At 65.6% G+C, this 57,671-nt stretch carries 48 protein-coding genes and 1 tRNA gene (2 of these 49 cut by a window edge); 36 read left to right on the top strand and 13 right to left on the bottom strand.

Going from position 1 to position 57,671, the window contains the following annotated elements; translation table 11 throughout:
• A protein-coding gene (locus tag ACOCMM_RS03720) for a Dyp-type peroxidase (RefSeq protein ID WP_419551846.1) crosses the window boundary here: on the bottom strand, positions 1-515 show its 5' portion. The gene continues 415 nt to the left of window position 1, outside the view; the window shows 515 of its 930 coding nt (coding positions 1-515); it begins with the start codon at positions 513-515; the stop codon falls past the left edge of the window.
• Between the two features lie 215 nt (positions 516-730).
• On the opposite strand from ACOCMM_RS03720, the gene ACOCMM_RS03715 reads away from it, so the two are divergent.
• Both ACOCMM_RS03715 and ACOCMM_RS03710 read left to right on the top strand, forming a co-directional pair.
• The gene (locus ACOCMM_RS03715) at positions 731-1,444 is read left to right on the top strand and encodes an alkylhydroperoxidase-related (seleno)protein (protein ID WP_419551845.1); all 714 of its coding nucleotides are present in this window, start codon (positions 731-733) and stop codon (positions 1,442-1,444) included.
• A gap of 15 nt (positions 1,445-1,459) precedes the next feature.
• On the top strand, positions 1,460-1,852 hold the full coding sequence (locus tag ACOCMM_RS03710; protein ID WP_419551844.1) for a hypothetical protein: 393 nt from the start codon (positions 1,460-1,462) through the stop codon (positions 1,850-1,852).
• Between the two features lie 33 nt (positions 1,853-1,885).
• On the opposite strand, the gene ACOCMM_RS03705 is transcribed toward ACOCMM_RS03710, so the two are convergent.
• Together ACOCMM_RS03705 and ACOCMM_RS03700 are read right to left on the bottom strand one after the other, a co-directional pair.
• Positions 1,886-3,625 (bottom strand): hypothetical protein, encoded by a 1,740-nt coding sequence (locus ACOCMM_RS03705; protein WP_419551843.1) that lies wholly within the window; start codon positions 3,623-3,625, stop codon positions 1,886-1,888.
• Positions 3,626-3,695: 70 nt separating this feature from the next.
• The gene (locus ACOCMM_RS03700; RefSeq protein ID WP_419551842.1) at positions 3,696-4,232 is read right to left on the bottom strand and encodes a YbhB/YbcL family Raf kinase inhibitor-like protein; all 537 of its coding nucleotides are present in this window, start codon (positions 4,230-4,232) and stop codon (positions 3,696-3,698) included.
• Between the two features lie 573 nt (positions 4,233-4,805).
• Between ACOCMM_RS03700 and ACOCMM_RS03695 the strand changes: the two genes are divergently transcribed.
• The 8 genes from ACOCMM_RS03695 (at position 4,806) to ACOCMM_RS03660 (ending at position 15,140) form a co-directional block, all read left to right on the top strand.
• A complete protein-coding gene (locus ACOCMM_RS03695; protein WP_419551841.1) occupies positions 4,806-6,503 on the top strand; it encodes an alpha-amylase family glycosyl hydrolase in 1,698 nt (565 codons plus the stop codon).
• On the top strand, positions 6,500-7,552 hold the full coding sequence (locus tag ACOCMM_RS03690; RefSeq protein WP_419551840.1) for a LacI family DNA-binding transcriptional regulator: 1,053 nt from the start codon (positions 6,500-6,502) through the stop codon (positions 7,550-7,552). Before ACOCMM_RS03695 ends, ACOCMM_RS03690 begins: the two co-directional genes overlap by 4 nt.
• Before the next feature lie 171 nt (positions 7,553-7,723).
• Positions 7,724-9,118: an ABC transporter substrate-binding protein gene (locus tag ACOCMM_RS03685; protein WP_419551839.1), complete on the top strand. Its 1,395-nt coding sequence runs from the start codon at positions 7,724-7,726 to the stop codon at positions 9,116-9,118.
• Positions 9,119-9,306: 188 nt separating this feature from the next.
• Complete coding sequence (locus tag ACOCMM_RS03680) at positions 9,307-10,866, top strand: carbohydrate ABC transporter permease (protein ID WP_419551838.1); 1,560 nt, start codon at positions 9,307-9,309, stop codon at positions 10,864-10,866.
• Entirely contained in the window at positions 10,863-11,846 is a 984-nt protein-coding gene (locus tag ACOCMM_RS03675) for a carbohydrate ABC transporter permease (protein WP_419551837.1), read from the top strand. The genes ACOCMM_RS03680 and ACOCMM_RS03675 overlap by 4 nt, the downstream gene beginning before the upstream one ends.
• A gap of 105 nt (positions 11,847-11,951) precedes the next feature.
• Complete coding sequence (locus ACOCMM_RS03670; protein ID WP_419551836.1) at positions 11,952-12,911, top strand: aldo/keto reductase; 960 nt, start codon at positions 11,952-11,954, stop codon at positions 12,909-12,911.
• A 29-nt stretch (positions 12,912-12,940) separates the two neighbouring features.
• A complete protein-coding gene (locus ACOCMM_RS03665; RefSeq protein WP_419551835.1) occupies positions 12,941-14,038 on the top strand; it encodes a Gfo/Idh/MocA family protein in 1,098 nt (365 codons plus the stop codon).
• 31 nt (positions 14,039-14,069) lie between these two features.
• The gene (locus ACOCMM_RS03660; RefSeq protein ID WP_419551834.1) at positions 14,070-15,140 is read left to right on the top strand and encodes an LLM class flavin-dependent oxidoreductase; all 1,071 of its coding nucleotides are present in this window, start codon (positions 14,070-14,072) and stop codon (positions 15,138-15,140) included.
• A gap of 4 nt (positions 15,141-15,144) precedes the next feature.
• Here the strand turns inward: ACOCMM_RS03660 and ACOCMM_RS03655 are convergent, their stop codons facing one another.
• Positions 15,145-16,305 carry an ABC transporter ATP-binding protein gene (locus tag ACOCMM_RS03655; RefSeq protein WP_419551833.1) on the bottom strand — a complete coding sequence of 387 codons (1,161 nt, stop codon included), beginning with the start codon at positions 16,303-16,305 and terminating at the stop codon, positions 15,145-15,147.
• A 102-nt stretch (positions 16,306-16,407) separates the two neighbouring features.
• Between ACOCMM_RS03655 and ACOCMM_RS03650 the strand changes: the two genes are divergently transcribed.
• The gene (locus tag ACOCMM_RS03650) at positions 16,408-17,199 is read left to right on the top strand and encodes a class II aldolase/adducin family protein (RefSeq protein WP_419551832.1); all 792 of its coding nucleotides are present in this window, start codon (positions 16,408-16,410) and stop codon (positions 17,197-17,199) included.
• A gap of 165 nt (positions 17,200-17,364) precedes the next feature.
• Positions 17,365-19,137, top strand: a complete 1,773-nt coding sequence (locus tag ACOCMM_RS03645) for a glycerol-3-phosphate dehydrogenase/oxidase (RefSeq protein ID WP_419554818.1) — start codon at positions 17,365-17,367, stop codon at positions 19,135-19,137.
• Positions 19,138-19,317: 180 nt separating this feature from the next.
• Here ACOCMM_RS03645 and ACOCMM_RS03640 read toward each other — a convergent pair whose 3' ends face one another.
• A complete protein-coding gene (locus ACOCMM_RS03640) occupies positions 19,318-20,196 on the bottom strand; it encodes an IS5 family transposase (RefSeq protein ID WP_419551831.1) in 879 nt (292 codons plus the stop codon).
• Positions 20,197-20,287: 91 nt separating this feature from the next.
• On the opposite strand from ACOCMM_RS03640, the gene ACOCMM_RS03635 reads away from it, so the two are divergent.
• The 5 genes from ACOCMM_RS03635 (at position 20,288) to ACOCMM_RS03615 (ending at position 25,307) form a co-directional block, all read left to right on the top strand.
• Positions 20,288-21,046: a crotonase/enoyl-CoA hydratase family protein gene (locus ACOCMM_RS03635; RefSeq protein ID WP_419551830.1), complete on the top strand. Its 759-nt coding sequence runs from the start codon at positions 20,288-20,290 to the stop codon at positions 21,044-21,046.
• Between the two features lie 174 nt (positions 21,047-21,220).
• The gene (locus tag ACOCMM_RS03630) at positions 21,221-22,216 is read left to right on the top strand and encodes an SDR family NAD(P)-dependent oxidoreductase (RefSeq protein ID WP_419551829.1); all 996 of its coding nucleotides are present in this window, start codon (positions 21,221-21,223) and stop codon (positions 22,214-22,216) included.
• 109 nt (positions 22,217-22,325) lie between these two features.
• A tRNA-OTHER gene (locus ACOCMM_RS03625) sits at positions 22,326-22,404 on the top strand.
• A 135-nt stretch (positions 22,405-22,539) separates the two neighbouring features.
• A complete protein-coding gene (locus tag ACOCMM_RS03620; RefSeq protein ID WP_419551828.1) occupies positions 22,540-23,658 on the top strand; it encodes an extracellular solute-binding protein in 1,119 nt (372 codons plus the stop codon).
• Between the two features lie 38 nt (positions 23,659-23,696).
• Positions 23,697-25,307, top strand: coding sequence for an ABC transporter permease (locus ACOCMM_RS03615; protein ID WP_419551827.1), 1,611 nt, complete (start codon positions 23,697-23,699; stop codon positions 25,305-25,307).
• 110 nt (positions 25,308-25,417) lie between these two features.
• Here the strand turns inward: ACOCMM_RS03615 and ACOCMM_RS03610 are convergent, their stop codons facing one another.
• The gene (locus ACOCMM_RS03610; protein ID WP_419551826.1) at positions 25,418-26,194 is read right to left on the bottom strand and encodes an EthD domain-containing protein; all 777 of its coding nucleotides are present in this window, start codon (positions 26,192-26,194) and stop codon (positions 25,418-25,420) included.
• A gap of 668 nt (positions 26,195-26,862) precedes the next feature.
• On the opposite strand from ACOCMM_RS03610, the gene ACOCMM_RS03605 reads away from it, so the two are divergent.
• Positions 26,863-28,038: an amidohydrolase family protein gene (locus tag ACOCMM_RS03605; protein WP_419551825.1), complete on the top strand. Its 1,176-nt coding sequence runs from the start codon at positions 26,863-26,865 to the stop codon at positions 28,036-28,038.
• A 36-nt stretch (positions 28,039-28,074) separates the two neighbouring features.
• Here the strand turns inward: ACOCMM_RS03605 and ACOCMM_RS03600 are convergent, their stop codons facing one another.
• The 3 genes from ACOCMM_RS03600 to ACOCMM_RS03590 all read right to left on the bottom strand — a co-directional run bounded on the left by ACOCMM_RS03600 (position 28,075) and on the right by ACOCMM_RS03590 (position 31,565).
• The gene (locus ACOCMM_RS03600) at positions 28,075-28,554 is read right to left on the bottom strand and encodes a VOC family protein (protein ID WP_419551824.1); all 480 of its coding nucleotides are present in this window, start codon (positions 28,552-28,554) and stop codon (positions 28,075-28,077) included.
• Between the two features lie 95 nt (positions 28,555-28,649).
• Positions 28,650-30,173, bottom strand: coding sequence for a Fic family protein (locus tag ACOCMM_RS03595; RefSeq protein WP_419551823.1), 1,524 nt, complete (start codon positions 30,171-30,173; stop codon positions 28,650-28,652).
• A 156-nt stretch (positions 30,174-30,329) separates the two neighbouring features.
• Positions 30,330-31,565 carry an acyl-CoA dehydrogenase family protein gene (locus ACOCMM_RS03590; RefSeq protein WP_419551822.1) on the bottom strand — a complete coding sequence of 412 codons (1,236 nt, stop codon included), beginning with the start codon at positions 31,563-31,565 and terminating at the stop codon, positions 30,330-30,332.
• Between the two features lie 104 nt (positions 31,566-31,669).
• Here ACOCMM_RS03590 and ACOCMM_RS03585 point away from each other — a divergent pair, with 104 nt between their 5' ends.
• From ACOCMM_RS03585 to ACOCMM_RS03570, 4 genes are all read left to right on the top strand, one after another.
• On the top strand, positions 31,670-32,464 hold the full coding sequence (locus ACOCMM_RS03585; RefSeq protein ID WP_419551821.1) for a short-chain dehydrogenase/reductase: 795 nt from the start codon (positions 31,670-31,672) through the stop codon (positions 32,462-32,464).
• 67 nt (positions 32,465-32,531) lie between these two features.
• Positions 32,532-33,956 carry an amidase gene (locus ACOCMM_RS03580; protein WP_419551820.1) on the top strand — a complete coding sequence of 475 codons (1,425 nt, stop codon included), beginning with the start codon at positions 32,532-32,534 and terminating at the stop codon, positions 33,954-33,956.
• A gap of 45 nt (positions 33,957-34,001) precedes the next feature.
• A complete protein-coding gene (locus tag ACOCMM_RS03575; RefSeq protein ID WP_419551819.1) occupies positions 34,002-34,463 on the top strand; it encodes a cupin domain-containing protein in 462 nt (153 codons plus the stop codon).
• Positions 34,456-35,238 carry an SDR family NAD(P)-dependent oxidoreductase gene (locus tag ACOCMM_RS03570; RefSeq protein WP_419551818.1) on the top strand — a complete coding sequence of 261 codons (783 nt, stop codon included), beginning with the start codon at positions 34,456-34,458 and terminating at the stop codon, positions 35,236-35,238. Before ACOCMM_RS03575 ends, ACOCMM_RS03570 begins: the two co-directional genes overlap by 8 nt.
• A gap of 1 nt (position 35,239) precedes the next feature.
• Here the strand turns inward: ACOCMM_RS03570 and ACOCMM_RS03565 are convergent, their stop codons facing one another.
• Entirely contained in the window at positions 35,240-36,343 is a 1,104-nt protein-coding gene (locus ACOCMM_RS03565) for an amino acid ABC transporter substrate-binding protein (RefSeq protein ID WP_419551817.1), read from the bottom strand.
• A 339-nt stretch (positions 36,344-36,682) separates the two neighbouring features.
• Between ACOCMM_RS03565 and ACOCMM_RS03560 the strand changes: the two genes are divergently transcribed.
• The 9 genes from ACOCMM_RS03560 to ACOCMM_RS03520 all read left to right on the top strand — a co-directional run bounded on the left by ACOCMM_RS03560 (position 36,683) and on the right by ACOCMM_RS03520 (position 46,727).
• Positions 36,683-37,432 (top strand): RidA family protein, encoded by a 750-nt coding sequence (locus tag ACOCMM_RS03560; protein ID WP_419551816.1) that lies wholly within the window; start codon positions 36,683-36,685, stop codon positions 37,430-37,432.
• Positions 37,433-37,523: 91 nt separating this feature from the next.
• Positions 37,524-38,165: a TetR/AcrR family transcriptional regulator gene (locus ACOCMM_RS03555; protein ID WP_419551815.1), complete on the top strand. Its 642-nt coding sequence runs from the start codon at positions 37,524-37,526 to the stop codon at positions 38,163-38,165.
• 391 nt (positions 38,166-38,556) lie between these two features.
• Positions 38,557-39,612 (top strand): BMP family ABC transporter substrate-binding protein, encoded by a 1,056-nt coding sequence (locus ACOCMM_RS03550; protein ID WP_419551814.1) that lies wholly within the window; start codon positions 38,557-38,559, stop codon positions 39,610-39,612.
• Positions 39,613-39,650: 38 nt separating this feature from the next.
• Positions 39,651-41,003 (top strand): aminomethyltransferase family protein, encoded by a 1,353-nt coding sequence (locus tag ACOCMM_RS03545; protein ID WP_419551813.1) that lies wholly within the window; start codon positions 39,651-39,653, stop codon positions 41,001-41,003.
• A gap of 24 nt (positions 41,004-41,027) precedes the next feature.
• Positions 41,028-42,566, top strand: a complete 1,539-nt coding sequence (locus ACOCMM_RS03540) for an ABC transporter ATP-binding protein (protein ID WP_419551812.1) — start codon at positions 41,028-41,030, stop codon at positions 42,564-42,566.
• Positions 42,567-42,637: 71 nt separating this feature from the next.
• Entirely contained in the window at positions 42,638-43,657 is a 1,020-nt protein-coding gene (locus ACOCMM_RS03535; protein WP_419551811.1) for an ABC transporter permease, read from the top strand.
• Complete coding sequence (locus ACOCMM_RS03530) at positions 43,657-44,727, top strand: ABC transporter permease (RefSeq protein WP_419551810.1); 1,071 nt, start codon at positions 43,657-43,659, stop codon at positions 44,725-44,727. The genes ACOCMM_RS03535 and ACOCMM_RS03530 overlap by 1 nt, the downstream gene beginning before the upstream one ends.
• Before the next feature lie 13 nt (positions 44,728-44,740).
• Positions 44,741-45,382, top strand: a complete 642-nt coding sequence (locus ACOCMM_RS03525; RefSeq protein ID WP_419551809.1) for a helix-turn-helix domain-containing protein — start codon at positions 44,741-44,743, stop codon at positions 45,380-45,382.
• 100 nt (positions 45,383-45,482) lie between these two features.
• Positions 45,483-46,727 carry an aminomethyltransferase family protein gene (locus ACOCMM_RS03520; protein WP_419551808.1) on the top strand — a complete coding sequence of 415 codons (1,245 nt, stop codon included), beginning with the start codon at positions 45,483-45,485 and terminating at the stop codon, positions 46,725-46,727.
• 71 nt (positions 46,728-46,798) lie between these two features.
• Here ACOCMM_RS03520 and ACOCMM_RS03515 read toward each other — a convergent pair whose 3' ends face one another.
• Positions 46,799-48,166, bottom strand: a complete 1,368-nt coding sequence (locus ACOCMM_RS03515) for a Fic family protein (RefSeq protein ID WP_419551807.1) — start codon at positions 48,164-48,166, stop codon at positions 46,799-46,801.
• 192 nt (positions 48,167-48,358) lie between these two features.
• Here ACOCMM_RS03515 and ACOCMM_RS03510 point away from each other — a divergent pair, with 192 nt between their 5' ends.
• Positions 48,359-48,670, top strand: a complete 312-nt coding sequence (locus ACOCMM_RS03510) for an acyl-CoA dehydrogenase family protein (RefSeq protein WP_419551806.1) — start codon at positions 48,359-48,361, stop codon at positions 48,668-48,670.
• 172 nt (positions 48,671-48,842) lie between these two features.
• Here the strand turns inward: ACOCMM_RS03510 and ACOCMM_RS03505 are convergent, their stop codons facing one another.
• A complete protein-coding gene (locus tag ACOCMM_RS03505; RefSeq protein WP_419551805.1) occupies positions 48,843-49,031 on the bottom strand; it encodes a type II toxin-antitoxin system Phd/YefM family antitoxin in 189 nt (62 codons plus the stop codon).
• A gap of 270 nt (positions 49,032-49,301) precedes the next feature.
• On the opposite strand from ACOCMM_RS03505, the gene ACOCMM_RS03500 reads away from it, so the two are divergent.
• The 3 genes from ACOCMM_RS03500 to ACOCMM_RS03490 all read left to right on the top strand — a co-directional run bounded on the left by ACOCMM_RS03500 (position 49,302) and on the right by ACOCMM_RS03490 (position 52,291).
• Positions 49,302-49,703, top strand: a complete 402-nt coding sequence (locus tag ACOCMM_RS03500; protein WP_419551804.1) for a hypothetical protein — start codon at positions 49,302-49,304, stop codon at positions 49,701-49,703.
• Between the two features lie 90 nt (positions 49,704-49,793).
• The gene (locus tag ACOCMM_RS03495) at positions 49,794-50,165 is read left to right on the top strand and encodes a DUF2237 family protein (RefSeq protein WP_419551803.1); all 372 of its coding nucleotides are present in this window, start codon (positions 49,794-49,796) and stop codon (positions 50,163-50,165) included.
• A 47-nt stretch (positions 50,166-50,212) separates the two neighbouring features.
• Positions 50,213-52,291: a Calx-beta domain-containing protein gene (locus tag ACOCMM_RS03490; protein ID WP_419551802.1), complete on the top strand. Its 2,079-nt coding sequence runs from the start codon at positions 50,213-50,215 to the stop codon at positions 52,289-52,291.
• A 79-nt stretch (positions 52,292-52,370) separates the two neighbouring features.
• Here ACOCMM_RS03490 and ACOCMM_RS03485 read toward each other — a convergent pair whose 3' ends face one another.
• The gene (locus ACOCMM_RS03485) at positions 52,371-53,747 is read right to left on the bottom strand and encodes a hypothetical protein (RefSeq protein ID WP_419551801.1); all 1,377 of its coding nucleotides are present in this window, start codon (positions 53,745-53,747) and stop codon (positions 52,371-52,373) included.
• A gap of 308 nt (positions 53,748-54,055) precedes the next feature.
• On the opposite strand from ACOCMM_RS03485, the gene ACOCMM_RS03480 reads away from it, so the two are divergent.
• Positions 54,056-57,671: the 5' portion of a SwmB domain-containing protein gene (locus ACOCMM_RS03480; protein ID WP_419551800.1), read on the top strand. It continues 3,329 nt past the right edge of the window; the window shows 3,616 of its 6,945 coding nt (coding positions 1-3,616); its start codon is at positions 54,056-54,058; its stop codon lies beyond the right edge, outside the window.

Below are 57,671 nucleotides of genomic sequence, written 5' to 3'. Positions count from 1 at the left end.
GCGATGATGTGGGCGCCGCCTGCACCGGGCTCGCCGTCGGGGACGATCGCCGCGGCGGGCTGGTCCTCGTCGGCAGGGTTGCCGGTGCCGTCCTTGAAACCGGTCATGTCCAGCGAGTCGCCGTAGATGAACGTCGGCGTCTCACGGGCAACGGCCATGTGGCCGGCCAGCGCGGTGCGTGCGTCGTACTGCGCCTTCCACACCTTGTCCTTGGCGTCGTGGTTCAGCCACAGCAGCAGCTCTTCCTGTGTGCCCTTGGCTTCGCGCCCCGAACCGTCTTCGGACTGCACCGTGACGTAGGCCTGAAAATCGTCCGGCACGTCGTCGGTGAGCTCCGGCAGCAGTCCCGGTCCGAAGCCGAGCGTCAGGTTGATGCCGTCTGCGTCGCACGCAGCTCGCAGGTCGACGAGCGCGGACGTGATCACGCCGAGGTCGGCACCCTCGACGCGGCTCAGGTGGACGTACCACTGGTTGGCACCCATCTCGTTGAAGATGGCCTTCTGCGGCGTTGGCATCTGTGCTCCTTGAGGGGTCGGTGGTGCAAGCGATAGCGACCCCGCCGGGCGACGCTTAGGGCGGCGCTGCAGCGAGATTGCGGGGCTGATCGTAGGCGAATCGCTGCGGGGCGCGCACCCCCGCTTCCCACTGGTTGACGCAGCTGCTGCCTAACTGCTCGACGTATGCCAGCATGTGACGATTGTCACTGCCCCCGACCGGCGGAGTAGCACTCATGAGCATCGCGGCACCACATCGCACCTACGACACTGAGCTGCCCATCCGGGACGATCTCGCAGCCGCTCACGGAGAGGTCTCGACACGTTGGGCCCGGCCGGGAACCTGGTGGGCAGCAGCCCAGCGTGCGGAGATCGTGCGGCAAGTGAGGGCAGCGCGCGACCATCGCACCGAGGCCAGCGAGGTGCTGCCTCCGTGGGTCCAGCCCAGCAGCATCGAGGGTCTTGTCGATGCCGACGGCCCCCTGCCCACCGCCGCCGTCGACGCGATCTGGCGCATCACCAACCATCCAGGAACGCTGACCGAGGACTGGTACCAGTCGATCATCGACCGCGGCGTCGATCCCCTGGCTTACGTGGAACTGGTGGGCGTGGTCGCGCAGGCCAACTGCGTCGATCGGTTCGCAGACGCTTTGGAGCTGCCGCGGATCGATCTGGACGAGCCCGCCGACGGTCCACCGACGACGGAAGGCGCGTCCGCGGCGGTGAAGTACCACTGGGTTCCCACTGCCGACATCAAAATGCCCAACGTCATCAAGGCCCTGAGCGCCGTACCAGCGGAGAACGAGTCGCTCTTCATCCTCTCCGACGCCCAATACGTGCCGATGGAGCGAGTGCGCGGCGAGCTGATCAATGATCAGAACTCGCTGAACCGGCCGCAGATCGAGCTGCTCGCGGCGAGAACATCGAAGCTCAACGAGTGCTTCTACTGAACGTCCGCCCACGCGATGCTGCTCGGTCTGAGCGGCCAACAGAAGGACATGGACGTCGGCTACGACGCCGTCAACGGCTCTGACGGGGGCGACGGCGGAGTGCAGCACGGCGCCCTGCTGGTGCGCCTCGCGGAGGCGATGTGGGAAGGCGACAGCGAGGCCACGGCTGCAGCGCGTGCCGCTGTGGTCGGTGCTGCAGGAGCCGACGTCATGGTCGATGCTGTGGCCGTCAGTGCCAACTTCCACATGATGACCCGCGTCGCCGACGGCACCGGCACCCCGCTGGATCCAGGCACCTACGACATGACCAGATCCGTGCGCGAGGCCTGCGGCCTCAACGACTTCGTGACGCGCCGCGATCCTCAAGGCGAGCGCCAAGGCGCCAGCGGTTCCTCAGACCGCACGTAGCGTCAACAGCGGGCGTCGCCCGCCGAGCTGGCGTCAGGACCTGAAGCGCTTGGTCGGCAGGTGCGGGCCGATGTAGCCCACGTGCACCTTGCCGGTGTTGCTGCCGGTGTCGTCGTAGAAATAGAGCCTCGGCGCCAGCGATCCGTTTGACAGTTTGAGGTGCGCTTCCATCGTGATGCGCCCAGAGTTTCGCACGCGCAATGACACCGGCATATCGCGCAGGCGGCTCAGCTCAGATCGTCGCATGACCTCCTCAGACTCGCGCATCGCGAGCTTCTTCGAATTGGCGTACCACGCACGTGGATGCTTGCTGGACTTGCACCACTCGCGGAAATCGCCGAAGCCCACTCCCGAGTGTGCGTACGCCTCCAGAGCGAGCAATCCGTCGAAGACGCTGCGAGCCCACGACCGCGCTTCGATGGCGTTGTCGAGCTCGACGACGCGCGCTTCGGCCTCAGGCGGAATCTCGACCTTCAGGAGATTGGCTCTCGCCAATTTGAGCGCCTGACGCACTGACGTCACCTGCGGGTACTTCTTGCCCGAAGCATCGATGTCCAATGCCACGCCGGCCTCGCCGGCGCGCACGAGCACCTCGACCATCTTGTGTTCCTTGTCGATGAGGGTCTCCTGCAACTCCTCGGCCCGAAGCTGAGCCAGCTCGAGTTCCTCCTGCATGTCGAGGATCTGCTGGGCAAGCTCGTCGCACTCGGCTCGTGACGCAGACCGCTCCTCACGCGTCTGGTAGAGGGTTTTCCAAACGGCCTCTACCTCGGTCTCGAGCGCTTCGACGCGCTCGGCTGCATCGGTGTCCGGCGACGGTTCGAGCAGTTCACGGCGTTCCCCGAGCAGCTGCTGGGAGCGGCGGTACAACTCGGGCGGCTCCTTGGCTACGAGGGTCGACTGCAGCAATCGGCCGAACCAGCGACCGGTCTCGGTCGGATCGCTGCGCACCATTTCGGCGGCCAACGTCCGGTGCCGGTGCGGCTCGTGCTCACCGGGCAGGTACAGCCGCGCCTCGCCGGGCTGCACGCCGAGATCGGCGCCCATCACGACCTGAAACGGGTTGATGGTCTGAGCCGGAAGGACATACACCCGTGCGAGGCCAGCGAGCTGGCGGGCCGTCGTGCGGGCGCGCGCCATGGTCGGTCCCGGGCCGTCCAGGTAGTCGTGCGCGATGACGACATAGGGCACCTCGCGGGACGAACCGGTAAGCCTTTCTGCCAGCGGAACCACCTGCTGACGCGTCGGCTCGACCGCTATCGGCCTCGTCCCGATGCGCTCGCCTCCGAGCCTCGGTCGGCCCCCGCCCGCTTCGGCGTCGTCGAGGAGAGCGCACACCAGCTCATGCACGCCGCTGGCACTCGATGCCGCCGGTTGATCCGTCGGCATTTGCACGTCGACCCAGACCCAGCCCTCGCGGCCGTTGGTGAGCACGCGAAGCACAACGATGGACTGGCTCTCCGGCGCCTCCTGCTCGAGCTCGAGCAACGTCTCGGACACGCCTCCATGCGCTGCGGTCTCCCGTCGCAGGTTCACCCTGACCGCATCGGCATCTCCGCTTCCGGACCCTGCCGAGCCATTTCGCTCATCGGCGCCCTCGGGTGGGTGCTGCTCGGCTGGCTCAAAATCACCACCGCCGAGCTGTGGGTGAATCCACGTCGCCCAGTTGCGAAATGATCGCGCTGCGAGTTCGTGCAGTCCGGGGCGATCGTCGTTCCACATGGCCCGATACACCACGGGCGATCCACTGCGGTGAATGTCCGCACCGCTCATCGGACCGCCTCGCCATCGGTTCGGGACTGTGGCACCGGATCGCCACAGCGGGCATCTCCGGCCGTCATGGCTAGCTCTGTTCGTAGACGGGTGTGATGAGGGCGCGGCCCAGCGTCGTGCCGAACATGTTGAAACCGCAGATCGCCGGCGAGACGCTCGTGTCGATCGGCAGTGAGGGCACGCTCAACGCGTGCACCGCGAACATGTAGCGGTGAGGGCCATGACCCGGAGGCGGCGCCGAGCCCAGGTAGCCATCCATCCCGGCGTCGTTGCACAGCTGCTGGGCGCCTTCGGGCAATCCGCTGCCTTCGGTGTCGCCAGCACCCGAGGCGAGCTCGGTGCACGACGCGGGGATGTCGAACACCACCCAGTGCCAGAACCCGCTTCCGGTCGGCGCATCGGGGTCGAAGCACGTGACCGCGTAGCTCTGCGTGTCCTCAGGCGCTCCCGACCACGCCAAGTGCGGGGACCGGTCTTCGCCGCCAGCACCGAAGATGCCCGAAACCTGCGGCATCGGCAGCATCTGTCCCTCTGCTACGTCGTCGCTTCGTACCTCGAACGATGCAACCGCAGGAAGAAAGTCGTAAGGACTCGGAGGTTGTGACATGGCAGACGCCTTTCTGTTGCTCATTGATTCGATCATCGTGGGGCACAGGGTGCGTTCGGCGATCGGGCCGTTGCAGCTGCCCCGAGACCGTCCACACGGCCGCGCTTGACACTATTCGTTTGGAATTCAGTCGCTGCACGTTGCGAGAGGGCGCTGCATTGCCGCGATCCGCCGCGAAAATCGCGCGCGGGATGGAACTCGTGCGGTGAGTCGTTTCATGCTCCTATGCAGCATCTTCACCGATATCGCGGGCAACGAATTGGCACGCGCTCACCGTTTTGCACTAGACAGGCCACGTGTTCACCGCTCGGGGTGTAAACCCTGGGCTGCACATCACACAACCCAAACTGACAGACCAAGGACCGGCCCGCTTCTGCGGGCCGGTCTTTGTCGTGGGCACATTTGCGTCGAAGCCGTCGAGACACGGGGCGGCACACTCTTTGGGACATGCCGCAACCGGTTGCAGTCACGCGGCAGAATGACGGGCATCAGTACATCGCCACGGAGTCACGACACGTCCGGCACCGACGTCGGCATTCGCCAGAACTGCGCGTTCAACAACCTGAGGTGATCGTGAAGCGCCGCAGCCCCACCACTGCCCCAGGCACGCTGCAGCGCTGGTGGGCCGACGCCGTCGGCTACCAGGTGTACCTGCGCTCGTTCGCTGATTCTGACAACGACGGCGTGGGCGACCTCGGCGGGATCATCGAGAGGTTGGACTACTTAGAGCGCCTCGGCGTGGACTTCGTCTGGATCACGCCGTTCTACCCGTCGCCCGGGGACGACTGGGGATACGACGTGGCCGACTACTGCGATGTGGACCCGCTCTTCGGCGACCTGCAGCAGTTCGACCGGCTGGTAGCTGTAGCGCACGACCGCGGCATCCGCATCGTCGCCGACCTGGTGCCGAATCACACCAGCAGCAACCATCGCTGGTTCCAAGCGGCACTCGGCAACTCGGGCGCAGCGGAGCGCGAGCGCTACCGCGACTACTACATCTGGCGCGATCCGGCCCCCGGCGGCGGCCCGCCCAACAATTGGGTGAGCTACTTCGGTGGGCCGGCGTGGACACTGGAACCCGCCTCGGGCCAGTACTACCTCCATCTGTTCCTGCCGTCGCAGCCCGATCTGAACTGGCGCAATCCAGCAGTCGCAACCGAGTGGGACGACATCCTGCGGTTCTGGCTGGATCGCGGTGTCGACGGCTTCCGCGTCGATGTGGCGGGAGGCCTCGTGAAGGACGAACGCCTGCGCCCCAACCCGCAACTGCAGCCCATTCCGCCGCGGGCTTCACGCTGGGAGCAGTGGGACTGCTTCGAACACCTCCACGACGTCTTCCAACCAGAGAGCCAGGACGTGTTCCGGCGATGGCGCATCATCTGCGACATCTACGGGGCCTTTCTGCATGGCGAGACGTACCACCTCGACCCCAGAGGCATGGACGACCTGCTGCCGTCCGACGGCATGCACGGCGGCTACTGGTTTGCACCGATGCACATCGAGTGGGCGCCGGATGCAGTCCGCGAGACGCTCCAGGCCCCGTCCGACACCTTGGTCAGCCGGCTGCTGTGGGCCGCGAGCAGCCATGACATGCCCCGCGCACCGACGCGTTTCGCGCCGCCCGACACCGGCGCCGGGGCGACCGGCTCTCGAGGCCCCTGGGGCGCAGCTCGCACGCTCGTCCTCAACGTGCTGACGGCCTTCCTGCCCGGCACCTTCGTGCTGTACCAAGGAGAAGAACTCGGCCTGAGCGATGGCGAAGTTGCGGCGGCAGACAAGCTCGACCCCGTCGGCCCCGATGGCGACGTGAGCGCTGGGCGTGACGGTTGTCGCACGCCGATGCCCTGGAGCGCCAGCCGCTACAACGGCTTTTCCGGCGTCGAGCCGTGGCTGCGTTCGGCGGAGCGTCCTCACCCCGAGACGGCCGCTGTGCAGGAGGGCGACGGACGCTCGTGGCTGCGGGCCTACCAGGAGCTCTTGGAGGTGCAACGGCGGGTGCGGCCAAGCTTCGCCAACGGCACATCCGCTGTCGAGTGGACCGACAACGACAACGGGCCCATCATCTCGTATCGCCGGGGCCGCATTGTCGTCGCTGCGAACCTCGGTGAGAACTCCCACGAGGTGCAGGCTCCCGCCGCTGCGACGGAGCTGTACGACTCTGCCCTGGCCTGCCGGCACCCATATGCCGACAATCCCAGTCCATGCGCTGACGCTTCATCGAGCGGCACCCGCGTGCTCGCCCCAGCCAGCGCCGTGGTGTGGCAGACATGAGTGCAGACCAGCTCGCGGACGCTGGCAGTGAGCACCCGCCCAACGGCGGTCACGTGATCCGCATCGGCGATGTCGCTCGAGCAGCGGGAGTATCCACCGCAACAGTCAGCCGTGCGCTGCGAGGCCTTCCGCACGTCGCCCCCGCTACCCGGCAGCGGGTGCATACCGCTGCAGCGGAGCTCGACTATCGCCCCAACCTGCCTGCCGCGCGGCTGGCTGCAGGGACGACCAACACGATCGCCGTGGCCGTGCCGGACCCGGCGACGTGGTTCAACGCGACGATGGTGGGGGCGCTGGGCCGCGAGACTGCCTCAGCGGGATACGACCTGTTGCTGTCGGGCGTCGCGAGCGTGGACGAGAGACGACGCTTCATCGAGCTGAACGGCGTGAGATCGGGCCGCAGCGATGCGGTGGTGCTTATCGACGTCCCTTTGGACGAATCGGACGCGGATGCATTCCTCGCGCAAGGCGGGTGCGCTGTGAGCGTCGGCTTTCGGACAAGGGCGCTCAGCTCGGTGACGGTGGACAACGTTGCGGTCGGCTGCGCAGCCACCGAGATCCTGCTTCACCACGGTCATCGCAGCATTGGACTGCTCAGCCTCGACAGCGGCTACGTTCCCAGCCATCGGGCCGAGGGCTACGCCCGGGCGCATGCCGAGGCAGGACTGACACTGAACCCGGCACTGACCGCAACGACGAGCAGCAACTGGGCCGAGGCACGTCGGGCAGCACATGTGCTGTTGAGCTCGTCGGAGCGCCCGAGTGCGATCTTCGCCATGTGCGACGAGCAGGCCTTCGGCGCCATGCTCGCTGCACGCGACCTCGGCCTGCGCATACCCGAAAACGTGTCGCTTGTAGGCGTCGACGACCACGATCAGAGCCGGCTCGTTGGATTGACCACCGTCCGGCAGCATGTCGCCGAGCAGGGAATTGCCGCTGCGGAACTCGTGCTGCGCATGCTCGGATCGGATTCCGCTGCGCCGCAGCACATACAGCTGCAAACTGAACTCATCGTCCGTGAGTCGGTCGGGCCGCTTCGAATCGACTGAGCACGACCTCGCACGCAGCAGTTGAACGATCTGCAGTCCCGTCGAGCGGTGCAGCACGTCCGCGGCCGGCTCGCGCGTTCGGCTATCGCGCTAGGCTTCCGGCACGGTGACTGCAAGCGCTTGCAAGGTCGGCAGGTGAACGGGCTTGCGGCCCCACAGGGAGGAACTCATATGAAAGATCACAGCACCAGAACAACTCGTCTACGCGCCTCGCGACTCTTGGCAGTCGTGCTGGCATTCGGGCTCATTGCAGCGGCCTGCGGCAGCGATGACGACGGCGCCGACGAGGCCGCCGCACCGACCGCGGCACCAGCAACGACTGCCGCCGCACCGACCACCACGGCCGACCCGCTCGCCGGCACCAAGGTCACCGTCTACGGCCCCGAGTCCAGCGAGGAGGAAGCCGGCGCCATGCAGGACGCTTTGGACGTCTTCGCTGCCGAGAGCGGCATCGAGATCGTCTACACCGGCGCCCGCGACTTCTCCGACCAGATCAATGCCCAAGCAGCCGGCGGCAACCCGCCGGACATCGCGGTATTCCCGCAGCCGGGCAAGGTCGGTGACTTCGCAGCTGAGAACTGGATCCTGGAGATACCCGCCTCGGTGAAGAGCGCTATCGAGGGCCAGTGGCCTGCGGGCTCGCTCGATACTGCCACCTTCGGCGGCACCCTGTACGGCGTCCCGAACAAGACCGACCTCAAGTCGATCGTCTGGTACAACACCTCGATCTTCGAAAGCGGTGGCTACGCAGTTCCCCAATCATTCGAGGAGCTGTCGGCGCTGACCCTCCAGATGATCACCGAAGGCGTCACACCGTGGTGCGTCGGCATCGAGTCCGGCCCCGCCACCGGATGGGCCTTTACCGACTGGATGGAAGACCTCGTGCTGCGGATCGCGGACGAGAATGTCTACGACCAGTGGGTCGCTGGTGAAGTCAAGTTCGCCGATCCGCGCATCGTGGGGGTCGCGGAGACCGTGCTCGGCCTGTGGAACGCACCGGGTGCCGTGTACGCAGCCGGCGGCTCCATTGCTGCGACGCCGTTCGGCGACAACGGCGAGCCGCTGGTCGCTGGCGACTGCGCCATGCACCGACAGGCATCGTTCTTCGCGGCATTCCTGCCCGAGGGCACCAGCATCGGTCCGGGCCAAGAAGTGGACGTCTTCTACTTCCCGGCCGTCGCAGCCAAGGGCAACCGTCCAGTGCTGACCGCTGGCACGTATGTCTCGGCGTTCCGGGACGCGCCTGAGGTGTGGGCGGTGATGGAGTTCTTCGGCAGCGCCGAGTACGCCAACGCCCGCCAGGCGGCGCAGTCCGCTCGCAAGGGCGGCGGCCAGTCCGGCTTCCTGTCGGCGAACCTAGACCAGGACCTCAGCGTCTACAACGACCTTGAGCGGTCCTTCGTCGAGATTCTGCAGACGGCCAGCCCGGCCCGCTTCGACGGGTCGGACTTGATGCCAGCTGCTGTGGGCGCCGGCACCTTCTGGACTGAAGGCACCAGCGCGGTCAACGGCGACAAGTCGGTGGCCGAGGCGTTCGCCGCAATCGACGCTTCCTGGCCGCAGTAGTCGCAGCAAGTGTCCCAGCCGCCGCCGGCTGCTGATGACACATCGTTGCGAATGAACCTCATGGTTGATCGGGGGCCGGTCCGCACCAGCGGGCCAGCCTCCGGCGCGTCGTGGCGAGACATTGCGACGCCCCGTAGCCCGATGACCGAAGTACGTAGACGCCACCTGATGCCTGCAAGACTGCGCCGATGGGCGCCCTAGGCGGTGCGCTGTTAGGCGTAGTCATCGCCATCGGCGCGAGCACAGCTCTGTTCTTCGGAGCGAACTGGCTCTTCGACCTCGCGGTCAACCGCTGGCGCGTCTTTCTCGCCACCTCGGGCGCGCTCGTCGGCGCGCTCGTCGGCGCAGTCGTCGCCGGCAATGACGTGGCAGGCGGGCCCATGTGGCTCTGGGCGATCGCGGGCGCCCTCATCGGCGCTGCCGTCGGGACCCTGTTCAGTCTGGCGGGCACGCCATCGAGCGCTCGCAGGACCCGCCTGTCCGAGCGCGGTCGCCTGGCCACGTTCCTCGGACCGTCGTTGCTGTTCGTGGCCCTCGGCCTGGTCATCCCGCTCATCCGGTCCATCTACCTCTCCTTGCTCGACTCGCGAGCTGCCGAATGGGTGGGACTCTCCAACTACGGAGAAATCCTCACCAACAAGCAAAGCCTCGACCTGAGCGGCTGGCGCGAGATCTTCACCAGCCGCCTCTTCTACGCAGCTGTGGTGCTCATCGCTGCCGGGCTCGCCATCGGCATGGCAGTGGGCCGCCGACGCGGCCGCAAGCTGGAGGCGCTGCCGGGCTCGATTGGTCCGATCGCCATCGGCCTGTTCGTGCTGTCGTTCGCGGTGTTCACGACGCTGCGAGGCACGGTCATCAACAACCTGTGGTGGGTGGTGGTGGTGACCGGGCTGTCCACAGGGCTCGGCCTTGCGGCTGCGGTACTGGCCGATCGCACCCGTTGGGAGTCGGTGGCCAAGAGCCTCATCTTCCTGCCGATGGCGATCTCATTCGTGGGTGCCGGGATCATCTGGCGGTTCATGTACATCGCCCGTCCACCGCAGAAACCGCAGACGGGGTTCCTGAATGCCATCTGGGTCTGGCTGGGCAGCTTGCGGCCTCACAGCACCGGCGCGTGGGTCGCAGTGGCAATCCTGGCCGTCGCCACGGCGTTGCTCGCCGGTTTGTGCGCATTCGGCGTGCGGCGCCGCCAGCCGGCATTCGCTGTCGGATCGGCCGTGACCGCCATCGGGGTGCTGTGGCTGATCTACCGGTTCATGGGGCCCGGCTTGGGCGGCTCAGTTCCCGGCCCGAACGGCGAGCCCGTGGCGGGCACCATCCTGTTCCTGCAGGAGGCGCCGTTCAACAACGTGTGGCTCATGGTCGTGCTCATCTGGATCCAGACCGGCTTCGCCATGGTCATCCTGTCGGCGGCAATCAAGGCCGTACCCACCGAACTGCTCGAAGCGGCGCGCGTCGATGGCGCCACCGAGCGGCAGACCTTCTGGAATGTCACCATTCCGACGATCATTCCCACCATCACCGTGGTTGCCACGACGTTGATCGTCCTGGTCATGAAGGTGTACGACATCGTGAAGGTGATGACGGCGGGCAACTTCGGCACGCAGGTCATCGCGAACGAGATGTGGCAGCGGGCCTTCACCGAGCTGAACTTCGGCCTCGGCTCTGCGCTGGCGGTGGTGCTGTTCCTGGCAGTCGTGCCGGCCATGGCGTTCAACATCCGACGGATGCAGAGGGTGGACGCATGAACCTCCCGAGCACTTCGAACCCGCTCGCCGGCGGAGGCCGCGGTGCCAGCGCCGTCGACGCAGTGGACCGCACTGGCAAGCTCATCTACGGATTCCTGCGCCGCATCCCCACGTGGGTGCTGTGGCTCATGGTCGTCGTGTGGACCATCCCCGCAAGCAGCCTGTTCCTGAACTCGTTCCGGACCCGTGACGCGCAGCGCAGCAGCGGCTGGTGGGAGTCCTTCACCGAGGGCGGATGGACACTCGGCAACTACTCCGAGGTGCTAGGAACCGAGCAGACCGGCGGGCTGGCCCGGGCGCTGGTGAATTCGTTCGCGATCGCCATTCCTGCCACGGTCATTCCGGTCGCGATTGCCGCGATGGCGGCCTATGCGTTTGCCTGGATCCCGTTCCGGGGCCGGGAATGGCTGTTCATCGTGTTCGTGTCACTGCTGGCGCTGCCGAACCAGGTGGCGCTGCTGCCGCTGCTGCAGCTCTACGCCGGCGGAGCGCACTGGACCATCCCTGGCACCGAGTTCACGCTGACGCTGTTTCCCGACTTCGACCTCGCCGGCGGTGCCACAGCGGTGTGGCTGACCCATACCGCGTTCGCCTTGCCCTTCGCCGTGTTCCTGTTGCACAACTACATCTCGTCGTTGCCCGGCGAGCTGTTTGAGGCGGCACGCATCGACGGTGCCAATCACGTCACGATCTTCTGGCGCCTGGTGGTGCCGTTGTCGGTGCCGGCCCTGGCGGCGTTCACGATCTTCCAGTTCTTGTGGACATGGAACGACTACCTGGTAGCCATCACGATGATCGGAGCAAACGGTGAGGCGTGGCCCGCAACCATCCGCATCGCTTCGCTGGCGGGAGAGTTCGGATTGCGTGAGCACGTGCTGTCTGCAGGTGCGTTCATACAGGCGGGTGTGCCGTTGATCGTGTTCTTCGCCCTGCAGCGCTTCTTCGTACGCGGGCTGCTGGCTGGCTCGGTGAAGTCCTGAGCTGGATCGGCGACAACGAACCTCTTGCGAGAGTCCGGGGCACACTGCCAGCACCGTCCCAGCAAACTGCGCCCCGAGCCGTCCGACGACAAAGACGAGGTGACCATGACCAATTCCGATGCGCCGACGGGACTGGTGCGGACTGCGCCGCGGCGGCTCGGGTCGAGCGGTCCTGACATCGGACCGTTGGCTCTCGGCCTGTGGAGGTTCACCAGCGACGACGTCGGCGCCAACGCCGTCCTGGTCGAAGCGGGTCTCGAGCGGGGCATGAACCTCGTCGATGTTGCCGACGTTTACGGATTGGACTGGGGCGGCACCGGCTTCGGCAGTTGCGAGGAGAACTTGGGGGCCGTCTTAGGCGCACGTCCCGATCTGCGCCATCGCATGGTGCTCGCGACCAAGGGAGGCATCGTTCCACCGGTGCCGTACGACTCCAGCGCCCTGGCCCTGCGTGCGGCATGCGAGGCCTCGTTGCGCCGACTCTGCACTGATCGCATCGACCTGTACCAAGTCCACCGGCCCGACATGCTCACCCATCCGGCCGAACTCGCTGACACGCTGGGCGGACTGATCGCTGACGGGCTGGTCAACGCGGTCGGCGTGTCCAACTACACACCGGCTCAGACCCGGGCACTCATCGCCCATCTCGACACTCCACTGGTCAGCACGCAACCCGAATTCTCGGCCGCCTGCCTGGACCCGTTGCGCGACGGCACCTTGGACCTCTGCGCCGAGACCGAACTCGTGCCGCTGGCATGGAGCCCGCTTGCAGGCGGGCGACTCATGCAGCAGAGCCCGCTCGCAGGCGGGCGACTCATCGGGGCGAGCGATGGGGTGCGGCCGGAACTCTTGGACACACTCGATCGACTAGCCGAGCGGGAGGGCGTCGAGCGGGCCGCCGTGTGCGTGGCCTTCGTGCTGGCTCATCCGACCGCACCGGTCGCCATTGTGGGCACGCAGCAGCCCGAACGGCTCGAGTCTCTGCAGGCTGCGCTGCGCGTGCACCTCGACCGCAACGATGTCTACGACGTGATCGAAGCTTCCGAAGGCGAGCCGCTGCCGTGACCGACAGCGCCCGGGACAGTGATCGGCCGATGCGATTCGGTGTCATCGGCACCGGCATGATGGGCATCGAGCACATCGCCAACCTGATCGCGCTCGATGGTGCCGAGGTAGCTGCGTACTGCGACAACTGGGAGCCGTCGCTCGAAGCAGCGCACTACCAGCTGGCCTGCAGCGGGCTCGACCCGATCCCCTGCTTCGAAAACCACCGAATGATGCTCGATGCAGGGCTGTGCGACGCCGTCGTGGTCGCCACGCCGAATCATCTCCACACCGACATCGTCCTCGACGTCGCCTCAGCCGGCGTGCCGCAGCTCATCGAGAAGCCGCTGGCTTCCACACTCGACGAGTGTCGCCGCATCATCGACGGGCTCGATGCACTCGGGCCCGCGGCACCGCTCGCCTGGGTGGGCCTCGAATACCGCTACATGGCGCCGGTGGCTTCGCTCATCGAGCAGGCTCACGCCGGCGCGGTCGGTCCCATCCGCATGGTTGCGATCCGCGAGCACCGCTTCCCCTTCCAGCCGAAAGTGCGCGACTGGAACCGATTCAACCGCAACACCGGCGGGACGTTGGTCGAGAAGTGTTGCCACTTCTTCGATCTGATGCGGTTCATCGTGCGTTGCCAGCCGGTGCGCGTCATGGCATCGGGCGCACAGGACTTGAACCACCTCGACGAGAATTACGGCGGCGAGACGCCCGACATCCTGGACAACGCCTTCGTGATCGTGGAGTTCGCCTCCGGCGCGAGAGCGCTGCTGGACCTGTGCATGTTCGCCGACGCCACGCGGAACCAGGAGGAACTGTCAGTGGTTGGCGAGGGCGGCAAGCTCGAAGCGCTGATCCCCGACGATGTGCTGCGTGTCGGCCTGCGCGAGCGGGACTGGATCGGCAACATCACCGAGCGGCAGATCACCAGCACCGCGCCGGTGGTCGGCCATCACCACGGCTCGTCATACATCGAGCTGGAGCGCTTTCGCGACGCGGTGCTGAAGTCGGCCCCAGCCGAATGCTCACTGATGGACGGGCTGTGGTCGGTGGCGATGGGGCGAGCTGCGCACATCTCGATCGACGAAGGCCGGCCCGTGCACCTGAGCGAGCTGCTGACCACGGCGGAGATGAGCCAGTGAGCACCGCGGCGCAGCCTGCGGAGCCGCGGCAATGAACACAGCACCTCCAGAGATCGCGTGGTTCTCGGCACTGTGCGACGACGACTACGAGTTCCTGGGCGTGCCGGACCCGACCTTGACCAGCACTTGGGAGCACTGCGCCGCCATCGTCACCGCAGCCGAGCGCAACAGCTTTGACAACGTGCTGCTGCCCTCGGGATACGCGCTGGGCATCGACGCAACCGCCTTTGCCGCAGGCATCGCGAGACGGACCAACCGCATCAACCTGCTGCTGGCTGTTCGCATGGGCGAGTTGTGGCCGCCACAGCTCGCACGCCAACTCGCCACCATCGACCGGATGGCGGCCGGTCGCCTCACCATCAACATCATCTCCAGTGACCTGCCGGGCGCGCCGCTGCCCTCGGCCCCGCGCTACCAGCGCACCCGCGAGTACATGACCGTGCTGCGGACGCTGCTCGACGGACAGCCGGTCGACTTCGAGGGCGAATTCGTCGCGGTGCAACTCGATCCGCCGCGCATCGGCACGGTGAGCGGGCGTTGCCCGCCGTTCTATTTCGGGGGCTTTTCCGACGACGCAAAGCACACCGCAGCCGTGGCGGCGGATGTGTTCCTCACCTGGCCCGACACCGTGGCGGGCGTCGCGGCAACCATCAGCGAGATGCGAGAGCGCGCAGCAGCAGCCGGACGTGAGCTGAAGTTCGGCCTGCGATCCCACGTGATCGTGCGCTCGACGAACGCCAAGGCGATGGAAGCCACCAGGCGGCTGGTGAGCCAACTCGACGACGATGCCGGGGCGGCGATCCGATCTCGGGCGCTCGACTCGGCGTCGGTCGGTGTGCAGCGCCAAGCCGCGCTGCGAGCCGGCGCCGACGATGACGGCTTCGCCGAGGACGGTCTGTGGACTGGCATCGGCCGCGCACGCAGCGGGGCCGGCGCAGCCATCGTGGGCGACCCCGACGAAGTCGCCGCCAAGCTCGACGCCTACCGAGCCGCGGGCATCGACGCCTTCATCTTGTCGGGCTATCCCCACCTCGCCGAGTGCGATCTGTTCGGACGGCTGGTCCTGCAGACGATGCCCCACCGCCCCCTCTGGCAGCCTTAGGCGCTCAGGCGCGGATGGCGGCTTCGGTCTGGGGATCGAAGAAGTGCAGCCCCTCAACGTCCAAGCTGAGCTCGACCGTCGAACCCGGCCGAGCCGTGCTGCGGGGATGCACCCGGGCCACGACCATGCGGTCCTCGATGCCCTCCAGAGCGTCGGGATCGCCTGCCTCCACCGACGGAGCGTCGAGCGGGAAGTGCAACAACAGATCAGAACCCAGCGCTTCCGACAGCGTCACCACCGCCGAAAGGCGGGGGCGACCGTCGTCGACGGCGATTGCAGCATCCTCGAATGCCTCTGGGCGGATGCCGACCACGACATCGGCTCCGTCGTAGCCCCGCAGCGCAGGATTCGTTTCGAGGTCCTGGTCTTTGAGCGACAGCGTCTGCGAGCCCAGCTGCAGCTTCCACCCGTCAGGGCTGCTTCCCAGGCGGGCCATGCGCAGGTTCATCGCGGGTGCGCCGATGAAGCCGGCCACGAAGAGGTTGTCGGGACGCTCGTAGAGATCGGTCGGGTCGTCCACCTGCTGCAGCAGGCCGTCCTTCAGCACAGCGACACGGTCGCCCATGGTCATGGCTTCGACCTGGTCGTGCGTCACGTAGATGGTGGTGGCGCCCAGCCGGTGCTGCAGGGCAGTGATCTCCGCGCGCATCTGCACGCGCAGCTTCGCGTCGAGGTTCGACAGCGGCTCGTCCATGAGGAACACCGCCGGGTCACGCACGATGGCCCGGCCCATTGCCACGCGTTGGCGCTGGCCGCCCGACAGCTGCGCCGGCTTGTTGCCCAGCAGCGGTTCCAGTTCCAGCAAGCGTGCGGCGGCACGCACCCGCTCTTCGATCTCCGGCTTCGGAACGCCCGCCAGCTTCAGGGGAAAGCCGATATTGCGGGCCACGTCGAGATGGGGATACAGCGCATAACTCTGGAAGACCATCGCGATGTTGCGGTCCTTGGGCTCCACGTCGTTCATGCGCTCGTCGTTGATCAGCAGATCGCCGTCGCTGATCTCCTCGAGACCCGCGACCATCCGCAACGCGGTGGATTTTCCGCACCCCGACGGGCCCACCAGCACCAGGAACTCGCCGTCGGCGATGCCGATGTTCAAGTCAGTGACCGCGACGAATCCGTTCGGGTACTTCTTCGTCAGCCGATCGAGGGTGACGGTCGCCATGGAACCCCCCGGCTCGGACGCGCACGCCTGGTGGGTCGAGGCTAGTCCGCAACCGGTTGCGGACGTGCTCTGACGCACGGCAGGTATGACAGAATTCGCGTCGTGGAAACTCCCAACGTCCCAGCGGAAGACACAGCGGATGTCACCGAGCCCTTCGAGGCCGATCCGCATGCCGAACGCGCCCGACTGCTCGACGATCTGGCCCGCGCCTATCGCCTGTTCGGGGTGCTGCGCTGGGGCGAGCTGGGCGACGGCCACATCACCTGCCGCGACCCGATGCAACCGGATCACATGTGGCTGCTGCGGTACGGGGTGCCGTTCGAGCGGGCCGCTGTCGGCGACCTCGTGCTGGTGGCTCCTGATGGCACTGCCACCGACCAGCAAGGCCAGCCTGCGCCGATCAACAACAGCGCCTACCGCATCCACTACCCCATTCACGAGGCCCGTCCCGACATCGGCGCCGCCGCGCATACGCACACCCAGTGGGGCACGCCGTTCTCGGCCGAGCGCCGGATGATCGAACCCATCAACCAGGAAGCGACCTGCTTCTTCGACGACCATGCCCTCTTCGACGACGGGGAGGTGCAGGTCCTCTCGACCGACGGGGGCAAGCGCATCGCAGCCGCACTCGGCAGCTGCCGCACCGTGATCCTTGCCAACCACGGCCTGTTGACGGTCGGATCGAGCCCGGCCGACGCGGTCGGCTGGTTCGTGCTCGCCGAGCGCGTCGCCGAGGTGCAGATGAAAGCCCGCGAAGCCATCCCGATCTCTGCGGAGGCGGCACGCATCGCCCAGGATAACCTGACCCAAGGCGACTTCGGCTGGCACCTGTTCGGCTGGGCCATCCGCCGCCACCTGCCTCACGAGTTCGCCGACGGCCCGAGCGGCCTGTGAGCGAAGCGAACAAGAGCGGCGAATGAGTCTCTTGACAACGGGAAGCTGCACCCGCTCGCGCAGCCTGTTGATACAGCGGGCTGATCACAAAGTGGCTGAGCAGTGAGCGAACCTGCCGCGACCGGCAATAGTGCACCTCCCTCCGGCACTGCCGGCGACAGCCGGTTGGGACCCTCCCAGCGTGCCGCCTGGCTCGAGGAGCTCAGCGGCGAGCGGGGCGACGGCCGCGTTGACGTGGTCGTCATCGGCGGGGGCGTCACCGGCGCCGGCTGCGCCCTCGACCTGGCGCTGCGGGGCCTCAGCGTCGCGTTGCTCGAACAGCGCGACCTTGCGTCGGGCACCTCGAGCCGATCCTCGAAGCTGATCCACGGGGGCCTGCGGTACTTGCAGCGCCTCGAGTTCGGTCTCGTGAAGGAGTCGCTGACCGAGCGCCGGCTGCTGCTGGGCCGGCTGGCGCCTCACCTCGTCCACCCCGTGCAGTTCCTCTACCCCATCCGGCGAGGCTGGCGAGAACGTCTGCGCACCGGGCTCGGCATAGCGCTCTACAGCCTGATGGCAGGTGGGGGACGCCACGCCCATGGCTCGCACCGCCACCTCGGCGCGCGTGGTACACACCAGTTGGCGCCCGGCCTCGATGCAGGCGTCGTGCGGGGCGGCATCACCTACTGGGACGGCCAGACGGACGACGCTCGGCTGGTCGTCGCCATTGCCCGGACGGCGGCAGCACACGGCGCCCGCATCCTCACCTCGACCCGTGTGCAGGAGCTGATCGTCACCGACGGCGCAGTCCGCGGCGTGATCGCTCACTGCGGCGAGACCGGCCGCACATTCAAGCTGGATGCCGACGCCGTGATCAACGCCACCGGTGTGTGGACCAGTCAAATCGAGCAACTGGCCGAGCGCGGCGCCGACGCTCCCGATCTCGAGCGCACACGCATCCGGGCCTCGAAAGGGATCCACCTGCTGCTGCCCAAGGACCGGATCGATCTGCATTGCGGGTTGATCGTGCCGACGCCGCCCAGCGTGCTCTTCGTGGTGCCGTGGGGTGACCGCTGGATCATCGGCACGACCGACAGCGACTGGGATCTCGACTACGCCCACCCAGCCGCGAGCAGCGCCGACATCGAGCTGCTGCTCGCGCGCCTCAACAGCGTGCTGGCCGACCCGATCGGCCGTGATGACATCTGCGGTGTCTACGCGGGATTGCGGCCATTGGTGGCTGGCGACGCCCCTTCGGCATCCGAACAGTCGGCCAAGCTGAGCCGCGAGCACGCCATTGCCCGTGTGGTACCAGGACTGGTCTCGGTGGCCGGAGGCAAGTACACGACCTATCGCGTGATGGCAGCAGACACCGTCGAGCTCGCGCTGGGAGAAGTGGAGGTGGCCCGAGGGCGCAAAGCGCCGAAGCTCCCCCGCCACCGTCGTGACGCCGCCGCGCGCCGTACCGCCACGCTGGTCACGCCGCTTGTGGGTGCTGGGGGCTACGAGGAGCGGCGGCGGCGCCACGACGAGATCGGTGCCCGAGTGGGGTTGAGCCGCGCCACGGTTGCCCACCTGCTGGACCGCCATGGCGATCAGATCGACGAGGTGACCGATTTGGTCACCGCCCGTCCGGACCTGGGCGAGCCGCTGGCCAACGGCCACCTCTACCTGCGAGCCGAGGTGACCCATGCAGTGCGCAGCGAAGCCGCCCTGCATCTCGACGACGTGCTGACGCGCCGCACGCGGTTGTCGGTCGAGTCATGGGATCGCGGCGTGGACATCGCTGCAGACACGGCCGAATTGATGGGCGCCGAACTCGGCTGGTCGCCCGAGACGATCGAGCGCGAGGTCTGGCACTACCAAGCACGAGTCGAGGCCGAGCGTGACAGCCAGACCCGCCCCGACGACCAGACCGCCGATGCCGCACGCCTCGGCGCGCCCGACATCCGCCGCTAAGAGCCCCAGCGGATAGACGGCGATGCCCGGCAGCCCCGACGGCCTGGACTTTGCGCAGAAATGCCGCCACAGACGGCAAAATTGCACAAAGAAGACGTGACAGCAACTTTCCGAGACGTCACCTATCCGCGCGGCCTCTAAGCACACCAACGGCAATGGGTCGGCGGGTCTCTTAGAGCGTTAGCGGATTGGGCGGTTGTGGGGTTGCCAGCGGTTGCGGTGGTCGATGAGTTTGAGGGTGACGATCAAGGCGACGGCGAGGGCGAGCTGGGCGAGACGGTGCTCGGGTTTTCGGTCGGTGTTTCGTCGCAGCTGTCCGTAGTTGGACAGCCATGAGTTGGTGCGCTCGACGCGCCAGCGCAGCCCCAGCGGCGCCGGGACCGGCTCGGCGGGGCCGTGGTGGCCGGGTTTGCGTTTGGGGGGCCGCACCAGATCGGTGATCCCGACCGCGGCGGCCGAGCGGTCCACGCGGGCGCCCCAGTAGCCGCGGTCCAGGTGCAAGGTCTCGGTGTCGTGATGGAGCCCTTGTCGTTCGATCTCGGCGATGGTGGGGCAGAACAGCATGATGTCGTTGCGGTTCGCGCCCGCGGCGGCCCACCCGACCGGGATCCCCGCCCCGTCGACCGCGATCGACCACTTCCAACCCGACTTGCGCCGGTCGACGGGGCTCTTGCCGGTCCCTTCGCCGCCGCAAGGGGCTTTGTGGGTGGACCCGTCGACGCACACATCATCGAGATCGAGTCCCACGATCCGGTCATAGGCAGCGACCGCTTCGGCCGCGATCCGCTCGAACACCCCAGCAGCGACCCACTCGTCTCGGCGTGCGCGCAGCGTCGTGTCCGACACCTGCCATCCCAGCAGCGCCTCCGCGGACTGCCACGAGCAGCCCGTCGCCAAACGCACCAGGATCCCCCAAAAGCACAGCCGGTCCGGTATCCGGGGCCGATGCCCCCTGCGGGGGCCGCGCACCGGCCGCGCAGGCAGCAACGGCTCGACCGCCGCCCAGATCACATCCACCACCTCAGGCTCCAAAGCGCGCATGATGAAACCGGCCTCCACGGGTTGTCTTGTTCGGGACAACCCGACCAATACACCGGGGAACCAGCCAACCCGTGGATGGCCAATCCGCGCGGCCTCTTAGATTGGCACGATGGTCGTTGAGTACGAAACCCGAGGGCGGGTCGCGATCTTTACGCTGAACCGGCCCGAAGCCCGCAATGCCATCAGCCACGAGGTGTCTTCCGCCATGGAAGCTCACCTTGACAGCTTCGAGGCCGACCCCGACGTTTGGGTTGGGATCCTGGCCGGAACAGGCACGGTCTTCAGCGCTGGAGCCGACCTGAAGTCGGTTGCAGCCAAGAAACCCATCGAGACAGAGAAGGGCGGCTTCGCCGGGCTCGCCCGCTATCCCCGCACTAAGCCGCTCATCGCGGCGGTGGACGGGGCTGCACTGGCCGGCGGTCTCGAGATCGTGCTGTCGTGCGACCTCGTGGTGGCCTCGCCCCGAGCCCGCTTCGGCATTCCCGAGGTGAAGCGATCACTGGTGGCCGCTGCGGGAGGACTGTTCCGGCTGCCGCAGGTAGTGGGCCGCAACGTGGCGCTGGAATTGGCCATGACGGGCGACCCGATCTCGGCCGAACGCGCCTACCAGCTCGGGCTCGTGAACGAGATGGCCGGCGAGGGCGAGGTGATTCCAGCAGCCATCACACTGGCAGAGCGGATCATCGCGAACGCTCCGAAGGCCGTGCGCGAGAGCCGAGCGGTGGTGCTGGAAAGCCATGCGCGCTCGGAGGACGACGGCTGGGAAATCACTAGGGACCACTTCCGCAACATCTTGGGAACAGAAGACTTTCTCGAGGGGCCACGGGCGTTCGTCGAGAAGCGCGAACCCTCCTGGACCGGTCGCTAGGAGGCCGAGCACAGCAAGGCCCGCGGCCCCAGCGGCCTGACCGCGCAGCGAACACGAGCGGGAGGCCCCCGAGCGCAGCTCGTGGGCTGTCATCGGCCGCGCTCTCGCTCAGGCAGACTCGCGGTCAGCCCATCTGGGTTCAACGAGGAACCCAGCACTCCGAGGAGCACGCTCATGGCCTATTCCGCGCCGACTGATTCGTTCCGATTCGATGAGTTCCGCGCTGCGGTAGAGGGAAAGCGGGTACTGATCACCGGTGCCGGCAAGGACGGCGGCATCGGCCAGGCATTCGCGCTCAGTACCGGGCTGAACGGTGCCGACTCGGTCGGCGTGCACTTCCATCGCAGCTACGAAGATGGCTTCGACCTCATTGCCCAGCTGCGTGAGGAGGGCGTGCACGCGTTCCCCGTGCAGGCCGACGTGACCAATCTGCGCGACCTGTGGGCGATCCGCAGCTACGTCATCGACCAGATGGGCGGCCTTCCACCGAACCTGGTGATCTGCAACTCCGGGCTGACCGAGTCGGGCTACAACCTGGGGCGCACGCTGCGGCAGGTCGAGGGCGAGTCCACGTCGCTGCGGCGCGCACGGGTGCGCCAGCACTTCATCGACAACCTCGAGCAGTCGCGGCTGGTGCTCAACACCAAGGTCGACGGCTTCTTGGCCTCGACGCATCTGTGGGCGGGCGAGGCGGTCTTCGCCGGTGAGCCGGCGCAGATCGTCTACGTGTCCTCACGTCAAGCCGTCGACCCGGGACCGGCCGTGCCGGGCTATGCACTCAGCAACTGGGCCGTGCTGCAGCTGCCCAAAGTGTTGAAGGTGAATCTGGGCCGCAGCGCCGATCTGGTGAGCTGTTTCACTCTGCTGCTGCCGTTCGTGCGCACTGGCATGACGAACGAATACGCAGGCAACGAGCGAGTCTTCGGTCGATGGCAGCCCCGGATGCTCGAGCCGTGCGAGATGGCCGAGGCGTTCATGGCGCTGCTGGCCAGACCGACCGAAGAGACGGACGGCTCGATGTATGAGCTGATGGTGGGTACAACCGGTGACGCCGACGAGCCTGAGCCTGCTGGCCCTGCCGCCGTGGAGCTGGTCTGGCATCGGCTGGCGCTGAACCTGGACGAGCAGCCGGTCGACTGGAGCGCGGCGGAGCCACTGCGTTTCGCCTGAGCAGAGCATCGAGTCTGACAACGACTTTGTGCACAAAAAGCAACGAGAGTTATCAGCGTTCAGCCTGCCAACATGACGAGAGCCGCACCCCGAAGTGTGCGGCTCTCGTGGGACTAGCGCTGGTGCGCCGAGTTGGACTCAGACCCACCTCGGACGGTTCGACGGTTCGATTCCGTCTAGTTCCACCAGCGACCCTAAGGCCGCACTGCCAATCTACACAAGCGAATTCCTCGCCACAGCACTGCCGGCCTGCACAGGGCACTCTACATCGAACGTTAGGGAACCTTTACATCTGGCGGAAACTCTGGCTATAGTGCGGCGCCATGCACACGCCCCCGCACTGGCATTCACGTCGGACGTCTTCACGCGTAACCCGCCAGCCACGTCTTCGCTGGACGGCGCTGGCCGTAGCCATCGCAGCGATTGCCACAGCGTGCGGGTCGGCGCGCACGTTGGAGGGGCCAGCCGCGGCGATCTTTGATGGCGAGTGCGCGTCCGAGGCTGACCTGCGACTCACCGTCTACTCAGGCCGCACCGAGAACCTCATCCAGCCAGTGCTCGACGCCTTTTCATGCGAGACCGGCATCGAGGTGGCGGTCCGCTGGGGCGCATCGACCGACTTGGCTCTGCTGCTGGCCGAAGAGGGCGACCGCACGGCGGCGGACGTGTTCCTGTCGCGCTCGCCTGGCCCGGTGGGATTCCTCGAAGGCAAGGGATTGCTCACAACGGTCGACGGCGACGTGCTGGGGCTCGTGAGCCAGGAGAACCGTTCGGCTGAAGAGACGTGGGTCGGGTTCACCGGCCGCAAGCGTGTCCTCGTCTACAACCTCGACAATGTCGCATCCGATGAGCTTCCCGCTTCGGTCTTCGATCTCACTGACGAGCGTTACCGCGGCCGGGTTGCCATCCCTGCGACCAACGGTTCGTTCGTCGACTGGTTCACGGTGTTTCGCGACCAGCACGGCACCGACGTCGCCGCCCAGTGGCTCGATGACATGGTCGCCAACGATGCCCGCTACTACCCCAACAACCGGTCCATCGTGGAGGCCTCAGGTCGCGGCGAGATCGACATGGGCCTCGTGAATCACTACTACCAGTATCAAGTTGCCGAAGCCTCCGGCGACGACCACAGAGCAGCGAATTGGGATTTCGACGGCGACGACATCGGTTCGCTGCTGATCGTCACCGCCGCGACCGTGACGGCGGCCAGCGAGAACACCGAAACTGCCAACGACTTCATCGCCTACCTGCTGAGTGAATCCGCGCAGCGCTATTTCAGCGGCGAGACACTCGAGTACCCGCTCGCCGCGGCCGTCGCCCCCGCCGATGTCCTGCCGGCGTTGGGTGGTCCTGAGATCGGGAGCATCAACTTCGACTCGTTGGGCGACGGCTTCGCCCGCTCCACGGAGATCATCGAGACAAGCGGCATCCTGAACGAGTGACGCTGAACAATTGACGATGGGCGGACCGGAGCAGTGAGATGATCCAAGCAGTCCGGCGCGGCCGCAGCAGCGCTCCGCCGGCGCTGCGCGTGGCCGGCGTGGTGCTGGCGTTCCTGTTCGCCTTTCCAGGGGTGTACTTGGTGTACCGGGCGCTGCGCGACGGCACCGGTCCCGAGGGACTGCTGTGGAGTGCTCGGACCCTCGGTCCGTTGTGGCGAACGCTGCGCCTTGCCGTCTCGGTGTCAGCGTGTGCCCTGGTGCTCGGCACTGGTCTGGCGTGGCTCACCATGCGAACCGACCTGCCGCTGCGCCGGCTGTGGCGGGTGCTGTTGCCGCTGCCACTCGTGTATCCGACCTTCGTCGGCGCCGCAGCCTTCATCCGCACGCTCAACCCGGGAGGCCTGGCCAGCGACCTGCTCGCGCGCATCGGTGTCACCGCCGTGCCCGAGCTGCGGGGATTCTTCGGCGCCTGGCTCGTGCTGCTGCTGATGACCTACCCCTACGTGTACCTGCCGGTCGCTGCCCGGCTGCGGCAGCTGCCCGGCAGCCTCGAAGAGAGCGCCCGGCTGCTCGGCGACAGCGCGTTCGCCGTGTTCCGGCGCATTTGCCTGCCGCATGCGGGCACCGCCATTGGCGCGGGGACGCTGCTGGTGTTCCTCTACACGCTGAGCGACTTCGGCGCGGTGCAGCTCATGCGCTACGACACGCTGACCCGCGCCATCGCCACCAACTACCTCGCCAATCCGCCGGTGGCGCTGGCGCTCAGCCTGATGCTGCTGGTCTTGGCTGCGGCGGTGGTGCTCGCAGAGCGGTGGTTCTCCCGTCGCCTTCCTGACGGTGCCCGCTCGGGAGGCCAGCGACCGCTCGACTATCACCTGGGGCGCTGGCGGCCGGCGGCCCTGGCGGCGGTGGTGCTCACTGTTTTCGCCGGCGTGGGCGCTCCCTTCATCGCCTTGCTGGATTGGGCCCAGCGGGGCGTGCTGCGCTCGATCACCGGTGACCGAGCGCTCTCGGTCAACTATGCGAGCATTTTCGACGCGACCTTCAACACCGTCTGGGTGAGCGTCGTGGCAGCACTGATCTCAGTCGCTGCGGTGCTGCCCATCGCAATGCTGGTGGGTCGCCACCGTTCCCGCACTGGATCACTGGCGCACGCAGTCGTCATCAGCACGTTTGCGCTGCCGGGTCTGCTCATCGCGCTGTCGATGCGCTTCTGGACGCTGCGGACCGACCTGGTGCTCGAGTTGCTCGGCGATACCACCGTGCTGCTGATCTTCGCCTACATCGTGCGCTTCGGCTCGCTGGCGATGGGCGTCAGCGTCGTGGCGGTGCGCAGCGTGCCCGAGCGCCTGCACGACTCGGCCCGGTTGCTCGGCGCCGGACCTGTTCGGCGGTTCTTCACCGTGGATATGCCGGTCATGGGCCCCGCACTGGGGGCAGGAGCCGGCCTGGTGCTGCTGTCGGTGATGAAGGAACTGCCGATCAGCCTGCTCGTCTCACCGCTGGGCTTCTCGACCCTGACCACCCGCATCTTCGGCTCGTTCGAGGACGCGTTCATTGCGGAGGCGGGCCTGATGGGCGTGATCCTGGTGGTGCTGTCGTTTGCCCTGACGTGGTTCCTGGTGGTGCGCCGACAAGAACACACCTGAGCCGATAGGCACAGAGGTCATAGCTGCGGCGGCGGAAGAGGGCTCTGCGAGGTTGGAACCTGCTGGATTCCCGGAGCAGAAGACTCTTCCGCCACCCCAGCGGGCGCCGGTCAGCGGTGGTCGACCATCACGTGCTCTTTGGCCAGGAACATCACCGAGCGACCGAAGTCGATGAAGTTGGCTTCGTCCTCGTAGGCCCGCCGGGATGCCGCCCGGTTCTCAGGAATCGCGTTGCCCATGGCGCTGCGGTCCATCCAGACCTCGGCGTGACCGGTGTAGGGCTCGACCGTCGATCCCCGAGAACGGCTGATGGCTGCAGTGAAGGAGTGCTCGTCGGCGTGGACCTGCTGGTAGCGCAGAATCCCCGACGACTGCGCCTGACGGCGGATCACCGGCCCGTGATGGGTGCGCCAGTACCACTGCGCCTCGTCGATGCCCAGCGACGGCAAGTGGCGAAAACTGAAGTGCAGCTTGACCAGGCTGGAGCGTTCGGTGGCGACGATATTCTCCGGCGTCGGGTTCACCTGCGGGTATTCGTAGCAGTAGTACGCCGACGAGTTCTTGATGTCCGCGAAGTTGAGCTCGTCTTCGACCAGCATCCGGTCGAATTCGCGGCCTGCGTCGGTGCGCATGGCAGCGAGCATCGATTCGCGTGATTCCCACCAGACCTCTGCGACCCCGTCGTAGGGCTCTTCCATCTGGCCCCGCCGGCCCGGCAGCCGGCTGTGATCGTCGTCGGTGGTGTGCACCTGCACGTAGCGCAGCATGTTCGCGGTTGCCGCATGACTGGCTACCAGCGGTCCGTGCACATTCAGCCAGTAGTCCTGCATCTCCGCACGGCTCATGCCTTCCTTGCGCCGCAGCAAGAACGTGAGTCGCAGCATCATCCGCCTCCTCGACATCGGGCGAGCTCGCCTCGCGGCGAGGCTAGTTGTCGTGCTCGCAGCCGATGATGGCGGGCTGACTCACCTGGCGAAGTTTCTCGAGGCAGACTTCACGAACATCGACGAACCGGACAATTCGTTCGACGCCATCTACGTGATCGAGGCGACACCGAGAACCCGGACCACCTGCGGATCAAGAACGACATCGAGGTTGGCGCCGCAACTCAAGACATCATCTTCACGCACGAAGTCGACGCTGCGATGCAGGACGTCGGTTTCGAGTTGCTCGAGGCCCGGGACCTGGCCGAAGAGGTCGGTGCTTCCATTCCTTGGTACGAACCATTGGTTGGCTCAGGTCTTTCGCTGACGACATTTCGAAGCTCTCGCGTCGGGCGCTGGGCGACGCATCAATCGCTGAATCTGCTCGAAGTCCTTCGGATCGTCCCCCGCGGCACGACTCTGGTGTCGAGCATGCTGAACAGAGGCGCTTCTGGATGTGCCGAGGCTGGCCGGCTCGGAATCTTCACTCCGATGTACTTGGTCTTGGGACGCAAACCGGCATAGCTCCTCGCCGTGGCGACCGTCATGGTCGCACAACCCCTGAACGCCAGCGGGGGCGCCTGATAATTTCGGCAGAAGTGCCGTTGCGGCGCTGAGGGGGTTGCCACACCATGCCGATTACCGAGTTCTTCCCGGGCATCAAGATCGTCGACTCCGACACGCATTGGACCGAGCCGCACGACCTGTGGACCAGTCTCGCCCCGGCGAAGTACCGCGACCTCGTGCCGCAGGTCCGCGAGCACAACGGCAAGCGCAAGTGGGTGGTCAATGGCGACATCCCGATCGCCGGCGACTCAGCGGTTTCAGCGATCCTGCCCGACGGCAACAAGATGCTCGGGCTGAAGTTCCTCAAGCACGACATCGAGATGGTCCACGCGGCGTCTTACGACTGCGACGCCCGCCTCGAGCTGATGGATGCCATGGGCGTGAGCCACGGCATCGTGTATCCCAACGTCGGCGGATTCGGGAACCAGAACTTCCTCAAGGTCTCCGACCGGGTGCTTCGCATCGCCTGCGTCGAGATCTACAACGACTGGATGAGCGACCTGCAGGCTCGCTCGGGCGGTCGAATCCTGCCGATGGCACTGGTGCCATGGTGGGACATCGACGCCAGCGTCGGAGAAGTCGATCGCATGCATCGCAACGGTGCCAAGGGCATCGTGATGTGCTCCAACCCCCACGACTCGGGCATGCCGAACTTCGCACAGCCCGACTGGCGGCCCTTCTGGGAGATCTGCGAAGCGTTGGAGATGCCGGTCAACTTCCACATCGGTGCTTCCGAAGGCGACATCGACTGGTCCGGAAAGGTGCCGTATGACACTTGGTCGGGCGACGTGAAGATCTCTTTGGGAGGGGCGGCGATCTTCCTGGGCCAGCTGCGCTGGATGGTGAACCTGCTCGTGAGCGACGTGCCCGAGCGCTACCCGAACCTGAACTTCGTGTCGGTGGAGAGCGGTGTCGGCTGGATCCCGTTCCTGCTGGACGCGCTCGACTACCAGTGCGGCGAGACCGCACCCGAGCACATGGCCCACCTGTCGATGAAGCCCTCGGAGTACTTCCGGCGGCAGTTCTTTGGCTGCTTCTGGTTCGAGTCCCAAACCTTGGCGCCGGCCATCGACCACCTCGGGGCCACCCAGATCATGTTCGAGACCGACATCCCGCACCCCACCTGCCTCTACCCGCGCAGCGTCGAGCGGGTGCGTGACGCGATCGGCAGCCTCGATCCCGCCGTCCAGAAGCGCATCCTGCAGGACAACGCCGCCGAGCTCTACAAGATCGACGTGTAGCAGAGCAGTTGGGGCGGTTGCCGGTGGGGGCGGTCGCTACGTGGCGGTGGCCCCTCGGCTGAGTCGGTCGGCGCCCCAGCGGGCGATGTCGGCTTCGAGGTCGAGGGGGATGTTGCGCGGCGCGTCCTCCTCGTAGAGCTCGAGCGGCACCTCCCACATCACTTCGAATTCGATTCCGTCAGGGTCGTGGCAGTACAGGCTGCGGCTGGTGCCGTGGTTGTTCTCGCCCACGAGAGCATCCATCTCGGCCAGCCGGGTCTTGGCCTCGGCCAGTTCGGTGAGCGTGGCGACTTCCCAAGCCAGGTGGTACAGGCCCACATGTCGAGCGGGAGCGCCCTCGCCGACCGCGACGAAGAGTCCAAGGTCGTGGTCGGTGTTCGATTGGGGTGACGCCATGTAGACACCGGTGCCATAGCGGTTCACCACGTCCAGACCGAGCGCCTGGTTGTAGAAGCGGGCTGACGCCTCTGGCTCGCTCACCCACAGCACTGCGTGCCGGATGCCGAGTGTGGCCATGACGCCTCCCATCGTGGCTGGTCGGGCCGCGGGCGCTGGCCGGGCCGTCGATTGCACCCGTTGCCCCGCTTGGAGCGTACCGAGCTACCCGTGTCTCAGGGCAGTCGGAGCTTGATGCCACCGATGGCAGCGTCGTCGGGTTCGCTCAACGCATCGGTAGCAACGAGCTGCCCTTCGGTCGCTGCCTTGTCATCCCAGGGCATTGCCGCAGTCCACCGCCAAGCGAAGCTCATCACCCGCACGAACGAGGAGAGATTCAACGCTTGCGACGCCGACGTCCGCTTTACAGCGCCGATGTATTCGTTGCGGAAGACGGTGGGGATCACGATCCGGGTTTGGTTCACCGCGGAGAGCTCTGCGTTCATCATGACGCGTGCCACCCGACCGTTGCCATCGGTGAACGGATGGACCTCAGACACCATCATCATCATGTACAACGCCCGCCGGAACCCGGACGGCACAGACGGGGTCAGTTCGAGGCCCTTGAGCAAGGTGCCTTCCACCAAGTGCGGTTCGACGAAGTGATGGCTGCCGGCCCGGTTGTTCACGTGTTTCCACTCGCCGGGTCCCAGCTCGGGCCTGCCTTCAAGAATGGATGCATGTCGTTCCCGCAACAAGAACAAGGACTCACTCGGGTCTTCGGACACGGCCCGGCGGCCGACCGTATCGGCGACGCACCGGTAGGTGCCCAAGATGTCGTGACCATCGGCGGGGCGAGAAGCCGGCGGCTGCTGAGTCTCGATGATTCGACGCGCCTCTTCGACCAAGAACACGGTCCCCTCGATGTAGTTGGAGAAATAACTCTCGAAGAACGGCAGCTCATTGTTGTAGGACCCCGCTGGGAGATGCTGGGGCAGGTCGGGATCATCGTGGGAGGTGAGGCCAGCCGCCAGAACGGTGAACATCTCCACCCGCCTCTCATCCCACGCTCCGCCCTGAACAAGGGCAGAAAACAGGCGGCCGCTGTCTGGGGGCAACGGCTCGCGGCCATCGAGACGCTTGAACAACGCATCGAGGTCGTGAATGCGGTCAGCGACGCCCATGTGGTTGGCCAGTTCGATTGCTTCATCGCGCAGCCGCAGGACGCGCGTCCGGTTCATGTAGGAGGCCTTGCGTGCCACCCAATCCTCGAGCTCTGCGAGCGACAGCGTCCGCGAAGCCCGTACACCGCGTCCACGCGACGGGGCCAGGTTGTCGACGAGAATGCGAGCAGGTCGGGACATGCGCAGGCCATGCGGCCATGGCAGCTCATCGGCGACATCGAGGCCTGCTGGGTGAGGACGCACTCGAACTTCGACACCTGGCAGCCGGAGCACAGTGTGTCGCTGGTCGGTGGCGACATAGAGGACGCCGCTGATGACCTTGCCGTCCTCGGCAGCTGAGCGGTCGACGATCACCGCGTCAGGGATCATCCGGTCCAGGATTCGCCAGATGTTGTGAGCGACGACCTCGGCTGGATCGCTCTTTACATCCGAGGTGTACAGGCGGGTCGCGAGTCGGCGAAGATGCCCGTCGACCACTGCCCGGCGCAGCGTGGGCGCGGACGCGACTCCGTGGTCATCGTCGAAGAAGACCGTTCGGACGCCACGTGGCCATGGCAAGGAAGCAGACAGGGCCATACGGCAAAGGCTAGCGTGTGTCTTTCCCTATACAGATGTTTTTCTTTCGTTTAGGCCATATAGGTTATTTTTTTGTTGAATAATGTTGCGCGGCGGAACGAGCCGCAGGCCGCGCGCACCGAGGCCATGGCGCGCCACGGCACTCCCTCACTGGTGTCAGTTGCGGCGGGCAACGGAGTAGGGGATGTCCTTGGCGTCGTCGGGCTCCTTGGGCAGGCCCAGCACCCGCTCGCCGATGATGTTGCGCTGTATCTCGTCGGTGCCGCCGGCGATCGACATGGCCGGGGTGGACAAGAGGATCTCCGAGACGATGCCGTCGGCGTTGCTGCAGGGCCCCACGAGCATTCCCATCGGGCCGGCGATCAGCGTGTGGGCCTCGTGACAGGCGCGAGCCGTGACCGACATGTTCAGCTTGGTGAGCGAGCCTTCGGGGCCGGGCGGCTTGCCAGCGACACGTGCGGCCCGGGCGCGCTTGGTGGTCCACGACGAGATCCGGCGAAGTGTTTCGACGCGGGCGATCTGCTGTCGGACCAGCGGGTCGCTGACCCGACCGGTCCGCTGTGCCTCGGGGATGACCAGGTTCGCCCGCCCCGCCCGCTGCGGGTACCACTTGTAGGTGGCGAAGTATTCGTCGCTCTCGCACTTGGCCTGGGTCACCGTCGGGCCGCCGTCGGCCGGGTAGCGGGGACGGCGGGTGGCCACCGCGGAGCGCTCGTGCGCCAGCGTGGTGAGGGCGATGCGCCAGCCGTCGCCCGGGTTGCCGACCATCTCGTCGCCGGGCACTCGGGCGTCGACGAAGAACACCTCGTTGAACGACGCATGGCCATTCATCTGGCGCAGCGGGCGCACCTCCACACCCGGCTGCTCCATCGGCATCAGGAAGTACGAGATGCCTTGGTGCTTAGGGACCTCCCAGTTGGTGCGGGCCATCAGGATGCCGAAGCGGGCCTTGTGGGCCCCGGAGTTCCAGACCTTCTGGCCGTTGACGATCCACTCGTCGCCGTCGCGGTCGGCCCGGGTCACGAGACCCGCCAGATCCGAGCCGTTCGTGGGCTCGGAGAACAGCTGACACCACTTGTGCTCGCCGGTCAGGATCGGGCGAAGGTGACGCCGCTTCAGCTCGTCGTCGGCATGAGCCAGCAGCGTCGGCGCCACCAGGTACATGCTGACGCCAGCCGCAACACCGACTGCTCCGACGGCGTCAAACTCGCCCACCACGACGGCGTCCATGGACGGCGGCAGGCCGCGGCCGTGCCACTGCGTCGGCCACGACGGGGTGCCCCAGCCGGTGTCGGCCAGCATGTTGCGCCACTCGATGAGCGGCCGCTCGGGATGCCAGTGCTCGTCGAGCCAGGTGCGGGCTTCGTCGCGTACCTCGTCAGCACTCGGCATGCGAGCAGCGTAGGACCGCAGCGCGAACGACATCCGATCATCGGAGCCGGACTGAGCTGACCGCGAGCCCCCCACGTCTCGCACGCCGGGGTTACGTTGAGCCGATGGATCTGGGACTCGCAGGCAAGCGCGCCGTGATCACGGGCGCATCGAAGGGGATCGGGCTGGGGTGCGCGGTGGCGCTGGCCCGCGAGGGCTGCGATGTCGCGCTGGCCGCGCGGTCAGCGGACGTGCTGGCGCAGGCTGCCAAGGAGGTGCAATCGACGGCACCGGCGTCGACCGTCACCACGCATGCCGTTGACCTGTCGACGCCCGACGGTCGGAAGACACTGCTCGCCGAGACCGGCTGTAACGGTGACACTGCCAGCGGCGGCCCCGTGGACATCTGGGTGAACAACGCCGGGGCGATTCCGGGCGGCGACATCGGGACCGTCGACGACACCACATGGCGCGACGCCTGGGACCTGAAGGTGTTCGGCTACATCGACCTGTGCCGGGCTATCTATCCCCAGATGTGCGCCCGCGGCAGGGGCGTGATCGTCAACGTCATCGGCGCCGCGTCGCTGCGGCCCCAGCCGTCCTACATCGCCGGTGCTGTGGGCAACAGCGGTCTTGTGGCGATGACCGCGGCGCTGGGCAGCCGGAGCCTGCGCGAGGGTGTGCGGGTGGTGGCCGTCAACCCCGGGCTCATCATCACCGACCGCATGGGCGATTTGCTGCGCCGCCAAGCCGTCGATGAATGGGGCGATGAGTCCCGCTGGGAAGAGCTGATTCCCGCCGATCCCGCTCCGGGAACCGTGGAGCAGGTAGCCGATGTGGTCGCCTTCCTGGCATCGGATCGGGCCAGCCACGTCAGCGGCACGTCGATCACGATCGACGGCGGCGCATCAGCTCGCTGACATCGCCGTGCTACCGGACCGGCCTAAACCGCTCAGTAGTGTCGTGCCTCGAAAGAGGTGGCCGGCCATGGATGTACCCGACTTCAGGACAGTGACAGTTGAAGCGCTGGTGTCGATGGTGCGAGACCGGACGCTGACCGCCGGGGAGGTGACCGAGCACGCTCTTGAGCGCATCGAAGCCCTGAACCCGCACCTCAATGCGTTCGTCGCCATTGACGAAGCGGCCGCTCGCTCCCAAGCCGCTGCCATCGATGTACGCCTCGATGCCGGCTCCGACGTCGGCCCGCTGGCGGGCATCCCGATCGGCGTCAAGGACCTCGCCGACGCCGCAGGGTTCGTCACCACTCGCGGAGCGATGCACCTGCGCGACACTCCGCCGGTCACCGCCGACTCCACCGAAGTCGCGCGTTTGCGGGCTGCTGGCGCCGTCATCGTCGGCAAGACCAATACGCCAGAGTTCGGCTGTATGGGCGACACGTACAACCCGGTGTTCGGAGCGACGTGGAATCCATGGAACCTGAGCCGTTCGCCCGGCGGTTCGTCAGGGGGCACCGGCGCCGCGATTGCATCGGGCATGGTGCCGGTCGGCACTGGCTCCGACGGTGGCGGCTCCATCCGGATCCCCTCGGCGATGTGCGGCCTGTCGGGCATCAAGACGAGCCAGGGACGTGTGCCGAGCGGGCCGCCGCCGCCAGGACTCTTGGATCTGTCGTGCGTGGGGCCCATGGCTCGCCTCATCCGTGACGTGGCTTATTGCCTCGACGCAGTGGTGGGCCCCCATCCGTCCGACCTCCGAAGCCTGCCCGCACCGACGGAGTCGTGGCGCGGGGCGCTCGACGATCCCCCGCTGCCGAAGCGTGTGCTGTGGGTTCCCTCGTTCGACGGCGAACCGGTGGACGCTGAGGTCCTGGCCAGCTGTGCTGCTGCAGTCGAGCGGCTCGCTGCGGAGGGCGTCGAGGTCGTCGAGATGGGCACGCTGTTCGACACGGTCTCGGGGGCGTTTCTGCCGCTCTTTCTGGGCGGGCTGATCGGGCCGGCATTTCGGCCGTTGTTCGGAACGCCCGCGTGGGATGACGTCACCGACGTGCTCGCCGTGGCACTGGAAGAAGCCTTTGAGCGGGTGACGGTGGACACGGTGGCAGCGGCTCGCCAGCAAGCCGCCGATCTGTCGATGCAGCTCGGCGAGGCGATGACGGGATTCGACGCGATGCTCTCGCCGACGATGGCGGGCCAGACACCTGTTGTCGGCGGGGACGGGACCATCAACGGCGTCGAGACGGAGAATTGGGTCCGCTTCACGCCGCTGGCCAACCTCACCCGGCGCCCAGCGGGAACCATCTGCTGCGGCTTCACCGATGACGGCATGCCCATCGGCCTGCAAGTGCTCGGCCATCAAGTCGACGACATCGGCGTGCTGCAGACGCTTGCTGTGCTGGAGGATCTGCTTGGTCTCGACCCCATCGCTCCGGAGATCGCCCCTATCTCAGACTGAACTGCCGGAGCACGTCGCTTCTGGGCGGGGGGTTACGTTGGGCCTGTGGACGCCGACGAGGTGACCGAGTTACTGGGCCTCACTCCACTAGCGAGCGAAGGCGGCCAGTGGGCCCAAACCTGGCGCGACGAGCATTCGTCAGCGATCTACTACCTGATGCAGCCGGGGGACTTCTCCGCTCTGCATCGTCTCGGGGGCGTCGAGCTCTGGCATCACTACGCCGGGGCATCCGTCGAGATACTGCTGCTAGAACCCGGTGGCGGCGTCGAGCGTCCGATGCTCGGTGACGACTTGGCCCCTGGACAGCGGCCCGTCGTCGCAGTCGGGCCCGGTGTCTGGATGGCGGCGGGAACTACGGGCGACTGGTCGCTTGTCGGCACGACGATGGCGCCCGCATTCACCGATGCCGGTTTCGAGCTGGGCGAGCGGGATGCGCTTGTGGCCGCCTACCCGCAGGCGGCCTCCGACATCGCACGCTTCACGCGAATGGAGACGGACTATGGCTGATCACGACGACCTTCGGGCGCCAGCGGACCTGCTGCGACTGGACGGCCGCGTCATCGTGGTGACCGGCGCTGGTGGCGGCGTCGGCACTGGCATCGCCCAGCGCCTCGGAGCGGCCGGTGCAACGGTGGTGGCCCACACGCGGTCGTCGCCAGTCGACCATCTGGTTGATGCCGCCGGCAACCCCGTGACCTCGGTCGAGGCGGATCTGCTCGCCCCCGACGCTCCGCAGCGCATCGTTGCCGCTGCGATCGATCATCACGGCCGCATCGACGGTTTGGTCAACAACGCCGCCATCGCGAACGCTGCACCGTTCGCCGAGCTGACCGACGACCTATGGTCCGAGATGATCGATGTCAACCTCAACGCGACACACCGGCTGACTCAGGCCGCCGTTCGCGCGATGCAGGCGCAGGGCTCCGGCGGCGCCGTAGTGCACATTGCGTCGATCGATGGACATCAGCCCGACGACGGGACCGGGCACTACTCCACTTCCAAGGCCGGGCTGCTGATGCATGCCAGGGCCGCGGCCGCTGCCTACGGCCCCGACGGGATCCGCGTGAACAGCATCTCGCCGGGTCTGATCGACCGGCCCAGCCTCGCCGACGACTGGCCCGACGGGGTGTCCCGCTGGCACGCAACGACACCGCTGCGACGGCTGGGCACCGCCGCGGATGTCGGCGACGCGTGCGTGTTCCTGTGCTCGGACCTATCCAGGTGGATCACCGGAATCGCCCTCGTTGTGGACGGCGGCGTGCTGACGCGGCCCACCTGGTGATTCAGCGCGCCGGTGGCGCGTAGATCAGCCCGCCTTCGGTCCATCGCGCATTGGGCGTGCCGGTCCGCTGCAACCCGACAGCTTCGAGGTTGCGGGTGAAGATCTCGTCGTAGTTCCCGATCTGGCGGACCACCTCGTAGAACGCATCGGGCTCCAAGCCCATCTTGGTCTGCAGCTCGCCTTCACCACCGAGCAGCCGTATTGCCTCAGCATCGAGCTGGCCGCTGCCCAGCAGATCATCGACGTTGGCAGACGTGATGCCCTTCTCGTCGAAGATGATCGTCGCGTAGATCGTCCAGTTGACGATGTCGCCAAAAGTCGACTGGTTCGGCAGGTACAGCGGGGCAAGCGGCTCCTTGGAGAAGGGTGCTGCGGGGAAGATCACCCACTCCTGGTCACCCTGTTGGCGATTCCGGCGGCCGATAAGCCCTGAGCCATCGGTGGTCATCAAGTCGCATGTGCCGGTGATGAAGCTGTCGGTGATGATGTCGAGGTCTTCGAAGGTCTGCAGCCTGATCTCGACGCCTGCAGCGTTGGCTGCGTCAGCGATGTTCTTCTCGGTGGTGGTTCCAGCGGTGGCGCAGACCGTGGCGCCGGCGATGTCCGCCACGGTCGATGCCGGCGTGAAGCCGTCACCCGCGCGGCCCATCAACTGCTGACCGTCGTAGAAGGTGACTGGCGCGAAGTCGAATTTCAGGTCGCCGTCGCGGCTCTGCGTCCAAGTCGTGTTCCGCACCAGCACGTCGATGAGGCCGCTCTGCAACGCCGTGAATCGTTCGGCCGATGTGAGCGGCACGAAGTTGACCGCGCCAGCGTCGCCGAGCATCGCGATGGCGAGGGCCCGGCAGTAATCGGCGTCGAAACCGGTGGTACTGCCGTCGGGTTGCGTCTCGGAGAATGCCACCGCGGCGCCGTACACCCCACAGTTGAGGACGCCCCGCGACCTCACCGTCTCGAGTAGGTCCACGTCCTGCGTTGCTTGAACCGGCACTGGATCTGCTGGCGCTGCTCTCGCGTCTGCATTGATGTCGTCGCCGGAGCTGCAACTGGCGACCAGCAGCACCGCGACGGCCACTGCGCTGAGCAGACCGTGGATGGCTCGCATTCCTGTGACACCCCCCTGATGCACTGCAGGCAGGACAACGTGCACTCCAAGAGCATGGTTCATAGAGATGGAGAAATCACGATGAACACATCCACCGACACTCAATCCCGCACCGGCGACTGGCTGCTCGCGATTGCTGTGGCGCTCGCCGGCTGCCTACTGGTTGTCAGCTGGACGATGCCCAGCGGCTAGCGCCAAGCGGGTACGGCGGGCCGGCGTCGTGAGAGCGGGGCTAGCTGCTGTGGTAGCTACTAACCGCGGCAATCGGGTGTTGCCGCCGTCGAGCAGGAAAATTGCCTGCGCGAGCAGACTTCAGAGCGCTAGCCCAGGAGGCACCTCATGCTGATTGCCAACCCGCGTGGCGGGTACCACTTCCTTACCGGCATTTCGCCGTTCTCCAGCGGGGTTGTTGCCGACCCAGGGTTCGAAGTTGTCCACGCCACGCTGGGCGCTCACCTGCCGTGGCGCGAGGGCTTCGAGCTAATCGACGCCTACCTGTGCAAATTCGGGCGAGAGCGTCAGGCGCTTTGCGCGATCGAGCTCCGCTGCACGACCCCGTACTCCATGGGAGGCTTCATCGGGTTCAACGCCGGCTACGTCGAGCTCGTCCGGTCATGGGACCTCTACGTCGACGATCACAACCCGTTGGCCCGCACCAATGTGGCCCCAGCTCACAACCCGCCCGCCGAGCCGGTTCTGCACGCCTTCTCCTACACCGCCGAGACCGACGACGACGCCCCGACGACGTTCGTGGTCTCGGGTGCAGGGGAGATTCCCGAAGCGACGCTCGACGACAACGCCATCATCCGCAAGGGCGAGACCGGGCCTGAGGCCATGCGAGAGAAAGCCGGTCACGTGGCGGCCACCATGGGTTCGCGCCTCGCAGCCATGGGCGCCAGCTGGGACCTGGTCACCACGACCGACGTGTACACGGTTTTCATGCACGAAGATCTGCTGGAGGACGCGGTGATCCCTTCCATGGGGCCAGCGACCCGCCACGGTCTGCGCTGGTACCGGTCGCGCCCCCCGGTCCACGACCTCGACTTCGAAATGGACGTCCGAGGCATCCGGCACGAGATCACGATCTAAAAGAGGGATCGAGAGGGGGTCGAATTCGGCCCGCCGGGTCAGCGAAGTGCTGCATTGGCCAAACGGTCGTGAGGACTACGATCAGCGTTCAGTGTCGCTTCTCCCGAATTCCGGTTCTCCTGTTCCAGTTGAAACGGCATCGCGCAGTCGACGACCCGAAGAGGTCACCGAACGCCTCCTGAATTCGGCGATCACCGTGTTCGGTGAGCGCGGCTTCGAGTCCGCCACCGTCTCGGATATCGCCCGCAGGTGCGGTCTGACCACCGGGGCCATCTACGCGCGTTGGCCCACCAAGCACGAACTGTTCACCGCTGTCATCGAGCACACATCGGCGCAGCGAATGCTGCTGTTGATCAAGGATGCTGAGGCGACCACTGCCGAGAAGCTCACGATGCTCGGCGCGACGCTGTTCATATCGACACGCGATGACACTCGCAACCTGTGGATCGAGGCATGTGTCAGCGCCAGCCGGGAACCGTCGCTGCACCCGGCCGTTGCCCAGTGCCAGGAGGCAGAAGCGGGCGATCTCGCGGAGATCGTGGCCGAAGGCAAGGCGTCTGGCGTCATCGACCCGTCGTTGAGCACCGATGCTGTCGTCTTCTTGTGCCAGTCACTCAGCCTTGGCACCTATCTGGCCATGCGTGTTCAGGCCGAAGAGCGGGGTCGCCCGACCGATGACGACTGGTCCGAAATCGTGGCTCGGCTCATCCGAGCAATCAGACCGGGGCACTGAGTCGAGCCGGCGGGAGGCAGTACGGCTGCTCACCGAGCAAGTCGGCAGCCGATAAGCAGAGCTCAGTCCTGATCGAAGATTGCTGGGTCGTCGCTGAAGTAGTTGCCGGTGAGCACCTGGTAGCGGACGCCGGCCGAAGGGCGTTTCCCCACGACTTGCAAGTAGCAGCCAATGCAGATTGATCGGCGAAGCTCGGTTGCGGTGCCTTAGGTTTGGTGTTGCCAAACAAAATGGTCTGCTCCTGAGTCCAACCTATGCAGACGGCTCAGGTGGTTTGTGTCGACCTTAATGCTGCGTAACGGTCCGCTGCTTCAAGGCATGTCTTGACGACCAGGCGAGAATACGGCTACGTTCGGCGATTACAAATATCAAACAAATATTGGAGTGAACTGTGTCTATCCGAGCGCTCAGACTTCTTCCACTGCTCCTCGTCTTCGCGCTGTTCGCCGCATCCTGCGGCGACGACGCCGACAGCGGATCTGCCGACGACACGTCGGCTCCGGCCCCAACAACAGCTGCAGCGGAGCCGCCCGCCGAGGAGCCGGTCGAAGAACCGCCGACGGTTGGCCTTGCTCTGCCTACCGCCAGGAATGACGGTGGGTTCAGCCAGTCCTACTATGACGGGCTGCTTGCGGCTGAGGCGGCCTACGGACTGACGATCGCCGTACAGGACAATGCCGGCGACCCGGAGCAGACGGTTGACGCCCTGCGCAATCTCGCGGCGACGAACGATCTCGTCATTGGCGTCGGCGCCCAGTTCGCCGAGGCCGGCACGATCGTGGCGCCCGAGTTCCCGGACGTCAAGTTCGCAATCGTCAACGGGCAGGCCACCGACGACCCCAATCTTCACATCTACATCGTCCGCCAGGGCGTGCCCGCTTATCCCGCCGGTGTGATTGCCGCCGGCCTCACGCAGACCAACAAGGTCGGATTCATCGGCGGGCTTGAGATCCCGCCCACAACCCAGTCGGCTGACGCGTTCTCGGGCGGGGCCACCTCTGTGAACCCCGACATCGAGACCGTTTCCACCGTCGTCGGCGACTTCGAGGACGTGACCGGCGCGAAGGAAGCTGCGGCTGCCCAGATCGCGGCCGGCGCAGATGTCCTGTTCGCCTTCGTGAACTCTGGACTCGAGGGCGTGCTCCAGGCCGTCGACGAGAGCGGCGAAGACGTCAAGATCTTCAGCGTCATCTTCCCCCAATGCGGTCGCTCGACCCAGTTGGTGGGGACGGCAACGCTGAGTTCCTTGGCTCAGGTCGACACGATGGTGTCAGCGTTCCTGTCAGGTTCGATGCCGGCGGACCTCACCCTTTGGGGGGTCGAGGACCCGAACATCCAGTCATTCGTGCTCTGTCCCGACTACGCCTCCGCGGACTTGGAGGCCCAGGTTGCCGACCTCATCGCCGGCATCAACGACGGATCCATCATTCTGCCGCCCGGGGTCTAGCTTCGACAGCTCACGGCTATCACCCAAAGGGACAGACGATGCACGAGGTAGAGAACTACCGCGGTGCCTACGGCCAGGACCAGTACCAGCTGGCCATGAACACAAACCTGCCGCTGGGCGCGGAGCGACCCATGTTCTTCGTTCCCGGCGCCGGGCAGATGGAACTGGTCAGCAAAGCTCAGAAATGGACGCAGTGGGGTCCGTTCCTCATTGTCGACGAGTACGTGGGCTGGTACCGGGAGGCGTTGCAACTTCGCGAGACCGTGGTCATCGGTGATTGGAGTCCGATCTGCAAGTTCAACATCTCCGGTGGAGATGTCCACCAGTTCATGCGGTTCCTGCAAACCCGGAAGGACTTCGCTGATATCGAGGTCGGCCAGTCGATGTACACCGTGATGGCTCGGGAGGACGGCAAGGTCATCCAGGATCCCCTGATCACCCGTGTGTCCGAGGACACGTACATGATCACCACGGACCAGATCGACAGCTGGCTGCAGCACGTGATCGAAGTCGGGAACTTCGACGTGCAGGTCACCGACATTCGCACCCAGTACTGCCTGATGTCGATCCAGGGACCGAACTCCACCGCGCTGATGAACGACGCCGCCGGGCCCTCGATGGAAGGGCTCCGTTTCTCCCGGCTGCAGGCCACCGAGATCGCAGGCATACCGTGTGAAATCCTGCGGCAGGGATTCACCGGCGAGGTCGGCTACGAGATCTACGTCGAGGCCGATCGAACGAACGACCTCATCGCTCATCTCGTCGAAGCAGGCCACAAGCATGGACTCGGCTTCCTTGGCAACTACACGTCGAGGCTGACCCGGGCCGAGGCCGGGCTGGTGATGCTGCACTTCGACTATCAGTGCGCCTTCGAGGGGGATCCCGGCATTCTGCGTCGCAACCAGCTCGATCCGGAGATGAGCTATTGCTCACCGTTCGAGCTCAACCTCGACTATCTGGTAGGACTCGACCGCGAGGACGACTTCATGGGCAAGGCCGCGCTGCAGGCGGAGATTGACGCAGGCGGCCCGGCCCGGCGGATGAAGGGGCTGGTCTGGAACAGTGACGACGTGATCGAGCTGTACGCGGCCCAGTTCAGGGACGAACCGTCGCCACCGCCGATCCAATTCCCGCATCCGCTGTATCCCGAGGCCTTCCCGATCGTTCACGATAGGCAGCAGGTTGGATGGGCGACGAGCGTCTGCTACAGCCCGATAGTTCGCCGAGTGTTCTCCTTCGGCCGCATCGATGTGGGGTTGACCGAGCCGGGAACAGAGGTCACCATCAGCTGGGGCGGCGGCGAGTTCCCGGCGATGGAGATACGGGCCGAGGTGGTAGATCCCCCGTTCGTGTCACGCAAGCGCGCCCAGAACCGCGCGGCCGGGTCCTGATCCGGCGACGACACGCCATCTGCTGTGCCGGGACACCAAAACGACATTCCTTCGGGACCGGCGAAGTCCGCAGTGCTGCATGCTGAGGGCATTACCAAGGCCTACGGGAGCCTGCTCGCCTGCTCGGATGTCGACTTCGATCTTCGCGCGGGCGAAGTCCACGCCCTGTTAGGCGAGAACGGAGCGGGCAAGAGCACACTGATGAAGATTCTCTTCGGGCTCGTGCGCCCTGACCGGGGAACCGTTTCGGTTCACGGCCAGCCGATTCGGCTCCGCAGTCCCCGAGATGCCAAGGCAGCCGGAATCGGGATGGTGTCTCAGCACTTCGAGTTGGTGGACAACCTCACGGTCTGCGAGAACGTGGCCCTCGGGATCGGTTGGTGGCGGTCCAGCCGGCTCTCCCGGCTCGCGTCGGAACTCGCAGACTTCTCGTCACAGCACAGTTTGGAAGTGAGCCCGCACGCCAGGGTTGGCGACCTTCCCATCGGGCTCCAGCAACGGGTCGAGATCGTCAAGGCCCTCTTCGGAGGGGCGGAGATCCTGATCATGGACGAACCGACCGCGGTGCTGTCACCGGTCGAGTGGACGGGCCTCCAACAGGTGATCAGGTCGCTGGTCACCGACGGCAAGTCCATCGTCTTCACCGATCACAAGCTCCATGAAGCCCTTGCCGTCGCCGACCGCTGCACCGTGCTGCGTCGCGGCCGCAAGATCGGAACCGTCGACGCTTCCGACGCCGATGAGAAGACCATCGCCCGGATGATGGTGGGCCGCGACGTCTCGCTGCTCTCAAGGAACACCCCCAACACACCCGGAGATCCAGTCCTCGAGCTGAGATCGGTCTCCACCGCCTCAGCTGCGCACGACGCGAATCTCGACGACGTCTCCTTCTCCGTGCACCGGGGTGAAGTCTTCGGAGTTGCTGGCGTGGAGGGCAATGGCCAGAGCACGCTGGCCGACGTGTTGACTGGGCTGGTAGTGCTGACCGAGGGCGAAGTACTGCACTACGCCTCGCCGGAGACATCGATCCCGGGGGGCGAAAGACGTTCAGCCACGGGGCTGATTCCCGCCGACCGGCATGCCATCGGCAGTGCAGTCGATCGCTCGCTTCGGGACAACCTGATGTATCGCGACTTTGCCGCTGCGCCGCTGTCGAAACGGGGGTGGCTGCAGTTCGGCGCTATCGATCAGCACTGCATGCGGCTGTGCGAACGGTTCGACATCCGCGCGCCGGGCATGCACGCCGCCTTCTCCGACCTCTCGGGAGGGAACCAGCAGAAGGCTGTGATCGCACGCGAGATGCACAACAGTCCGGAGTTGCTCGTCGCCGTCCATCCGACCCGAGGCCTCGATGTCGGCGCCATCGAGTTCGTCTACGAGGTCATACGGACCTTCCGGGACGCGGGCGGCGCTGTAGCGCTCATTTCAGAGGAACTCGACGAGATCCTGGCTCTGTCGGACCGGTTCGTCGTGTTGTTCAAGGGCAGGCCGAGCGAGGTGATCCGCCCCGATGAAGCGGACCTCACCGACATTGGCCTGAAGATGACAGGCGCGTCGGCGTGAGTTGGCAGCCGACTCGATCCGCAGCCCTTCGACCGGTCCTGGCCTCGGGCGTCGCGCTTTGTCTAGCTCTGTTGACATCGGCGATCATCCTGGTTCTCAACGACCACGATCTCGGCACAGTGGTCAGCGCGGTGTTCCAGGGGGCCTACGGCGGGACTCGCCCGGCCGCGTCGACTCTGAGCAAACTCATCCCGATCATGCTCTGTGCCACCGGCTGGATCGTGGCCTTCCGGGTGAGGCGCATCAACATCGGCCTCGAGGGGCAGATCATCGCAGGAGGGCTGGCGGCGGGCTGGGTCGGCATCAATATCGAGGTGCCCTGGGGGCCGGCCCACCTGCTGATAGCCGTGGCGGCCGGACTCGTCGGCGGTGCGCTCTATGCCGGTATCGCTGCATGGATGTGGGCGCGAGCCGGAGCGAGCGAGATCCTCACCACTCTGATGCTCAACCTCATCGCCATCCAGGTGCTCGCCTGGGTCATCCGGGGCCCCATGCAGGACAAGGGCAGCGGGTTTGCCCGCAGCGAGAGCGTCAGGGATTCGGCCCAGTGGCCCGAGATGTTTGCAGGCACCGCACTCCATTGGGATGTTGTCGGGGTGGTCGCGCTGATCGGCCTCACCTGGCTCGTGCTGGCCAGGACCACGTTGGGCTTCCGCTTCGACATGGTCGGCGCCAATCCCGAAATGTCCCGCCACATGGACGTGTCTCCGGCTCGCTTCGGAGTGCTGGCCTTGCTCATCTCGGGCGCGTTGGCAGGCCTCGCCGGCAGTTCCCGGATTCTGGCTGGCGAAGTCACCACGGTGTCCGACAACTTCAGCGCGAACTATGGATATGACGGCATCGTCGTCGCTCTGCTCGCACGCAACTCGATTCCAGGCCTGCTTCCCGCGGCGCTCCTCATTGCGACGTTGCGCCAAGGCGGGGGTGCGCTGCAATCTCGAGCTGGGGTCTCCTCGGAGATCGTGCTGGTGGTGCAGGGTCTGATCATCCTCGCCGTGGCGGCCAGCGTCCTGCTCGAGCATCGCTGGGGACGCCAGCGGTCAGCCGTGCCTGTACCCGAGGCGGCTCATCATCCGGCGGGGGGGTTGTGATGGAGCCCTTCGACGCGCTGTGGCTAGCAGCCTCCGTCCGCCTGGCGATCCCGTTGCTCTTGGCGGCGACTGGCGAGCTCATCTCCGAACGCGCTGGAGTGCTGAATCTGGGACTCGAGGGCATGATGCTGTCAGGCGCGTTCGTCGGCTATTGGGCCGCAGCAAGCAGTGGGAGCATCACCGCGGGCATTCTGGCCGCCATTCTGGCCGGCGCGTTCGGGGGCCTCCTCATGGCTGCGGTGGCGATAGGCCTGCGTGGAGACCAGGTAGTCGTCGGGATCGGGCTCAACATCGGGGCTCTGGGCGCTACCAACTACGCGCTGGAGCGGGCCTTTCCCGAAGGTTCCCTGCCGATCGACAGACTTGACCCGATCGCCATTCCCGTCCTCAGCGAGATCCCCTGGATCGGCGGGGCGCTCTTCGAGCAGAATCTGCTCGGGTATGTCGCGTTCGTGCTGATCGGGGTGGTTGCCCTGATGCTCGCTCGAACCGGCCTCGGACTCGGGATCCGTGCGACGGGACAGAACCCGTCGGCCGCGAGCGCCGCCGGAGTGAGTCCCCTTCGCACACAGTGGGTGTCGACGACGATTGCGGGAGCGTTCGCCGGCCTAGCCGGCGCGTACCTGTCCATCGGCTCGGTCGGCGTCTTCAGAGAGGCCATGACCTCAGGACGGGGCTTCATCGCGATCGCGATCCTGGTGTTCGGCCGATGGCGGCCAGCGGGCGTACTGGTTGGCGCACTGCTCTTTGGCGCAGCCGACGCCCTCCAGCTGAGACTCCAGGCCGAGTCAGCTGTTCCGGCGTCGGTGTGGATGTTGATCGGCATCATCGCCGCACTCCTGATCTGGCGGAGTCTCAGACGCACCGAGGTGGTCGGGCTACGAACCCTCGGCCCGCTGGCGGCAGTGTTGGTGGCCTCGCTCCTTCTTCTTGTGATACGTCCTGACATCTCCATACCCAGCCAGATCTTGCTCGCTGCGCAATACGTCGTGGCGCTCGTGGCACTCCTTGCCAGCCGCCGTGAGACCAACATGCCGAGATTCCTCGCCACCCCTGTACCCCGTAACTAAAGGAGCACAAACGATGCAAAAGACCAGGAGTGAATCCGGGGCGAGCGAGAGCGATTCTGTTGACATCGCGCTGCTGGGGCAGCGGATCCGCCTCGTCCGCACCGACCTGGGCATGACTCTCGCAGACGTAGCCCGAGAGACAGGGTTGTCCACTGGTTTCTTGAGCCAAGTCGAGAACGGGTTGACGAACGTCAGTCTGGGCGCGCTCTACAGAATTGCTGGCGCGCTCAAGATCACCGCACCCGAACTCCTAGCTCAGGGCGCGGAACCAATTGTGAGCGTTGTCCGGCGCGACGAGGGTGTGTGGAGGAGCGCTGACGAAGCGGATCCTCCGCAGCTTGCTCGGATGCTTACGTCGACTCCGCGTCGACGAATGGAGATACGTGAATGTGTGGTGCCCCCCGGATTCAGAAGTGATCCTGCATGGACACATGCCGGTGACGAGATCCTCTATGTCCTAGAGGGCACTGTTTCCGTCGAGCTTGAGGGTCATGGAGTCGAAACTCTGGAAGCCGGAGACACGATGGTATTCGTGGCGAATGTGCCTCACCGGTGGATCGGCGGAGATTCTGAGGCCCGGCTTCTCAATATTGTCGTTCTGCTCCCGGGATCGTCGCCGACCCTCTCGCAGAGTGTCCCGGACCACCTGGCCTGAGAATGTGTCGGTCAAGAGTACTTGACTCTCCTCGACGCTTCCCTCAACTCACTGAGGCATTACTCATCAGCAACAGTCGAAGAAAGAGAAACTTGATCCGATGAGTCTAGAGTTCTTTGGTTCCCCGCTCACTGATCGACTCTTTGCCTGTAGTCCTTTTACTGCTGCAGCTCGGAGGGCGAATGTGCAGGGAGCTTGGGCGACCTGGGGAGAAAATGCGTTACCTGAGTTCTTTTCCAGCATCGCCGCAGAAACTGCTGCAATCCGTAATGCGGCAATGCTGGAGGACAAGTCACCTCTGGCCAAGATTCATATTCATGGGCCAGATGCAGAGCGCTTCATCAATCAACTGATTCCGAGAGATGCAACGCAGATTGCCATCAATCATGCATACTACACACCATGGTGCGATGATCTTGGGAAGGTCATCGTTGAAGGCATGCTACTGAGACTGAGCGAGACTGACTTCATCGTCACAGCAGGTTTGATGAATCGATGGTTATCGCAGCAGCGCAGACGGCTAGACGTTGATTTTGAAGACGTCACAGATCGGTTTGGGATTCTCGCGCTGCAGGGACCGAACGCGCTGTCAATTCTCCAAGAAGCAACCGGACAAGACTGGTCTGATCTAGAGTTCTCTCGGGGCCGCCGAGCAGCATTCTCCTCGGTGCCAGTACACGTTTGGCGCACGGGATTCACGGGAGTCAAGGGCTACGAACTCTGGGTTCCCCCGGAAGCTGGGAACGACGTTTGGGAGGCGCTTGTATCTACACCTAATGGGGCCTCGATCGAGCCGTGTGGGCACGCATCTCAAGACATCGTTCGCGTCGAGGCTGGCATGGTGCTGCCCGCCATCGACTATGCACGAGCGGGTCCAGATGTCGTAAAGGCGCATAGCTATGGCTTGGTAGCTGATGCGTACCATGCTTCGCCGTACGAACTAAATCTCGGACGCTTTGTGGACTTCAAGAAAGGTGACTTTGTCGGAAGAAAGGCACTCCTTACTGAAAGTCAAGCCGGAGGCATCGGACGTCGTATTTGGGCCATGAGAGTTGACTGGCGTCAGCTTATTTCGTCATACTTGGAGCGTGATGAGATGCCGATCGTCAACGGTAAAATTCGGCGTATCCCCCCTATGCAATTGCTGAGTGGGGGTGACGTCACTGGATTCGCGACGAGCATCGGTTGGAGTTCGAATCTCAAGGAAGTAATCGGGTTCGCCCAATTGCCGGCTTACCTAGATCCTCATGATGCTGTATTCCTGAGATGGGATGAGAGTGAATACCCGATCGATGTTCCGATTTCTCTCTCGAGACTGCCGTTCGTGAAGCCGTCGCGAAAATAGGAGGCACGGCGTGAGAGACGCGCCGGTGTCCGCGGAAGACAGCCAAGGCAGGTCGCTGAGCCGCGTCGCGATCAGCTTGCTCTGCGGTGTCCGGCTTGGCAGCGACCACCCGGTGACGGCTGTGGATGGCCGCAGGTGCCGCCTCGGTTCGTCGGCGCTCCACATGTGCCCGACGTCTGTGCAGTGGCGGCCTTGCTGGGCGTTGACAGCGTCAGGTTCTGAGCAGGTTGCTGGCGCACTGATTCGTTGAAGGTGTCCATCATGTCGCGGCACTCGAACACGCGGTTGCGGCGACCAGCGCTTCGTTGCTCCAAGACGCCGGCGGCGGCAACTCGGGCAACCGCTCGTTGGGCTGTTCGCTTGTCAACCCGCAGCAGGCCCATGGCGCTGTCGACGGTGACCACGGGGTGCTGAGGGAGTTGCCGCAGCAGGCGGAACGCAGCGCTCGAGGTTCGGATGCCCGACGAGCGAGCCTGATGGACCCATCGCTCGGCGAGCGATTCGACGTGCGTGGTGAGCCTGCTCCGCAGAACGCAAGCATGATCGGTTGCCTCAGCCAGTAACTCGATCCAAGGCCGGAATGCCTGCGACCGCTGAGGCGCATCAGGCTCGCAGACGACACGAGTCAGGTCGAGCGCGTCGAAGTACCGCTCCTTGTTGAGCATCAGCGACGAGCTCACCGGCAGCGCTCCGCTCCCGATCACCCTGTCGCGCAGGTACATGTACTGGATCAGTGCCCGGCCGGTTCTCCCGTTCCCGTCGGGGAAGGGGTGGACTGTCTCGAACTGGGCGTGAGCGATCGCTGCACGCACGAGCGGTATCCCGTCGCCGTTGACGAACTCGATGAGGTCTTCGAGCAGGTCGTGCACGAGTTCCGGTGGCGGGCCGACGTGGCGAGCTTCGAGCGGGCCGCCGAGGGCGCCGCCGCCGACCCAGTTCTGCCGGTCGCGGAGCTGCCCGGCAATCGGGTCGTCGTCCCCCATCAACGTTGCGTGGATCTCGCACAACGCATCGATCGTCAGGTCTGCGCTCGACGCTGCCAACTCACTCGCCTTCTTTGTTGTCGCGACGTTGCGCAATGCCTGCATCTCGGGGACGGGCGGCTGGGTGCCGAAGAGGCTGAGTTGCGCTTCCGCTCGGGCAACTTGACGAGCTGACGGCCGGATCTCTTCGATCGTGCTCGAGGCGATGCTCTCAGCTCGGTCCAAGAGCCACTCCGAAGCCAACGCTGGAGCGCTCGCTGTCGACTGCGCGAGATCCTCGCATCGCTGCGTCGCAGCGGTGATCCGCTGCCATGTGTCAGCGTGCAGTTCCGGTGCCCATCCGCTGATCAGATGAGGGACGAAGGCAGAGAAGATCTGCCCCTTCGGGTCGGTCGGTCGAGCTGCGCGAGACGTGAATGTCCGGTCGGCCCAGAATCGCTGCTGGTTCCAACCCACGATCGCGCCCTTCCGAGTTGTCGCTCTGATGAGGTTAGCGACATTTCAGATGTTATTTGATGATGAATTGTCGTTCGGACTGCTCCTTCTCTGTGGTCACTCTGACCCTCCCATTCAGGTACCCGCAATTGCAGGTGACATGGCGTTCGCGGCAGTACTTACGCTGCGAACGGTACGGCCCTGTCGCGGGTCGTGACGACGGACGACCTGGGGGTAGCGGTGGCCGTTCCAGTACCCGACCTGGACGAGCTTCGGGCGATTTCGCAGAACTGGAATCTGCGACTTCACGACGACGAGGCAGCCATCGCCAAGCTCTACGCGACAGAGGCTGCAGTGGCGGCGACCCGCGAAGCGACGCAGATCTTTGGCGGCTACGGCTTCATCGACGAAACCCCTGTGGCGCGGTTCTATCGCGATGCGAAAATCCTGGAGATCGGCGAAGGCACCAGCGAGATTCAACGAATCGTGATCTCGCGTGAACTCGGCCTCGTCCGACCGGACTAGCTGTTCTGGACATAGAGGTTGGTAGCAGCGGGATGGCCGGATAACGGGCGTTGACCCGTGAGGCAGAAGGGCCGTCAGTGATACGTGGCGATGGAAACGTCGGTCGGGCCGTCGAATCCCGTCGGGTCGGCGGTGATGACGGTCCGGCTTGTTGCTCGTGCCGTGGCGGCGATTATGAGGTCGTGGGCGCTGCGCGTCCGGCCAGCTCTTTGACCTCGAGCCCTTCGCCGCGGGCGAGGGGCTCGATGCGGGCGATGGCTTCGCCACGCCGGACGACGGTGAATCGCTCTCCGCGGTGCTCGACGGCGTCGAGCACGTCCGCCAAGCCTCGTGCGGCTTCGGTTGCGCTGATCTCCGTCACAGAATCAGATTATCTGATGTTGTGAGAGCCTTCCGTCGAATAATTGGCGCCTCCAGCGGCCCGAAATTCACCTGCTCCCACGGTTGTCACGCCATAGATTGCGCCTCAGCTTCGCCGCCGGGCTGAAACGGCGTGCCTGCCTCACCGCACTGACCGCGAGACCGCACCCCTGTGGAGCCTGGCCGACTCGACCGCATTGGTCCAAGGGCGCCCGTCGGGGAGGCCGTCCGGCCGCCACGCCTGCACATGCTTACACTCGAGGAGAAGCCCGTGGCCATCGACGAAATCGAACGGAACACACTGGTGAACAAGCTCATCACCACACTCGGCGAAGATCCCGCCGCCACCCTCATGAAGACCGTCTGGCCTCACGGCACGGACAACCTCGCCACCAAAGACGACCTACGCGAATTCGCCACCAAAGACGACCTACGCGAATTCGCCACCAAAGACGACCTACGCAATTTCGCCACCAAAGACGACCTACGCGAATTCGCCACCAAGGACGACCTGCGCAATTTCGCCACCAAGGACGACCTGCGCGCTCTCGAGGAACGCATGCGCGCCTACGTCGACAGCGCAATCGCCAGGCAGACCCGCACGATCATGCTGGCCATGGCAGGGTTCATGACGGCCCTGATGGCGCCGCTGTACGCAGGGCTGCTCGCCTAGATCTTCCTGCCGGGACTCATTGAGGAAATATGCCCCGCGGGCGACACCGGTGCTGCAACAGGGGTTGCGAGACCTGAGAGACTGAGCGCCGTGGCCCACAACGTTCTCGGAGGCGAGCTGCAGCCCTGCTCATACGACCCGCTCACCGGTTGGTTCCGGGATGGCTGCTGCAACACAGACTCCGGCGACCACGGCGTCCACACTGTGTGCGCGGTGATGACCGCTGAGTTCCTCGAGTTCTCCAAGGCGGCAGGCAACGACCTGTCGACGCCGCAGCCGGCCGGCGGCTTCAACGGCCTGTCCCCCGGCGATCACTGGTGCCTGTGCGCGGCCCGCTGGACCGAAGCACTCGCCGCCGGAGCCGCACCCCAGGTCGTGCTGGAAGCGACCCATGCCCGCACCCTGGAATGGGCAGACCTCAGCGACCTCGAGGCCCACCGCTTCAGCGGCGACCCAGTCTGATCCGAGCGCCGCGAACATCTGTTGCTGAGCTGGGCCGTGACCAGCCGGTGGGTGCGCTGGACAACATCGAGTGGGTTGCGAACCAAATGGCCGGATACCGGGTGGAGATGCTCGGCGCGCTGGCGCTGGTGTGTCTCGCCAGCCTGTTGGCGAGCACGCTCACGGTGTCTCCGGCTTCGGCGGCAAGCGACGAGCCGACGGTCACCATCAAGAGGCGCGGACACCCGGAGAGCATCATCGGAGGCCAGTACCTCTCGTATCGCCTCCGGGTTGATGCGCTGCCCGGCAATGGGGTCAGCGTGGGCGTCAAGGTGCACTGGAGTGTGCCCTATCCAGAAGACCCACTTCCTTCTGCTGCCCAGTCGGGACTTGTCGCTGCGGACAGGGACGGCGCATTGGGCTGGGACAAGATATTGGGGCCCATCTCCTCCGCTGAGGACCGACCGATGCTTGCCAGAGTCCAGATCATCGATCCGGACGACATCGCGCCGGCGAACGACATCTACGACGGCGCCTACGACCACTGGGGGCTCAGCGACTACAACGTCGGCAGCGCAGACTCGCTCCTCATCGCCGTCAACCCCCAGCTGTCGGTGGTCGGTGCCTCGGCGACCGAGGGCACCGATTCGCACCTGATCTTCAGGGTGGAACTCGCACCGCAAGCGACGGTGACGGTGACGGTGACGGTGACGGTGACGGTGACGGTGACGGTGACGGTGACGGTGACGGTGGAATATGCCACCTCCGACGGCACCGCGACGGCGGACAACGACTACACGCAAACGAGCGGCACGCTGACCTTCAATGTGGGCGACACGGTGAAGACGATCAGCGTGCCGGTTGTCAACGACACCGAAGACGACAGCGGGGAGAAGCTGACGCTCACCTTGAGCAGCCCCTCCGGTGTCACGAGGCTCGTCGAGCAGCCGGGTGGGTTCACCCTCCCCGGCGATGGCCGAGTCCCTCTGGGGGAGTGCCGTGTCTGGTACGGCGACACCTACTGCAACCCCGGCGGTTACAGCCCGGTGCACTTCGCCGCCACCGTGTCGGCGACGGGGACGATTCTGAACACCGAGCCAGGGCCGGATCCGTCGGTCGACGACCTGCCGCTCGTGACGATCCAGGCCGACTCCGCCTATGCGGGAGAGGGCTCCGACGCGGTGTTCACGCTGACCCGCAGCTCGGGTTTCTCGGAGGCCCTGACGGTTCCCGTATCCGTCCATGAGACCGGCACGATGCTGAACTCCCCGGCGACGACCAGCGCGACGTTCGCCGCGGGCGAGTCGGAGACCGAACTCCGGGTTCCCACCGACGACGACGATGCGTTCGAGGCCGACAGCGTGGTGACGGTGGAAATCGAGCCGGGGAGCCTGTACCGCCTGGGCGCAAACTCGTCGCAAGAGGCGACAGCAACAGTCCTGAACGACGATGCCGCTCCGGTGCCCGTCCCAGCGTCGGCAAGTCCGGGTGTCACGGTGTGGTCAGCGGACATGACAGTGGTCGACTACGGGAGCGGTGGATCTATCGGTGCCGGCAGCGCCGATCTGTTCTCGAACCAAGGCGAGAGCGATGGCCTTCAGGCGCTGTGGCTCTGGTACTCCACCTCCGAGCATTCCCTCAGGCTGGCGTTCACGACGAACGTCAATACCGATGAACTGAGGCTGCATGCGGGCGATGTGGTGCTGGCCTTCCCTGAGCAAGGATCCGTGAACTCGGGATTTACCTGGGAGAACGTGGACGATCCCGGCTGGACGGACGGCGAGACGCTTGCGGTGCGCCTTGTACGGGGGCAGGCAGAGGCTTCGGCGTCCCATACGGCGACAGAGGAATCCGTGGAACCGCCGTCTGCGCCCCAGAACCTGGCGGCAACCGTGAACAACGACGGCTCGATCACGCTGATCTGGGACGCGCCGGGCGACGATTCCGTCACCGGCTACCAGATACTGCGGCGGCGGCCTAGTGAGGGCGAGAACGCCCTGCTGGTCTACGTGACGGACACCGGGAGCACGGCGACCACGTTCACGGACACGGACGTGACGGCGGGCATCCGGCACACGTACCGAGTGAAGGCGATCAACCAGGCGGGCCTCGGTACAAGGTCGAAGCGGGTCCAAGTGGTCCCGTAGGAAGTGCTGCGTTGTAAGCGCGAAGGCCGATCAGCCGATTTCAGACCCGCGAATCGGATCACTCTCGTCACCGGCAGGCTTAGCCGTCCGGGCGAACCTCGATCGGTGCGGGCGGCACCCGCACAACGTTGAGCAGGGCGCGTTCGCCTAGGGGCTGAGACAGCTCGACCGTGACCCGTGTGGAGGGGTTTCCCGGGCAGGTGGCTCCGCCTGAGACCGGAATGACGGCAAACGCCACGAGCACGCTGTCGGGGGTCTCGATGACCTGCGGTCCTTGGAGGGCGTCGCCCATCTCGCGGCCCCCAGCGCAGTCGATCTCTCTCACCTGCAGGTGAATGCTCGTGTCGGCGGGCTGTGGCAGCGAGCCGGGATCGAGGTGGACTTCGACATGGGCAAGACCCGGCGGGAGCGCCACGAGTGCTTCGCACGGGCGGTTGGGTCCGCCGAAGCCTGACAGCACCCACCTCTCGCCGGCCCGGCGGAACGATGCACGCCCGACGATGACGTCGCCGTCGATGATGGCGAACGTGACGCGGTCGTCGTCGATGCGCATGACTGACCAGTCGCCCGTGGGCAGTGGTTCGGGGCTCGGAGATCGGAGCTCGTCACGCAAGGCCTCCACGGCGGGATGATCGACTTCGTCGACCGAGAGCGGGTTGACCAGCCGGGAGTAGCGCACCGATCCGAAGCCGCGGCAGACCACCAGCGGGTCCTCGGCACTGACCAGCGGGACGATGTCCAACGGCCCGCTGGGCGGCTCGGGCCTGTAGGAGACGTCGACGCACACCGGCTCTGTGGGCACAAGTTCAGCGAGCCGGTCCAGCGTCGCGTCGGGCGGGTCGATGAAGCCGACCCCGACCCGGTTCCGCGTCGTCCGGATGCCGAAATGGCTCACGCCTTCGAGGTCTTGTGCGTTGGCTTGGATCTCTGCCCGGACGGCTTCGAGCTCGGCCGTGGAGTAGTCGGCTTGGACGACATCGAATCTCGCGCCGTCCGGCAGCAAGGCCGCTAATGCCTCGCGGTGGGCCTCAACACCGTCGGTGAACGCTGCCACGAGCGCCCCGCCGTGTGCCCGATCGATCCACAGATCGGCGAACGTCTCACGGTGCTGTCCGCCGTAGTCCCGGATGATGCCAGTCAGCTCGTCATCGGGATTCTGGGTACCGCTCAGATTGCCTTCGACGGTGCTCTCCAGCTCGGATATGTCATCGCACGCCAAGAGCACACCGGTTGGAGCGACCACCGTTGTAACCGTTGGCGACGGCGTGCCCGATGCTGAAGGTTCGGTCATCGCCGAAGAAACCAGTGCAGAGGCAGAGGTCGAGTCCTGGGCGGCGTCCGTTCCCGCAGTGGAGACCTGGTCCACCGGGTCGGCCGATCCGCACGCCGCAGCAGGGATGATCGCAACCGTTCCCAGGACCCAAGCGCAGGTCCGCAGCCGCAGCCGATCTGCCATGTCGCTTGGCCTACTACTCCGTTCAGCAAGCAGCCAGACGCGCCGCCCGATTGACACCACCTTGTTGTCAATTTGACGCCGCTTCGTCGTCAACGGCCGGGTCGACTCCACGCCATAACCAAGCTGATCCGCGACACGCCTCCACCGAACTCAGGGACCCCCAGAGCCTCCAACAAATTCAAGTTCATTCAATATATTATGAATGTGTTGAGTCGTTACGAGGAGCTTCGGTACGAGGGGGGGGGGGGGGTCCGCAGGTTCCGGCCAATCCCCGCACCACCGGCCCACCGCAGCCATCCCCCGCCGTGATGCGCGGCCTAGCCGCAGCCGGCGGATTCGCCTTGGTATGGCTGCTGGCCGCTTGGGCGGCGACCTCGCCGGCGCTAGCTCAAAGCGATTCGCCCACGCTGGACTCGGCCGTGGTGGATGGATCTGCGCTGACACTGACCTTCAGCGATGGCCTCGACGAGACTTCAGTGCCCGCCAACAGCGACTTCGCGGTCATCGTCGACGGCGTGGCGGCGTCGCTGCAGGGAGCGCCGACGGTGCAGGGCCCGATCGTGGTGCTCTCGTTGACCGCGCCCGTGACGGCCGCCGAAGTCGTGACGGTGGCCTATAGCGGCACTGCGCTGCGCGACACCGCGTCCGCACCCAACGTGGTGGCAGCCTTCGGGGCCCAGACCGCAACGAACTTGACGCCACCTGCTCTGACCTCCGCCTCCGTTGATGCCGCGACGCTCACGCTCGTATATGACGCACCCCTCGATGAGACGTCGACGCCGGACGCGGACGCGTTCATAGCGGAGGTGTCGCTCGCTGTGCGCGACGTTGACGCTCCGACGGTCTCGGGGTCCAGCGTCGTGCTCACGCTGGATGCGCCGGTGCAGCAAGGCCAGCTGGTGACGGTCTCTTACAGCCCGCCGACGGCAGGCCCCATCCGCTCCGCCGCCGGCGTGGAGGCACCCGCGACAGCACCCCGGGATGCAGCGAACAACACGCCGGCGTCGGTTCCGACGCTGACAGACGCCGTGGTGGACGGACAGTTCCTGGTGCTGACCTACAGCGAGGATCTCGACGCCGGGGCAACGCCGCTGGGCTCGGCGTTCTTCGCTGACGTGGCCGGCTTCACCCGGACGGTTGCCGGGGCGGAGGTCTACCGCAACGAGGTGACGCTCACGCTGATCGCACCAGTGCTCGCTGGCGAGGCAGTGATCGTGGGGTACTCCCCGAGGCACCTCGGCACGTCCAGCCCCGAACTCCAAGACCTCGGTGGACAGGATGCCGCCGCCTTCTACAACCGACCAGCGACCAACATTACAGCGGCACCAGTGCCGCAGCTGTGGGCCGCGCGCGCCGGCGGCAACCAGGTAGTGCTCGTCTACAGCCGGATGCTCGACGACACCACCGTGCCCGCCAACAGCGATTTCGCAGTCGACGTCGCGGGCACTGATCGCTCCGTGACCGGCGTGGCGGTCGAGGGCCACACCGTGGTGCTGACCTTGGCAACGGCGGTGGCAGCGGGCCAACCGGTGACCGTGGACTACACGCCGGGCCTAGCGCCCATACAGGACTCGGCCGGCGAGCTCGCAGGTGCCTTGAGCGGCCGCACCGCCGACGACTCCGACAAGCCCGTCGTAGGGCTAGCCCAGCTCGCGGTGCCCGATACCCACCGGCTCACCCGGCGCATGTACCCCAGCTTTCACCCCGAGACCCGCCACTACGCCCTGCGCTGCAGCGACGACGACACCGTCACGCTGCTGGTGACCAAGCAACACCAACGGACCCGGCTCACCATCAACGGGCGCAGCGTCGCCAGCGTCCACTCCCGCCACGAACTTCGAGGCCTCTCCGACGACAGCGACATCGTCATCACTCTCACCGACGACAACGACACCGCCACCTACGTCGTGCACTGCATCGCCGAGCACTTCCCCACCGTCACCAGCCACTACACGTCCGCTGTCTCAGACGGACTGATGACTGCCAAGGCCCGCACCAATGGCGACGCTGTGAGTTTCGTCATGTTGCTCGACAAGAATGGGGTTCCTGTATTGCACCGTGAGATGGAAGAACCAGCGGGGAGTTTGAGGTATTTTCCAGCAGGTGCATATCCATTTGCACATAACGTACGGGTCGTTCCAATATCCCGGCCTTCGGGAATTAGCAGGTCCAATTTTGAGATCGTGATCCTAGACGAAGACCTGAATGAAGTTGAACGTGTCACAACGACTTCCGAGTATGTGCACACTGACGGCCACGACTTCGTCGTCAAGGCGAATGGAAACTACGTACTGATGGCCTACGAACCCATCCGACGCGACCTGAGCCACATAAAGGATCGGGACGGAAATCCGTACAGCACCACTGAAGCGATGGACGACTCGATTATTCAAGAAATCACTCCGGACGGGGTAGCCGTATTCACTTGGAACTCCTGGGACCATGTGGCCCCAGAAGACTGTCTCGGGCATCGCTTCCCAGGCGGTTACGCACATTTGAACTCGCTGCAGGTCCTCGATGACGGCGATATCGTTGCCTCGTTCAGAGGCTGTTCGCAAGTATTCAGGATCGACCGAACAACCGGCGATGCAGTATGGAAACTCGGTCACAGCTACCGGGACACATCGCCGTGGACGGACAATCTCATCTCCATTGTGGGTGACCCCTACGACATCTTCAGCGGGCAGCACGCAGCGACTCTCCTCGACAACGGCAACCTGCTGCTGTTCGACAATGGTGCCGCTAGCCCATTCCACCCCGAAACATATGAAGAGCGTCGCCCCTACCGGCGAGTCACCCGGATAGTCGAATACTCGATCGACACGACTGCCAACAAAGCGACTTTCGTGCGCGACTACGGCCACCGCAACGAAGAGAGCTTCTTCGTCGCGTCGAGCGGGACGGTCGCCCCGCTGGAGAACGGGAACTGGATCATGAGTTGGGCCAGACCCAGAAGCTACAACTCTGATCCCAACGACCGTCCGCCGCCCGGCGCGAGCATCGAGGTGGTCGATCCCGGCAACCCCGGCGCGCGAGTGCTGTCGATGCGCGTCCTCAGCGATGGCGAAATCCACGCCGTGGGCGCCGTCGATCCGGTCCCGGCGAGCGTGGTGCAACATGTCAGCGTCGACGACACCGCACCGGCACTCGCAGACGCGGAGGTGGACGCCGACATGCTCGTGTTGACCTTCGATGAGGATCTTGACGAGGCGTGGGTGCCGGCCATCCTCGACTTCGAGGTCGTTGTGGGCAGCGATCCTGCATCGTTGGCGGCAGCGCCGGTCGTGGGCAGGCGAACCGTCACACTGACTCTGGCCAAGAGCGTGCTGGTTCAAGACTCGGTCGAGGTGTCTTACGGCGGCACGGCGCTGCGCGACACGGCCGCAGTGGCCAACGCAGTGGCGGCCTTCGGGCCCAACACAGTGTCGAACATGACGGAGGACACCACCTCCGACGACGCCACGCTCAGCGCTCTGACGCTGTCGGGCGTGCGGCTGAGCCCTGCGTTCAGCAGCGGTGTCACCTCCTATGCCGCGTCGGTGGGGTACTCCGTGACCCATGTCACGGTCGCCGCGGCCGCGAGCGACGGCAACGCCGCCGTCGAGATCCTCGACGGCAACGGCAATATCCGCACCGACGCCGACGGCGCCGCTGGATTCCAGGTCGACCTGTCGGTCGGCGAGAACGTGATCCGGGTCGAGGTGACCGCGCATGACGGCGTCGCGATGCAGACCTATGGCGTCACGGTGACGCGGACCGCGCCGGACCTGTCGCTCACCCCGCCGGCGAACGACCCCGTCGCGCCGTTCGCGTCGACCGCCGTCTACACCGTCAGGTTCCGGGGCCTCTGGACGACGACTGTCACGCCGGAGGGCCGTCCGGGCGGGGCGCACTTCTCGCCTCTCATCGGCGGCGTCCACTCCG

Source organism: Candidatus Poriferisodalis sp. (genome assembly GCF_965198245.1).
Classification (GTDB): domain Bacteria; phylum Actinomycetota; class Acidimicrobiia; order Acidimicrobiales; family Poriferisodalaceae; genus Poriferisodalis.
The sequence above is the reverse complement of the archived record's forward strand: the minus strand, read 5'-3'. Positions and strand labels throughout refer to the sequence as shown.

Excerpts from the sequence above, each read along its gene's own strand:
- ACOCMM_RS03655 (WP_419551833.1), bottom strand. The coding sequence starts at position 16,305 with ATGGCGACCGTCACCCTCGATCGGCTGACGAAGAAGTACCCGAACGGA.
- ACOCMM_RS03635 (WP_419551830.1), top strand. The coding sequence starts at position 20,288 with ATGGTCGTTGAGTACGAAACCCGAGGGCGGGTCGCGATCTTTACGCTG.
- ACOCMM_RS03705 (WP_419551843.1), bottom strand. The coding sequence starts at position 3,625 with ATGAGCGGTGCGGACATTCACCGCAGTGGATCGCCCGTGGTGTATCGG.
- ACOCMM_RS03680 (WP_419551838.1), top strand. The coding sequence starts at position 9,307 with ATGGGCGCCCTAGGCGGTGCGCTGTTAGGCGTAGTCATCGCCATCGGC.
- ACOCMM_RS03565 (WP_419551817.1), bottom strand. The coding sequence starts at position 36,343 with ATGCGAGCCATCCACGGTCTGCTCAGCGCAGTGGCCGTCGCGGTGCTG.
- ACOCMM_RS03675 (WP_419551837.1), top strand. The coding sequence starts at position 10,863 with ATGAACCTCCCGAGCACTTCGAACCCGCTCGCCGGCGGAGGCCGCGGT.
- ACOCMM_RS03630 (WP_419551829.1), top strand. The coding sequence starts at position 21,221 with ATGGCCTATTCCGCGCCGACTGATTCGTTCCGATTCGATGAGTTCCGC.
- ACOCMM_RS03590 (WP_419551822.1), bottom strand. The coding sequence starts at position 31,565 with ATGCCGAGTGCTGACGAGGTACGCGACGAAGCCCGCACCTGGCTCGAC.
- ACOCMM_RS03595 (WP_419551823.1), bottom strand. The coding sequence starts at position 30,173 with ATGGCCCTGTCTGCTTCCTTGCCATGGCCACGTGGCGTCCGAACGGTC.
- ACOCMM_RS03620 (WP_419551828.1), top strand. The coding sequence starts at position 22,540 with ATGCACACGCCCCCGCACTGGCATTCACGTCGGACGTCTTCACGCGTA.
- ACOCMM_RS03715 (WP_419551845.1), top strand. The coding sequence starts at position 731 with ATGAGCATCGCGGCACCACATCGCACCTACGACACTGAGCTGCCCATC.
- ACOCMM_RS03700 (WP_419551842.1), bottom strand. The coding sequence starts at position 4,232 with ATGTCACAACCTCCGAGTCCTTACGACTTTCTTCCTGCGGTTGCATCG.
- ACOCMM_RS03560 (WP_419551816.1), top strand. The coding sequence starts at position 36,683 with ATGCTGATTGCCAACCCGCGTGGCGGGTACCACTTCCTTACCGGCATT.
- ACOCMM_RS03520 (WP_419551808.1), top strand. The coding sequence starts at position 45,483 with ATGAGTCTAGAGTTCTTTGGTTCCCCGCTCACTGATCGACTCTTTGCC.
- ACOCMM_RS03525 (WP_419551809.1), top strand. The coding sequence starts at position 44,741 with ATGCAAAAGACCAGGAGTGAATCCGGGGCGAGCGAGAGCGATTCTGTT.
- ACOCMM_RS03580 (WP_419551820.1), top strand. The coding sequence starts at position 32,532 with ATGGATGTACCCGACTTCAGGACAGTGACAGTTGAAGCGCTGGTGTCG.
- ACOCMM_RS03485 (WP_419551801.1), bottom strand. The coding sequence starts at position 53,747 with ATGGCAGATCGGCTGCGGCTGCGGACCTGCGCTTGGGTCCTGGGAACG.
- ACOCMM_RS03660 (WP_419551834.1), top strand. The coding sequence starts at position 14,070 with ATGAACACAGCACCTCCAGAGATCGCGTGGTTCTCGGCACTGTGCGAC.
- ACOCMM_RS03605 (WP_419551825.1), top strand. The coding sequence starts at position 26,863 with ATGCCGATTACCGAGTTCTTCCCGGGCATCAAGATCGTCGACTCCGAC.
- ACOCMM_RS03710 (WP_419551844.1), top strand. The coding sequence starts at position 1,460 with ATGCTGCTCGGTCTGAGCGGCCAACAGAAGGACATGGACGTCGGCTAC.
- ACOCMM_RS03670 (WP_419551836.1), top strand. The coding sequence starts at position 11,952 with ATGACCAATTCCGATGCGCCGACGGGACTGGTGCGGACTGCGCCGCGG.
- ACOCMM_RS03545 (WP_419551813.1), top strand. The coding sequence starts at position 39,651 with ATGCACGAGGTAGAGAACTACCGCGGTGCCTACGGCCAGGACCAGTAC.
- ACOCMM_RS03615 (WP_419551827.1), top strand. The coding sequence starts at position 23,697 with ATGATCCAAGCAGTCCGGCGCGGCCGCAGCAGCGCTCCGCCGGCGCTG.
- ACOCMM_RS03610 (WP_419551826.1), bottom strand. The coding sequence starts at position 26,194 with ATGATGCTGCGACTCACGTTCTTGCTGCGGCGCAAGGAAGGCATGAGC.
- ACOCMM_RS03530 (WP_419551810.1), top strand. The coding sequence starts at position 43,657 with ATGGAGCCCTTCGACGCGCTGTGGCTAGCAGCCTCCGTCCGCCTGGCG.
- ACOCMM_RS03600 (WP_419551824.1), bottom strand. The coding sequence starts at position 28,554 with ATGGCCACACTCGGCATCCGGCACGCAGTGCTGTGGGTGAGCGAGCCA.
- ACOCMM_RS03665 (WP_419551835.1), top strand. The coding sequence starts at position 12,941 with ATGCGATTCGGTGTCATCGGCACCGGCATGATGGGCATCGAGCACATC.
- ACOCMM_RS03685 (WP_419551839.1), top strand. The coding sequence starts at position 7,724 with ATGAAAGATCACAGCACCAGAACAACTCGTCTACGCGCCTCGCGACTC.
- ACOCMM_RS03570 (WP_419551818.1), top strand. The coding sequence starts at position 34,456 with ATGGCTGATCACGACGACCTTCGGGCGCCAGCGGACCTGCTGCGACTG.
- ACOCMM_RS03690 (WP_419551840.1), top strand. The coding sequence starts at position 6,500 with ATGAGTGCAGACCAGCTCGCGGACGCTGGCAGTGAGCACCCGCCCAAC.
- ACOCMM_RS03585 (WP_419551821.1), top strand. The coding sequence starts at position 31,670 with ATGGATCTGGGACTCGCAGGCAAGCGCGCCGTGATCACGGGCGCATCG.